General features: G+C 63.2%; 57 protein-coding genes and 1 riboswitch (2 of these 58 cut by a window edge). Of the genes, 24 read left to right on the top strand and 33 right to left on the bottom strand.

The features are described 5' to 3' along the window. From AC0C6X_RS08220 to ccmA, 5 genes are all read right to left on the bottom strand, one after another. Window positions 1–60 carry the beginning of a DsbE family thiol:disulfide interchange protein gene (locus AC0C6X_RS08220; RefSeq protein ID WP_472952519.1) on the bottom strand. 549 nt of this gene lie to the left of the window's left edge, so the window shows 60 of its 609 coding nt (coding positions 1–60); it begins with the start codon at window positions 58–60; the stop codon falls past the left edge of the window. Further along, a complete protein-coding gene (gene ccmD / locus AC0C6X_RS08215) occupies window positions 57–233 on the bottom strand; it encodes a heme exporter protein CcmD (protein WP_247959403.1) in 177 nt (58 codons plus the stop codon). Before ccmD ends, AC0C6X_RS08220 begins: the two co-directional genes overlap by 4 nt. Continuing rightward, window positions 230–1,000 (bottom strand): heme ABC transporter permease, encoded by a 771-nt coding sequence (locus tag AC0C6X_RS08210; RefSeq protein ID WP_247959402.1) that lies wholly within the window; start codon window positions 998–1,000, stop codon window positions 230–232. The genes ccmD and AC0C6X_RS08210 overlap by 4 nt, the downstream gene beginning before the upstream one ends. Window positions 1,001–1,164: 164 nt before the next feature. Next, window positions 1,165–1,824: a heme exporter protein CcmB gene (gene ccmB, locus AC0C6X_RS08205; protein WP_472952515.1), complete on the bottom strand. Its 660-nt coding sequence runs from the start codon at window positions 1,822–1,824 to the stop codon at window positions 1,165–1,167. Window positions 1,825–1,875: 51 nt separating this feature from the next. Further along, the gene (gene ccmA / locus AC0C6X_RS08200; protein ID WP_472952513.1) at window positions 1,876–2,526 is read right to left on the bottom strand and encodes a heme ABC exporter ATP-binding protein CcmA; all 651 of its coding nucleotides are present in this window, start codon (window positions 2,524–2,526) and stop codon (window positions 1,876–1,878) included. Between the two features lie 269 nt (window positions 2,527–2,795). Between ccmA and acnA the strand changes: the two genes are divergently transcribed. The 3 genes from acnA (at window position 2,796) to AC0C6X_RS08185 (ending at window position 7,188) form a co-directional block, all read left to right on the top strand. Beyond that, window positions 2,796–5,486 (top strand): aconitate hydratase AcnA, encoded by a 2,691-nt coding sequence (gene acnA, locus AC0C6X_RS08195; RefSeq protein WP_247959399.1) that lies wholly within the window; start codon window positions 2,796–2,798, stop codon window positions 5,484–5,486. Window positions 5,487–5,699: 213 nt separating this feature from the next. Then, window positions 5,700–6,473 carry a DUF1223 domain-containing protein gene (locus tag AC0C6X_RS08190; protein ID WP_247959398.1) on the top strand — a complete coding sequence of 258 codons (774 nt, stop codon included), beginning with the start codon at window positions 5,700–5,702 and terminating at the stop codon, window positions 6,471–6,473. Between the two features lie 310 nt (window positions 6,474–6,783). After that, a complete protein-coding gene (locus tag AC0C6X_RS08185; RefSeq protein ID WP_247959397.1) occupies window positions 6,784–7,188 on the top strand; it encodes a DUF2794 domain-containing protein in 405 nt (134 codons plus the stop codon). Window positions 7,189–7,411: 223 nt separating this feature from the next. On the opposite strand, the gene AC0C6X_RS08180 is transcribed toward AC0C6X_RS08185, so the two are convergent. The 4 genes from AC0C6X_RS08180 to AC0C6X_RS08165 all read right to left on the bottom strand — a co-directional run bounded on the left by AC0C6X_RS08180 (window position 7,412) and on the right by AC0C6X_RS08165 (window position 12,327). Further along, the gene (locus AC0C6X_RS08180; protein ID WP_173518202.1) at window positions 7,412–7,969 is read right to left on the bottom strand and encodes a GNAT family N-acetyltransferase; all 558 of its coding nucleotides are present in this window, start codon (window positions 7,967–7,969) and stop codon (window positions 7,412–7,414) included. Between the two features lie 121 nt (window positions 7,970–8,090). Continuing rightward, window positions 8,091–8,828 carry a Bax inhibitor-1/YccA family protein gene (locus AC0C6X_RS08175; protein ID WP_173517844.1) on the bottom strand — a complete coding sequence of 246 codons (738 nt, stop codon included), beginning with the start codon at window positions 8,826–8,828 and terminating at the stop codon, window positions 8,091–8,093. A 224-nt stretch (window positions 8,829–9,052) separates the two neighbouring features. Continuing rightward, entirely contained in the window at window positions 9,053–11,605 is a 2,553-nt protein-coding gene (locus AC0C6X_RS08170) for an ABC transporter permease (RefSeq protein ID WP_472952510.1), read from the bottom strand. Continuing rightward, window positions 11,602–12,327 (bottom strand): ABC transporter ATP-binding protein, encoded by a 726-nt coding sequence (locus AC0C6X_RS08165; protein WP_173517846.1) that lies wholly within the window; start codon window positions 12,325–12,327, stop codon window positions 11,602–11,604. The genes AC0C6X_RS08170 and AC0C6X_RS08165 overlap by 4 nt, the downstream gene beginning before the upstream one ends. A gap of 65 nt (window positions 12,328–12,392) precedes the next feature. Here AC0C6X_RS08165 and AC0C6X_RS08160 point away from each other — a divergent pair, with 65 nt between their 5' ends. Both AC0C6X_RS08160 and thpR read left to right on the top strand, forming a co-directional pair. Beyond that, on the top strand, window positions 12,393–13,034 hold the full coding sequence (locus tag AC0C6X_RS08160) for an arylesterase (protein WP_173517847.1): 642 nt from the start codon (window positions 12,393–12,395) through the stop codon (window positions 13,032–13,034). 114 nt (window positions 13,035–13,148) lie between these two features. Next, window positions 13,149–13,739, top strand: a complete 591-nt coding sequence (thpR, locus tag AC0C6X_RS08155; RefSeq protein WP_173517848.1) for an RNA 2',3'-cyclic phosphodiesterase — start codon at window positions 13,149–13,151, stop codon at window positions 13,737–13,739. Here the strand turns inward: thpR and AC0C6X_RS08150 are convergent. Then, window positions 13,676–14,152 (bottom strand): low molecular weight protein-tyrosine-phosphatase, encoded by a 477-nt coding sequence (locus AC0C6X_RS08150; protein ID WP_472952506.1) that lies wholly within the window; start codon window positions 14,150–14,152, stop codon window positions 13,676–13,678. The genes thpR and AC0C6X_RS08150 overlap by 64 nt on opposite strands. Before the next feature lie 87 nt (window positions 14,153–14,239). Between AC0C6X_RS08150 and AC0C6X_RS08145 the strand changes: the two genes are divergently transcribed. The 8 genes from AC0C6X_RS08145 to AC0C6X_RS08110 all read left to right on the top strand — a co-directional run bounded on the left by AC0C6X_RS08145 (window position 14,240) and on the right by AC0C6X_RS08110 (window position 20,379). After that, a complete protein-coding gene (locus tag AC0C6X_RS08145; protein WP_173517850.1) occupies window positions 14,240–14,557 on the top strand; it encodes a 4a-hydroxytetrahydrobiopterin dehydratase in 318 nt (105 codons plus the stop codon). A 48-nt stretch (window positions 14,558–14,605) separates the two neighbouring features. Continuing rightward, a complete protein-coding gene (locus tag AC0C6X_RS08140) occupies window positions 14,606–14,983 on the top strand; it encodes a YkvA family protein (RefSeq protein ID WP_173517851.1) in 378 nt (125 codons plus the stop codon). An 86-nt stretch (window positions 14,984–15,069) separates the two neighbouring features. Next, window positions 15,070–15,273, top strand: coding sequence for a hypothetical protein (locus AC0C6X_RS08135; protein WP_472952503.1), 204 nt, complete (start codon window positions 15,070–15,072; stop codon window positions 15,271–15,273). Between the two features lie 106 nt (window positions 15,274–15,379). Further along, window positions 15,380–15,883 carry an invasion associated locus B family protein gene (locus AC0C6X_RS08130; RefSeq protein ID WP_173517852.1) on the top strand — a complete coding sequence of 168 codons (504 nt, stop codon included), beginning with the start codon at window positions 15,380–15,382 and terminating at the stop codon, window positions 15,881–15,883. Window positions 15,884–16,169: 286 nt separating this feature from the next. After that, on the top strand, window positions 16,170–17,405 hold the full coding sequence (gene rlmN / locus AC0C6X_RS08125; protein ID WP_472952501.1) for a dual-specificity RNA methyltransferase RlmN: 1,236 nt from the start codon (window positions 16,170–16,172) through the stop codon (window positions 17,403–17,405). Window positions 17,406–17,547: 142 nt separating this feature from the next. Continuing rightward, on the top strand, window positions 17,548–18,501 hold the full coding sequence (locus tag AC0C6X_RS08120) for an ABC transporter substrate-binding protein (protein WP_472952498.1): 954 nt from the start codon (window positions 17,548–17,550) through the stop codon (window positions 18,499–18,501). Window positions 18,502–18,709: 208 nt separating this feature from the next. Then, window positions 18,710–19,588 carry an ABC transporter permease gene (locus AC0C6X_RS08115; RefSeq protein WP_472952496.1) on the top strand — a complete coding sequence of 293 codons (879 nt, stop codon included), beginning with the start codon at window positions 18,710–18,712 and terminating at the stop codon, window positions 19,586–19,588. Further along, entirely contained in the window at window positions 19,585–20,379 is a 795-nt protein-coding gene (locus AC0C6X_RS08110; RefSeq protein WP_173517856.1) for an ABC transporter ATP-binding protein, read from the top strand. Before AC0C6X_RS08115 ends, AC0C6X_RS08110 begins: the two co-directional genes overlap by 4 nt. A 257-nt stretch (window positions 20,380–20,636) precedes the next feature. Here AC0C6X_RS08110 and AC0C6X_RS08105 read toward each other — a convergent pair whose 3' ends face one another. After that, a complete protein-coding gene (locus AC0C6X_RS08105; protein WP_472952494.1) occupies window positions 20,637–21,278 on the bottom strand; it encodes a LysE family translocator in 642 nt (213 codons plus the stop codon). A 170-nt stretch (window positions 21,279–21,448) separates the two neighbouring features. Between AC0C6X_RS08105 and AC0C6X_RS08100 the strand changes: the two genes are divergently transcribed. Then, window positions 21,449–22,672, top strand: coding sequence for an argininosuccinate synthase (locus AC0C6X_RS08100; protein ID WP_472952492.1), 1,224 nt, complete (start codon window positions 21,449–21,451; stop codon window positions 22,670–22,672). Window positions 22,673–22,728: 56 nt separating this feature from the next. Here the strand turns inward: AC0C6X_RS08100 and AC0C6X_RS08095 are convergent, their stop codons facing one another. From AC0C6X_RS08095 to AC0C6X_RS08075, 5 genes are all read right to left on the bottom strand, one after another. After that, entirely contained in the window at window positions 22,729–23,946 is a 1,218-nt protein-coding gene (locus tag AC0C6X_RS08095; RefSeq protein WP_472952491.1) for a multidrug effflux MFS transporter, read from the bottom strand. Then, window positions 23,943–24,434 (bottom strand): MarR family winged helix-turn-helix transcriptional regulator, encoded by a 492-nt coding sequence (locus AC0C6X_RS08090; RefSeq protein WP_173517859.1) that lies wholly within the window; start codon window positions 24,432–24,434, stop codon window positions 23,943–23,945. The genes AC0C6X_RS08095 and AC0C6X_RS08090 overlap by 4 nt, the downstream gene beginning before the upstream one ends. A 78-nt stretch (window positions 24,435–24,512) precedes the next feature. After that, a complete protein-coding gene (locus AC0C6X_RS08085; protein ID WP_472952488.1) occupies window positions 24,513–26,342 on the bottom strand; it encodes an ABC-F family ATP-binding cassette domain-containing protein in 1,830 nt (609 codons plus the stop codon). Between the two features lie 3 nt (window positions 26,343–26,345). Further along, the gene (locus AC0C6X_RS08080) at window positions 26,346–26,996 is read right to left on the bottom strand and encodes a thiamine diphosphokinase (protein WP_472952486.1); all 651 of its coding nucleotides are present in this window, start codon (window positions 26,994–26,996) and stop codon (window positions 26,346–26,348) included. Window positions 26,997–27,080: 84 nt separating this feature from the next. Continuing rightward, complete coding sequence (locus AC0C6X_RS08075; RefSeq protein ID WP_247959388.1) at window positions 27,081–27,566, bottom strand: GNAT family N-acetyltransferase; 486 nt, start codon at window positions 27,564–27,566, stop codon at window positions 27,081–27,083. Window positions 27,567–27,712: 146 nt separating this feature from the next. After that, a riboswitch (TPP riboswitch) is annotated at window positions 27,713–27,830 on the top strand. 148 nt (window positions 27,831–27,978) lie between these two features. Here AC0C6X_RS08075 and thiB point away from each other — a divergent pair. The 4 genes from thiB (at window position 27,979) to AC0C6X_RS08055 (ending at window position 33,135) form a co-directional block, all read left to right on the top strand. After that, a complete protein-coding gene (gene thiB, locus AC0C6X_RS08070) occupies window positions 27,979–28,989 on the top strand; it encodes a thiamine ABC transporter substrate binding subunit (RefSeq protein ID WP_376741663.1) in 1,011 nt (336 codons plus the stop codon). 7 nt (window positions 28,990–28,996) lie between these two features. Next, entirely contained in the window at window positions 28,997–30,625 is a 1,629-nt protein-coding gene (thiP, locus tag AC0C6X_RS08065; protein ID WP_472952485.1) for a thiamine/thiamine pyrophosphate ABC transporter permease ThiP, read from the top strand. Continuing rightward, window positions 30,622–31,341 (top strand): thiamine ABC transporter ATP-binding protein, encoded by a 720-nt coding sequence (gene thiQ, locus AC0C6X_RS08060; RefSeq protein ID WP_173517863.1) that lies wholly within the window; start codon window positions 30,622–30,624, stop codon window positions 31,339–31,341. The genes thiP and thiQ overlap by 4 nt, the downstream gene beginning before the upstream one ends. A gap of 282 nt (window positions 31,342–31,623) precedes the next feature. Then, window positions 31,624–33,135, top strand: a complete 1,512-nt coding sequence (locus tag AC0C6X_RS08055) for a M48 family metalloprotease (protein ID WP_472952483.1) — start codon at window positions 31,624–31,626, stop codon at window positions 33,133–33,135. 334 nt (window positions 33,136–33,469) lie between these two features. On the opposite strand, the gene AC0C6X_RS08050 is transcribed toward AC0C6X_RS08055, so the two are convergent. The 8 genes from AC0C6X_RS08050 to AC0C6X_RS08015 all read right to left on the bottom strand — a co-directional run bounded on the left by AC0C6X_RS08050 (window position 33,470) and on the right by AC0C6X_RS08015 (window position 42,883). Continuing rightward, on the bottom strand, window positions 33,470–34,336 hold the full coding sequence (locus AC0C6X_RS08050) for an RNA polymerase factor sigma-32 (protein WP_057254889.1): 867 nt from the start codon (window positions 34,334–34,336) through the stop codon (window positions 33,470–33,472). A gap of 521 nt (window positions 34,337–34,857) precedes the next feature. After that, the gene (locus AC0C6X_RS08045) at window positions 34,858–35,427 is read right to left on the bottom strand and encodes a CarD family transcriptional regulator (protein WP_173517865.1); all 570 of its coding nucleotides are present in this window, start codon (window positions 35,425–35,427) and stop codon (window positions 34,858–34,860) included. A 409-nt stretch (window positions 35,428–35,836) separates the two neighbouring features. Further along, window positions 35,837–36,175 (bottom strand): ferredoxin FdxA, encoded by a 339-nt coding sequence (fdxA, locus tag AC0C6X_RS08040; RefSeq protein ID WP_173517866.1) that lies wholly within the window; start codon window positions 36,173–36,175, stop codon window positions 35,837–35,839. A 306-nt stretch (window positions 36,176–36,481) separates the two neighbouring features. After that, a complete protein-coding gene (locus tag AC0C6X_RS08035) occupies window positions 36,482–36,895 on the bottom strand; it encodes an RNA-binding S4 domain-containing protein (RefSeq protein ID WP_472952481.1) in 414 nt (137 codons plus the stop codon). Between the two features lie 8 nt (window positions 36,896–36,903). Then, window positions 36,904–39,945, bottom strand: coding sequence for a helicase-related protein (locus AC0C6X_RS08030; protein WP_472952479.1), 3,042 nt, complete (start codon window positions 39,943–39,945; stop codon window positions 36,904–36,906). A 640-nt stretch (window positions 39,946–40,585) separates the two neighbouring features. Next, window positions 40,586–41,311 carry a beta-ketoacyl-ACP reductase gene (gene phbB / locus AC0C6X_RS08025; RefSeq protein WP_173517869.1) on the bottom strand — a complete coding sequence of 242 codons (726 nt, stop codon included), beginning with the start codon at window positions 41,309–41,311 and terminating at the stop codon, window positions 40,586–40,588. A 17-nt stretch (window positions 41,312–41,328) separates the two neighbouring features. Continuing rightward, complete coding sequence (locus AC0C6X_RS08020) at window positions 41,329–41,688, bottom strand: hypothetical protein (RefSeq protein ID WP_472952477.1); 360 nt, start codon at window positions 41,686–41,688, stop codon at window positions 41,329–41,331. 13 nt (window positions 41,689–41,701) lie between these two features. After that, window positions 41,702–42,883: an acetyl-CoA C-acetyltransferase gene (locus tag AC0C6X_RS08015; protein WP_247959384.1), complete on the bottom strand. Its 1,182-nt coding sequence runs from the start codon at window positions 42,881–42,883 to the stop codon at window positions 41,702–41,704. Window positions 42,884–43,107: 224 nt separating this feature from the next. Between AC0C6X_RS08015 and phaR the strand changes: the two genes are divergently transcribed. Beyond that, entirely contained in the window at window positions 43,108–43,686 is a 579-nt protein-coding gene (gene phaR / locus AC0C6X_RS08010) for a polyhydroxyalkanoate synthesis repressor PhaR (RefSeq protein WP_173517872.1), read from the top strand. Window positions 43,687–43,788: 102 nt separating this feature from the next. Here phaR and AC0C6X_RS08005 read toward each other — a convergent pair whose 3' ends face one another. From AC0C6X_RS08005 to mtgA, 5 genes are all read right to left on the bottom strand, one after another. After that, window positions 43,789–44,190 (bottom strand): hypothetical protein, encoded by a 402-nt coding sequence (locus AC0C6X_RS08005; RefSeq protein WP_173517873.1) that lies wholly within the window; start codon window positions 44,188–44,190, stop codon window positions 43,789–43,791. 146 nt (window positions 44,191–44,336) lie between these two features. Next, on the bottom strand, window positions 44,337–44,522 hold the full coding sequence (rpmF, locus tag AC0C6X_RS08000) for a 50S ribosomal protein L32 (protein WP_026186748.1): 186 nt from the start codon (window positions 44,520–44,522) through the stop codon (window positions 44,337–44,339). 145 nt (window positions 44,523–44,667) lie between these two features. Continuing rightward, window positions 44,668–45,315 (bottom strand): glutathione S-transferase family protein, encoded by a 648-nt coding sequence (locus AC0C6X_RS07995; RefSeq protein WP_472952473.1) that lies wholly within the window; start codon window positions 45,313–45,315, stop codon window positions 44,668–44,670. Beyond that, a complete protein-coding gene (locus AC0C6X_RS07990) occupies window positions 45,316–46,059 on the bottom strand; it encodes a DUF1868 domain-containing protein (RefSeq protein WP_472952471.1) in 744 nt (247 codons plus the stop codon). Window positions 46,060–46,162: 103 nt separating this feature from the next. Beyond that, on the bottom strand, window positions 46,163–46,903 hold the full coding sequence (gene mtgA / locus AC0C6X_RS07985; protein WP_376741664.1) for a monofunctional biosynthetic peptidoglycan transglycosylase: 741 nt from the start codon (window positions 46,901–46,903) through the stop codon (window positions 46,163–46,165). Between the two features lie 178 nt (window positions 46,904–47,081). Between mtgA and AC0C6X_RS07980 the strand changes: the two genes are divergently transcribed. The 3 genes from AC0C6X_RS07980 (at window position 47,082) to AC0C6X_RS07970 (ending at window position 49,781) form a co-directional block, all read left to right on the top strand. Continuing rightward, the gene (locus AC0C6X_RS07980) at window positions 47,082–47,996 is read left to right on the top strand and encodes a polyprenyl synthetase family protein (protein ID WP_472952468.1); all 915 of its coding nucleotides are present in this window, start codon (window positions 47,082–47,084) and stop codon (window positions 47,994–47,996) included. A 4-nt stretch (window positions 47,997–48,000) separates the two neighbouring features. Next, window positions 48,001–49,056 carry a histidinol-phosphate transaminase gene (hisC, locus tag AC0C6X_RS07975; RefSeq protein ID WP_472952466.1) on the top strand — a complete coding sequence of 352 codons (1,056 nt, stop codon included), beginning with the start codon at window positions 48,001–48,003 and terminating at the stop codon, window positions 49,054–49,056. Between the two features lie 83 nt (window positions 49,057–49,139). Then, window positions 49,140–49,781: a LysE family translocator gene (locus AC0C6X_RS07970; RefSeq protein WP_472952464.1), complete on the top strand. Its 642-nt coding sequence runs from the start codon at window positions 49,140–49,142 to the stop codon at window positions 49,779–49,781. Window positions 49,782–49,823: 42 nt separating this feature from the next. On the opposite strand, the gene ispG is transcribed toward AC0C6X_RS07970, so the two are convergent. The 4 genes from ispG to AC0C6X_RS07950 form a co-directional block, all read right to left on the bottom strand. Beyond that, window positions 49,824–51,077, bottom strand: a complete 1,254-nt coding sequence (ispG, locus tag AC0C6X_RS07965) for a flavodoxin-dependent (E)-4-hydroxy-3-methylbut-2-enyl-diphosphate synthase (RefSeq protein ID WP_173517879.1) — start codon at window positions 51,075–51,077, stop codon at window positions 49,824–49,826. A gap of 194 nt (window positions 51,078–51,271) precedes the next feature. After that, window positions 51,272–52,456, bottom strand: coding sequence for an MFS transporter (locus AC0C6X_RS07960; protein WP_247959380.1), 1,185 nt, complete (start codon window positions 52,454–52,456; stop codon window positions 51,272–51,274). A 29-nt stretch (window positions 52,457–52,485) separates the two neighbouring features. Then, complete coding sequence (locus AC0C6X_RS07955) at window positions 52,486–52,872, bottom strand: VOC family protein (RefSeq protein ID WP_247959379.1); 387 nt, start codon at window positions 52,870–52,872, stop codon at window positions 52,486–52,488. Further along, window positions 52,869–53,651 (bottom strand): DeoR/GlpR family DNA-binding transcription regulator, encoded by a 783-nt coding sequence (locus AC0C6X_RS07950; protein ID WP_173517881.1) that lies wholly within the window; start codon window positions 53,649–53,651, stop codon window positions 52,869–52,871. Before AC0C6X_RS07950 ends, AC0C6X_RS07955 begins: the two co-directional genes overlap by 4 nt. A 93-nt stretch (window positions 53,652–53,744) precedes the next feature. Here AC0C6X_RS07950 and AC0C6X_RS07945 point away from each other — a divergent pair, with 93 nt between their 5' ends. Both AC0C6X_RS07945 and AC0C6X_RS07940 read left to right on the top strand, forming a co-directional pair. Beyond that, entirely contained in the window at window positions 53,745–53,927 is a 183-nt protein-coding gene (locus AC0C6X_RS07945) for a hypothetical protein (RefSeq protein WP_472952460.1), read from the top strand. Then, a protein-coding gene (locus tag AC0C6X_RS07940) for an amino acid ABC transporter substrate-binding protein (RefSeq protein ID WP_472952459.1) crosses the window boundary here: on the top strand, window positions 53,924–54,553 show its 5' portion. 144 nt of this gene lie beyond the right edge of the window; only the first 630 of its 774 coding nucleotides appear in the window; it begins with the start codon at window positions 53,924–53,926; its stop codon lies beyond the right edge, outside the window. Before AC0C6X_RS07945 ends, AC0C6X_RS07940 begins: the two co-directional genes overlap by 4 nt.

Raw genomic sequence — 54,553 nt, 5'->3', positions numbered from 1 at the left:
CACGAAACGCAAGGGGCCGGGTTTGCGCTCTTCGCCGCCGGGCGCAGGGGTGCTGGTCATCGTGTCTCTCCCGATGCCGCTTCGGCCGAGCGCCGGCGAATGCCGGACGCTTCCAGCTCGGCGAGCTCACGCCGACGCGCGCGCCCATCGAGCACGACCCAGGCAATCAGGCCGAGGACGGTCAGCGTCGCTATTCCATAGCTCGTAAAGACGTAAACGGCGTGGCTCATCATTTCGTGCGGGCTCCCCTGCCGGCGCTGCGCGCCGCCAGACGGCGCAGCGCAGTGACGCGCCGGCGCAGGATTTCGTTGCGCATGGCGGCGATGTGCAGCGTGAAGAAGAGAAGCGTGAAGGCGATTGCCATCGCGATCAGCGGCCACAGGAACTCCGGATCGATCGTCGGCCCGTCGAGCCGCATGACGCTCGCCGGCTGATGCAGCGTGTTCCACCATTCGACCGAGAACTTGATGATCGGGATGTTGACGAAGCCGACCAGCACCAGCACCGCGGAAACCTTGGAAGAGCGTGCCGGATCGTCGATCGCGCGGTTGAGCGCCATCAGCCCCAGATACATCAGGAACAGCACGAAGACCGAAGTGAGCCGCGCGTCCCACACCCACCAGGTGCCCCACATCGGCTTGCCCCAGAGCGAACCGGTGACGAGCGCCAGGAAGGTGAAACAGGCCCCGATCGGCGCCGCCGCACGCGAGGAGACGTCGGCGAGCGGATGGCGCCAGACGAGCGTGCCGAGGGCTGCCAAGGCCATCACCGAATAACACATCATCGACAACCAGGCGGCGGGCACGTGCACATACATGATGCGCACTGTCTCGCCCTGCTGGTAGTCACCTTCGGTGGTGAAGGAAAGCCAGAGGCCGGCGACGAAGAACAGCGCCGTCAGGCCGGCAAGCCAAGGCAGCAGACGGTCGGCCAACGCCAGGAACCGTGTCGGGTTGGCGAGGTCACTGAATTTGCGGATGGCCAGGCTGTTTTCGCTCATGATGGCTCTTTAGCGCTTAAGCCCCTCTGCTGCAATTGATCCCCGTCAATCGGCCGATCACGATCAGTTTGGGCCGCCAATCATAAACGCGATCGATCTGAATGACTTAGCGCCGAGTGCGATGGAAAACCGCAAACAGTTTCAGCCGATCCGTTCCGGTTGCGTCAATCGGACGCGTGCCGAAGTGCGGCTGCGGCGGCAACTGGACCGATGACGGCGAAGAACAGGGTGATCGCCGCGAGGATCATCAAGGGCGGCAGGAACGGCGCCGGATCCTCGATCGCCGCATAGACCGCGCTGACGCCGAAGATCAGAACCGGGATCGCCAGCGGCAGCACCAGGATCGAAACGAGCAGCCCGCCGCGCGGCAGCGACACGGCGACGGCCGCGCCGACCGCGCCGATGAAGGTGATCGCCGGCGTGCCGATCAGAAGCGTCAGCATGGTGGCGCCGATCGCAATCTCGCTCATGTTCATGAAGAGGCCGAGCAAAGGCGAAGCGATCACCAGCGGCAGGCCGGTCGCCGCCCAATGGGCCGCGCATTTGACGAAGACGGTGAAGAGCAGCGGCGTCTCCTGCATCAGCATCAGATCGAGGGAACCGTCGTCCCGTTCCGCCTGGAACAGGCGGTCGAGGCCGAGCAGCGAGGCAAGCAGCGCGCCGATCCAGAGGATCGCCGGGCCGATGCGCGCAAGCAGGTTCAGGTCCGGGCCGACGCCGAAGGGAATGACCGCCACCACGGTCATGAAGAAGAGTACGCCGATCATAGCGCCACCGCCGGCACGGATCGACAGCTTCAGATCGCGGAGGAAGAGCGCCATCATGCCGCCAGTCTCGCGGCAGCGAGCGCGGACAGGCCTTCATGCATCATGCGCCTATGCATCATGCCAGAGCCCTCCCGTCAGATGCTCGAAGCCCTTCATGTGCAGCCCTTTCGTTTGGTCGAGCCCGAGCGGCTGATGCGTCGCCGCCACGACGATGCCGCCCTTGCCGAGATGCGCCTTCACCAGGTCTGCAAACAGCCGGTCGGCGCCGGCATCGAGCGCGGCCGTCGGCTCGTCGAGAATCCAGATAGGGCGGTAGGCGACGAGCAGCTTCGCCATCGCCATGCGGCGCTGCTGGCCGGCCGAGAGGTAGCCGAAGGGCAGGTGTGCTATGTCAGGCAGACCGACCGCCTCGACGGCCTCATGGAGAGCGAGGCCCTTGCCGCCGGGCGAATCGCTCATGAAACGCTGCCAAAAGGAAAGATTTTCTGCGACGGTCAGTTCGCGCTTCATCGCGTTGCGATGACCGAGATAGTGGCTGACCTCTGCGGGACTGGCTATTTCCGGGGGGCCATTCTCAAGTTTCAAGTGCCCGCGTTCGGGCCTCAGCAAACCTGCCAGAACCCGGAGCAAAGTGGACTTGCCCGAGCCGTTCGGACCCGTCACGACAAGGGCTTCGCCGGTATCAAGCGCAAAGGAAATATCGTTAAAAATCAGATCATCGCCGCGCTTCGCACTCAAACCTTCAGCCAGCAGGCGCATGAATATCTGTCTTCCCTTCGCGCGTGTTCCGCACAGCAAAAAAAGTTCCAATTGAACCTTCGTTGCTCTGGCACGTTTTGGAGAAATTATCTATAAGGCGGCCAACACGCCAGCGGTCGGCGTGAATTTCATCCTAGCGCCGAACATGGAATGAATTTCCACGTGCGGACAGCGGAAATGGCCGCACCCGCATCCCAATTTGCGCTTCACAGGCGCTCGGGCGTTCGTACGTCAGTTTTTGGCGATCAGACGGAACGGGGTATTATCCAGTGTCCAAATCCCTAGACAGCTTCAATTGTCGCTCCACGCTCACCGTCAACGGTGTGGACTACGTCTATTACAGCCTGCCCAAGGCTGAGGCGAACGGTCTCGCCGGCGTGTCCAGGCTCCCCTACTCGATGAAGGTTCTGCTCGAGAACCTGCTGCGCAACGAAGACGGCCGTTCCGTCACCAAGAAGGACATCGAGAACGTTGCCGCCTGGCTCAACGACAAGGGCACGGCTGAAAACGAAATCGCCTATCGTCCGGCCCGCGTGCTGATGCAGGACTTCACCGGCGTTCCCGCCGTCGTCGACCTCGCTGCCATGCGCGACGCCATGGTCTCGCTCGGCGGCGACCCGGAGAAGATCAACCCGCTCGTTCCCGTCGACCTCGTCATCGACCACTCGGTCATCGTCGACGAATTCGGCACGGCGACCGCCTTTGCCCGCAACGTCGAACTCGAATACCAGCGCAACGGCGAGCGCTACCGCTTCCTGAAGTGGGGCCAGCAGGCGTTCAAGAACTTCCGCGTCGTTCCGCCCGGCACCGGCATCTGTCACCAGGTCAATCTGGAGTATCTGGGCCAGACGGTCTGGACCCGCGAAGAAGACGGCGAAATCACCGCCTACCCGGATACCTGCGTCGGCACCGACAGCCACACCACCATGATCAACGGCCTCGGCGTTCTCGGCTGGGGCGTTGGCGGTATCGAGGCTGAAGCCGCAATGCTCGGCCAGCCGGTCTCCATGCTGCTGCCGGAAGTCATCGGCTTCAAGCTGACCGGCAAGCTGAAAGAGGGCGTCACCGCCACCGACCTCGTGCTCATGGTCGTTCAGATGCTGCGCAAGAAGGGCGTGGTTTCGAAGTTCGTCGAATTCTTCGGCCCGGGCCTCGACAACATGACGCTCGCCGACCGTGCGACCATCGGCAACATGGGTCCGGAATACGGCGCGACCTGCGGCTTCTTCCCGGTCGACAGCGAAACCATCAACTACCTCACCATGTCCGGCCGTGAAGAACAGCGCATCGCGCTGGTCGAAGCCTACTCCAAGGCGCAAGGCATGTGGCGCGAAGGCGACGGCGCCGATCTCGTCTTCACCGACACGCTCGAACTCGACCTCGGCGACGTCGTTCCGTCGATGGCCGGCCCGAAGCGTCCGGAAGGCCGCATCGCGCTCGAAAGCATCGCCTCCGGTTTCGCCACCGCGCTCGAAAACGACTACAAGAAGCCCGGCCAGCTTTCGAACCGTTATGCCGTCGAAGGCACGGATTACGACCTCGGCCATGGCGATGTCGCGATCGCCGCGATCACCTCATGCACCAACACCTCCAACCCGTCGGTGCTGATCGCAGCTGGCCTGCTCGCCCGCAACGCGGTTGCCAAGGGCCTGAAGTCCAAGCCCTGGGTCAAGACCTCGCTGGCACCGGGATCGCAGGTCGTCGGCGAATACCTCGCCAAGTCCGGCCTGCAGAAGGACCTCGATGCGCTCGGCTTCAACCTCGTCGGCTTCGGCTGCACGACCTGCATCGGCAACTCCGGACCGCTGCCGGGTCCGATCTCGAAGACGATCAACGACAAGGGCCTGATCGCCGCCGGCGTTCTCTCGGGCAACCGCAACTTCGAAGGCCGCATCTCTCCTGACGTTCAGGCGAACTACCTCGCTTCGCCGCCGCTCGTCGTCGCCTACGCGCTCGCGGGCTCCGTGCAGAAGGACCTGACCAAGGAGCCGATCGGCGAGGATAAGGACGGCACGCCGGTCTTCCTCAAGGACATCTGGCCGACCTCGAAGGAAATCCAGGAGTTCATCTTCAAGTACGTCACCCGCGAGCTCTACGCGACGAAGTACGCGGACGTCTTCAAGGGCGACGAAAACTGGCAGGCCGTTCAGGTTCCGGCCGGGCAGACCTACGCATGGGACGAGGGTTCGACCTATGTGCAGAACCCGCCGTACTTCGTCGGCATGGGCAAGGCCGGCTCCGGCATCTCCGACATCAAGGGCGCTCGCGTTCTCGGTCTCTTCGGCGACAAGATCACCACCGACCACATCTCCCCGGCCGGTTCGATCAAGGCCGCTTCGCCGGCTGGCTCCTACCTCATCGGTCATGGCGTCGGCGTTGCCGACTTCAACCAGTACGGTACGCGCCGCGGCAACCATGAGGTGATGATGCGCGGCACGTTTGCCAACATCCGCATCCGCAACCACATGCTCGGCCCGAATGGCAAGGAAGGTGGCTACACAATCCACTATCCGTCGAAGGAAGAGATGTCGATCTACGACGCGGCCATGCAGTACAAGGAAGAGGGCGTTCCGCTCGTCATCTTCGCCGGCGTCGAATACGGCAACGGCTCGTCGCGTGACTGGGCCGCGAAGGGCACCAACCTGCTGGGCGTCAAGGCCGTCATCGCGCAGTCCTTCGAGCGTATCCACCGCTCGAACCTCGTCGGCATGGGCGTCATCCCCTTCGTCTTCGAAGAGGGCACGACCTGGGAATCGCTGGGCCTCAAGGGTGATGAAGTCGTCACCATCGACAACCTCGCCAATGTCCAGCCGCGCGAGAAGCGCGTTGCCAAGATCACCTATGGCGACGGCAGCGTGAAGGAAGTTCCGCTGATCTGCCGCATCGATACGCTGGACGAAGTGACCTACGTCAACAATGGCGGCATCCTGCAGACCGTTCTGCGCGACCTGGCCGCCTGATCGGCCGCGGTCGACAGGCCGTAAAACATTGGAGCCGGGACGCCGAAAGGCGCCCCGGCTCTTTCTTCTCTGGCCGCCAAATGCCGGACGCCCGCAACAAGGCCGCACCCACCCGCGACCTCACTCCAACGTGACTTTCCGTTGATGCCTGGCCGGCGTATGTAATTAACTCCCCCACAAGGAGTAGGCCGACGGCCCCAACGAAGTGACGCCATGACATCCGCAGACCGTTCTTTCATTCGCCCTTTTGCACTGGCTTTCGGGCTGTTCACAGCCGCTGGTGCACCGGCCGGAGCACAGGACGGACAGGTGATCAAAGGCGTCGTTGAACTGTTCACCAGCCAGGGCTGTTCTTCTTGCCCGCCGGCGGACGCAGCGCTGAAGACCCTGGTCGATGACGGTGACGTCGTGGCGCTCGCCTATCACGTCGACTACTGGAACTATCTCGGCTGGGCCGACACGCTCGCCTCCAAGGAAAATACCGAGCGGCAATATGCCTATGCCCGCATGCTCGGTCGCAACGGCGTCTATACGCCCCAGGCCATTCTGAATGGCCGCGACCATCTCAACGGTGGCAACCTTCAGGCGATCAAGACGCGGCTGGAAACGATGAAGGCCGAAGGCAAGGGGCTTGCCGTACCCGTCGATGCGAAGATCCAGGACGAAGAGATCCAGATCAACATCGGCGGCGGCATCGGCAAGGCGAACGTCGTCGTCGTCTATTTCGACCGTGCGAAGGTCGTGAAGATGGAGAGGGGGGAGAACAGCGGCAAGGAAATCCCCTACTGGCATGCCGTGCGCGACATTCAGACCATCGGCATGTGGGATGGAAAACCGGCAAGCTTCACCCTTCCTGCAACGGTCCTGACCGAACGCCCCGGCAACAGTGGCTGTGCCGTTCTCTTGCAGTCGATGAAGGACAAGGAGACGCCGGGCGCGATCGTCGGCGCAACCGCCGTGCTCGCCGGTCCCCAGGGCAAACTCTAGCGCGAAGCGCGAGGGGGTGGTTCGGCCCGGCAGCATCGAGGGGCTGGGGCTGAGGGTTCGAAGTTACCGGACCGAACCGGCCATGGCTGCGTTCGGTGAACTCCCGCAGCATGACGACCTGACCGGACATACGGTGGCAACGACTCTGTCCGTCAGCGCCCGCGAGTTTTGCGGTGAATTGGGGCGGCGATTTGACTGAAATGGGGCAGAGGCAAGAAATGCCCTCATCGTCCAACGGCTTCCGGCTTGCTTTTCGGCTCACGTCAGGCACACTGTTATCGTTCTGTCACAACAGAAGGCCGGATTGCCGATGACCGATGAGCCGGATTTGCCGCAAGGCGAGGCGCGCCATCAGCGCGCGACCACTTCCGAAGTGGTTGTCGATCTTCACGAATACAAGAACGCCAAGAACCCTCCCCCCATCACTTTCCATCGCCGCGAGCTGGACCAAATCCTCTGGGTCTACGGTCGCATGGTCGGCGAGGGCGAGTGGCGGGACTACGCCATCGACCACCTGAAGGACCGAGCGGTCTTCTCGGTGTTCAAGCGATCGGGGGAGATGCCGCTCTACCGGATCGAGAAGAACCCGAAGCTGTCGACGAAGCAGGGCGCCTATAGCGTGCTGAACATTCACGGCACGATCCTGAAACGCGGCCACGAGCTCGCCCAAGTGCTCAAGGTGTTCGACAAGGTCCTGAAGCTGGTGGAAACCTGAGGCATGCCGCGCAAATGTGCGCAGCGGCTTTGCGCGACATGCGAAATATCAAGGTCTTAAAACGCAAAAAGCGATCCGAAAGATCGCGATACGCTTCAAGGCCCGATCTGCATCAGCAGCCCGGTGCGATGCGCAGCGGTTTCTGCCGGCGAATGGCTTTGGCCCGAACGCAAGGCTGACTGCAAGCAGCGCACGCCGAGCCTGCCGTCCGACCTGTCGGCAATCAGCTCTGATAGAGCGTGTCCGGATAGACGTCTTCCGGTGGATCGCTCGCCTGCCCCTCGCCGAGCGCGAGCTGCATGATCGCCGTATCGAGCCAGCGGCCATGCTTGAAGCCGGTCGCCTTCATCGTACCCTGGAGTTCGAAGCCGAGGGAGCGGTGCACCGCGATCGAGGCCGGATGGGCGCCGCCGATCACCGCGACCATCTGCCGAAAGCCGAGTTCCGTGCAGCGACGGATCAGTTCGGCGAGCAACGCCCTGCCGGCGCCCTTGCCGCGCGCTTCCGGCGCCAGATAGATCGAATCCTCGACCAGGAAGCGATAGGCCGTGCGCGTCCGGAAGGCGGACGCATAGGCATAGCCGATGATCGATCCGCTGGCGTTACATGCGACCATATAGGGGTAACCGTTGCCGACAATCGTCTCGAAGCGGCTTCGCATCTCCGCCTCCGAAGGGGGCACGATCTCATAGGTGGCGACACCGTTCAGGACGGATTCGCGGTAGATTCCGGTGATGACGGGAAGGTCGGCCAAGGTGGCGTCACGCAAACTCAGGGACATGGCGATAGACTGCATCTCGAGGTTTCATCGTCCTTCACTCCCACGGAGCCGGGACGCGATCAACATAAGTGGGCAACAAAAAAGGCGGCCGAAGCCGCCTTTTCCGTCATTCGTTTCGTGCTCAGTTGTTCCGGTTGCCCAGGAACTGCAGCAGGAACATGAACAGGTTGATGAAGTCGAGGTAGAGCGTCAGCGCGCCCATGATCGCCTTGCGGCCAGCAACGGTGCTGTCATCGGCTTCATAGTACATTTCCTTGATCTTCTGCGTGTCATAGGCGGTAAGGCCAGCGAAGATCAGCACACCGATTACGGAGATCGCGAAGCCGAGGGCCGACGAAGCAAGGAAGATGTTGACGATCGACGCGATGATCAGGCCGAAAAGGCCCATGATCAGAAACGTGCCGAAGCCCGACAGGTCCTTCTTGGTCGTGTAGCCGTAAAGCGACAGGGCGCCGAACGACGCGGCCGTGACGAAGAACGTCTGCACGATGCTCTGGCCGGTAAAGACCAGGAAGATCGACGACAGCGACAGGCCCATCAGGGCAGCGTAGATCCAGAACGCCGTCTGCGCTGCGGAGACGCTCATCGAATTGATGCGGAAGCTCATGAAGAAGACCATCGCCAGCGGCGCCAGCATCACGACCCACCGCAGAGGCGAACCGTAGATAAGTTGGGCGAATGCCGGATTGGAGACGGCAAGCGCATAGGTTCCGTAAGCTGCCACGCCGGTGATCGCCAGCCCCAGCGCCATCAGGTTGTAGACCTTCAGCATGTAAGCACGAAGGCCTTCATCGATCACGGCACCCGCCTGAGCGCCGGCGGGCGACATTCGGGTTTGGTAGTTTCTCAGATCAGCCATTGTTTCCTCATTTAAGCTCCGGTGGAAGTTACGGTGTCGGGCGGCGAACGGTCTCGCTCAGGAAGGCCGGCTTCCACGCCCAGGCGCCGCTGCGGAGCTCCAGCATGCCTGCGCATAAATATGATGCCGAAACCCGTTGCGTACAAGACCCGAAGCCCCTGGATTCGAACGCATCCGACCGTTTCCGGCAAGCGCGACGGGGATTTACGGTTAACTGCACCCACTCAGAGCTCGCGCAGAACCGGCGCCGCCTTCTGCCCGAGAATGCGCCACGTACCGGCAAGACCGATGCCAACGGTCATCACCAGGGCCCCGGCGACGGTCAGGATGGCGACATCCGGCAGGAAGCTTGACGGCAGCGTCATGATGCGGCTGACGACGAACCAGGCGGCAACACCGCCGGCAAACAGGGCGAAAACCGCGGTTGCAAGGCCGAGAATGGCATATTCGTAGCTGAAGGCCCGGATGAGGGTCGCGCGCGTCGCGCCCAGCGTTTTCAGGACGACCGCATCATGGACACGCGCCCGGTTGCCGGCGGCAAGCGCCCCGGCAAGCACCAGGACGGACGCCACGAGCGCCACCGCGGCCGCGGCCCGGATCGCCGTTGCCAACTGTCCGAGCAGCCCGTTCACGATGTCGAGAGCATCCTTCACACGCACGCTGGTGATCGTCGGATAGGCGTTGGTGACGGCTTTCAGCACCGCAGCCTCTTCTTCCGGCGTCGCTTCCGGATCGATGACCGTTGCCAGCCACGCATGCGGCGCACCGGCAAAGGTATTCGGCGAAAACACCATGACGAAGTTGATCGAAAGCGATTCCCACTCGACATTGCGGAAATTGGCGATCCTGGCGGTGATGTTGCGGCCGAGCACGTTGACGGTGACGGTGTCGCCGATCTTCAGGCCGAGTTCGCCGGCCTCTTCCGCCGAGAAGGAGACCAGGGGCTCGCCGCTATAGTCGGCCGGCCACCATGTGCCCTCGGACAGTGTCGAGTTCTCGGGCTTGTTCTTGGCATAGGTGATGCCGCGGTCGCCGCGCAGTACCCATTGGCCGCCGGGCGGAACGTTGCGGCTGTTCACGTGCTCGCCGTTGAAGGCGATGATGCGGCCGCGCAGCATCGGCACCTCGATGACCTTGCCCTTCGGGATCGTCCGCTTCAGCACCGAGCGGAAACCGTCGATCTCGCTGCCCTGGATATCGACGAAGAAGAAGTTCGGCGCCCGCTCCGCCATGTTGCCGGTGAGTTCGCGGCGCAGATTGCCGTCGATCAGCGCCAGCGTCACGAGCAGCGCCAGCCCGAGACCGAGCGACAACACGACGGAAGGCGTGAGCGCACCAGGGCGGTGAATGTTGCCGATAGCCAGCCGCAGGGCCGGCGAATTGACCCGCGGGCTGCGGCGCGCAAGCCAGGCGATCAGCAGCGCGACGACGCGCAGGACAATGAAGGCGAAGGCGATCGCGCCGAGGAACACCAGAGAAATATAGCGGTCGTAGGCCGTCCAGATCGCGAGCCCCGCCAGCGCGGCAAGACAGGCGACGGCGCCCAGCAAATAGGGCCATGCCGGAAAGCCCGAGGGGTCGAAACCCTGCTGGCGGAAGAGCGCGGTGGCCGGAATGGCCCGCGCCCGCCCGAGCGGCAGGATGGCGAAGGTCAACGCCGTCAGCACGCCGAAGAGCGCGGCAAGACCGAGAGCGCCCGGATAGAGATGAAACTCGGTCGAGATCGGCAGCAGGTCGGCGAGGAACTGCGCTGCGACAAAGGGGATCAGCATGCCGAGGATCAGGCCGATCTCGATGCCGATCAGGGCGATCATCAGGATCTGCGCCAGATAGATCATCGCCACCAGCGAGGCAGGAGCACCCAGGCACTTGAAGGTCGCAATGACGCTGCGCTTCTGATCGAGATAGGCGCGCACCGCGTTGGCAACGCCGACGCCGCCGACGATCAGCGCCGTCAGCCCGACGAGGGTCAGGAACTGCGAGAAGCGGGTGATGTTCGCCGTCAGTGACGGCGCGGCGTTGGCGCTGGTGCGGATCGACCAGCCGGCTGCCGGAAAGCGCTTCTCGGCATCGGCACGAATGGCCGGAAGCTGTGCCGGATCGGCGACCTTCACCTTGTAGCTGTGCTCGACCAGACTTCCCGTCTGCACCAGGCCACTGGCCGCAAGCGCTTCGGCCGAGATCATCAGGCGCGGCGCAAAGCCGAAGCCGTCGGACAAGGCGTCCGGCTCGCGCAGGATCGTGCCGGTGATTCGGATTTTGGCGTTGCCGAGAAGGATCTCGTCACCCATCTGTACGCCCAGGCGGTCGAGCAGCAGCGGTGCCACGATGGCGCCAAAGGTCTCGCCATCGCGCGCCAGCAGTTCACGCAGCGGACGGTTCGGCTCGCTTTCCAGTGCGCCGTAGAGCGGATAGGCGGCATCGACCGCCTTCACTTCGACCAGCGCCTGGTTGGAACCGTCGGGCAACCGCGCCATCGAGCGCAAGCCGGCGGAAACCGCAACGGTGCCGAGCGTGTCGAGATAGGCCCGCTCGCCGGTCGTCGCCACGCGGTTGTTGAGCTCGAAGCGGATGTCGCCGGCGAGCAGTTCCTGCCCCTGCGTAGCGATCGTCGCGGTGATCGATTGCGACAGCGAATTGACGCCGGCAATGGCCGCGGTGCCGAGCGCGATGCAGGCGAGGAATATGTAGAAACCTCGAAGCCCGCCGCGCATTTCGCGCAGCGCCAGGCGAAGGGCAAGCAGCGGCCGCAGCCGAACCGGTGACACGCCGTTCATGCCGAAGCCGCCTCCTGGCGCGGCGTCACCACAAGCGGCTCCGCCTCGCCGCCGGCGACGATTTCGCCGGAGCGGACGCGGACCTGCCGCACACAGCGTGCGGCAAGAGCCGCATCATGCGTCACGAGAACGAGTGTCATGCCGCGGTCACGCTGTTCGGCGAAAAGCAGATCGGCGATCTGGCGTCCGGTCTCGGCGTCGAGGTTACCGGTCGGCTCGTCGGCGATCAGCAGTTTCGGCGAAGGCGCCAAGGCGCGAGCGATCGCCACGCGCTGCTGCTCGCCGCCGGAGAGCTGGCCGGGATAGTGGCTGAGCCGCTCGCCGAGGCCGACGGCGACGAGTTCCTTGCGCGCGATCTCGAAGGCGCCCGCGACATTGGCGAGTTCGAGCGGCACCGCGACGTTTTCGAGCGCGGTCATGTTGGGGATGAGGTGGAAGGACTGGAAGACGATGCCGATGTTGCGCCCGCGGAAGTCCGCCACCCGGTCCTCGTCGAGCCGGTGCAACGGCGTGCCGTCGATGACGATTTCGCCGCTATCCAGCCGTTCGAGCCCGGCAAGCACCATCAACAGGGTCGACTTTCCCGAACCCGACGGACCGACGATGCCGACGGACTGGCCGGCGTTGATCGTGAGGTTCATGCCCTTCAGCACGTGCACCGAGGCTGCCGCCTCCCCGAGGGTCAGATCCGCGTTTTTGAGTTCGATGATGGTGCTGGCCAAGGGAAACAACCCTATATGAACGAAATGGGGAACAGAAACGGCATTCGGGATTTAGGAACAGGCCCATGGCATTAAAAGGATTTCAACGGGTTTTCTTGGCACTGATGATGACAATTGCGTTATCATCGACAGCGCGTGCCGAGACGATCAGCCTTGTGGGGTTCGGCGACAGCCTGATGGCCGGCTATCAGCTCCCGCCGCAGGACGCCTTCCCCGCTCGGCTCGAAAAGGCGCTGAAGGAAAAGGGCCTCGACGTGACGATCGCGAACGCCGGCGTTTCCGGCGACACCTCATCCGGCGGTCTTGCCCGCATCGACTGGTCTGTGCCTGATGGCACGAAGGGCGTGATCCTCGAGCTCGGCGCCAACGACGCGCTGCGCGGCATCCCGCCGGAAGCCACCCGCAAGAACATCGAGGCGATGATCACCCGGCTCAAGGACCGAGGCATAGCGGTGCTACTCGCCGGCATGATGGCGCCGCCGAACATGGGCGCGGACTACGCCGCCCGCTTCAACCCGATCTTTCCGGAGCTCGCCGAAAAATATGGGCTGGAACTCTACCCGTTCTTCCTCGACGGCGTGGTGACCGAGGCGAAGCTCAAGCTGGAAGACGGCATTCATCCCAATGGCGACGGCGTCGGCGTGATGGTCGAGAAGGCATTGCCCGTGGTCGAACGCTTTCTGGCAACATTGAATAAGACGGAGTGATGACATCGTCCACAGTTAAGAGAACGTTAATATTCGTAAGTGTCAAATACTAGTTGCGTGCAGACTCGATGCGTGATTCGCTGAGACATCTGCAAGAGATTCGGGGAGCTCGCCATGCCGAGACTATTCACCGCCCTCGAAATTCCGCGCAATGCAGCAATGAGTCTTTCGTTGCTGCGCGGAGGACTTCCCGGAGCTCGCTGGATAGATGTGGAGAACTACCACATCACCTTGCGCTTCATTGGTGACGTCGACTGGCGCACCGCCGACGAGATCATCGACAAGCTCGATCGGATCGAAAGACCGGAATTCCAGCTTCAATTGACCGGCACCGGCGCCTTCGGCTCCAAGAAACCGCATTCGGTCTGGGCCGGGGTCACTAACCAGCCGGAAATGTATGCGCTGCAGGCCGAAATCGAGCGCATCTGCCAGCGGCTCGGTCTGCAGCCGGATCCGCGCAAGTTCACACCGCATGTGACGCTCGCCCGGCTGCGCTCCAGCCGCGTCGAGGATGTCGTCGAATACCTCTCCGGGCGCGGCAACTTCATGACCTCGCTCTTCACCGTCTCGCGCTTCGTGCTTCTGTCATCGCGCGATTCGGTCGGTGGCGGGCCTTACCTCACGGAGGAGGTCTTCCCGCTTCACGAAGTGCGCTCGCCGAGCCTTACGAGCAACGACGAGCATCCGGCCTCCAGCATCTGGTAGAGCGCCTCGAAGGCGTCCGCGCCTTCGCAATAGGGGTCCGGCACGTCTTCGCTGCGGCCTGAGGCATAGTTCAGGAAAAGATGCACTTTCCCTGCCGCGCCTTCAGGCGCCAGCCGTTTCAGCGTGCGGACATTGTTCTCGTCCATGCCGAGGATCAGGTCGAAATCCCGGAAATCCTCGGCCCGGAGCTGGCGCCCGCGCTGGGCCGAGATATCGATCCCATGCCGACGCGCCGCCTGGATCGAGCGGCCGTCGGGCGGTTCGCCGATGTGCCAGGCACCGGTTCCGGCCGAATCCACCTGCAGCGCCGATGCCAATCCCTTTTGCTCCGCCAACGCACACAGCACGCCCTCGGCCAGCGGCGACCGGCAGATATTGCCGAGACAAACGAAAAGAACTCTGACCGGTTTCATGCTATTCAGTTTTGAAAGGCTGGAGACAGCGGACGCTTATACGCGACAGCTCGGTCTGAGAACAGGCGGATGCGAGGGAGAGAGACGATGACTGCGGAAAAGCTCGGCGAAGCGACGATTGCCGAAAACCTGCACAAGATGGAGGGCTGGGTCAGGGCCGAAGACGGTAACTCGATCTGGAAGGCCTTCCGCTTCAAGAATTTCGTCGAGGCCTTCGGTTTCATGACCGAGTGCGCGATCGTTGCCGAAAAACTCAACCATCATCCGGAATGGTTCAACGTCTACAACCGTGTCGACGTGACCCTGACGACCCATGACGCCGGCGGGTTGACGGAGCTGGACTTCAAGCTGGCGGCCCGGATGGACAAGGCGGCAGCGGGTCGCATGCCCGATCATTTGAAATAGGGAACACAAGTCCCATATTGAAAGCGCTGCAACAGCGGAAGCGGGACGATGGACGACATCAAGATCGGTGAAATTCTCTTGCCTGGCGAAGAATCCGAGCAGGAGCGCAGGGAAAAGCGTGTGAAGCGACGCTTCTGGCCGACGTTTCGCCGGGCAGCACGGCAGATCCCCTTCAGCCGCGACCTCGTCGCCGCCTATTACTGCGCCATCGATCCGCAAACGCCGACGCGGACCCGCGGCATCCTGCTTGCCGCACTCGCCTATTTCGTGCTGCCGATCGATATCATCCCCGACATGCTGGCTGTCGTCGGCTTCTCCGACGACGTCGCGGTGCTGACCGCGGCCTTCGCCGCCATCAGCGGCCAGATCAAGGAAACGCACTACACCAAGGCTGACGAGACCCTTGCCGACACTCCGCAAGATTGAACCGAGATTGGCCTCCTGGGTTGTGGCGCCCCATTCCCGCCAAAAAGTCAAACTCTTGCCCGATTCTTTGTGGCATAGACATGCGAATGGGGTCGGTCGCGCGCTTTGGCGCGTTCGGCGTCATTCAATGGCTTGGGCAGGAATCCTTCCGGAACAGCATTCCGAAGTACCGCGAATCCGACATCGATCCTTGGTCCGGCGAAGGTACGAATCACCGGTCGAACGGCGCCGGACAATGGAGCAAATTGTTCCGTTTCGGGGCTAAACCGGCGGTTTTCGACCATCGTTGACGGTTTGGTAACCTGAATTAAGTCAAAACAAACTCAAATGATGACGACGCGTCGCCCGTCTGACCTGTTTCGGGTGATCGAAGAGCAAGAAAAGCGGCAGGACCTCATGTTTGTAAGAAAGATCGCAACCGCAATCGCATTCGTTCTGGCAACCGCCAGCATGGCTGCCGCCCAGTCTCCGACGCGCATCCAGCAGTTCAACGCCTGGGGCGCCTATTCCTACAATGCCGGCGGCGGCAAGGTCTGCTACGTCCTCTCGGTTCCGAAGGAAAAGAGCCCGGCCGGCGTCGACCACGGCGACATCTTCTTCCTCGTATCCCAGCGCCCGGGCCAGAACATCAGCTACGAACCGCAGGCGATGATGGGCTACCCGCTTCAGGAGAACTCCAAGGTCAACGTCGTCATCGACGGCCGCACCTTCGTGATGTTCACCAAGGGCAACTCCGCCTGGGTCGAAAACGCGGCGGAAGAACCGGCGCTCGTTGCCGCGATGAAGAACGGCAAGGCCATGGCGGTCAACGCCAAGTCGCGCAAGGGCACGGCAACCTCCTATTCCTATTCGCTCTCGGGCATTTCCGCTGCGCTGAAGCAGATCGAGGCCTGCAAGTAATCCAGCCATGTCGCGCAAAACTGTGCAGCGGTCTTGCAACACGATTGCGTGACGTCTGAAGGCGAAAAACCAGGCATGGGGCCGGCTGCGAAGCCGGCCTTCTGCGTTCCCGGGGTCTGCCGCGTGACTCCCGGCCAAAACAATGCTAAAGCGCGGCCCAACTTGAGAGCCTCCGCGCCCCGATTGGCCGCTTTCGATGGCTCGACCGATTTCAATTCGCGCATCAGGACGATTTCCGGACCCGCTCTCCGGACGGCCTCACGCCGTATGACAGGACATCACGAGCATGGCAGCCACTGAAATTTTGAACCGGGTGGAGATTGTCAAGACGCCGCAGGTGCGCGCAACGCCCCAGGCGGAAAAGCCGTCGCTGATCGGCCTCCTGCGCGAGGACATGGCAAAGGCGCTGGTCGAACGGGGCGTGCCGGAGCGCCAGGTCAAGATGCGCGTCAGCCAGCTCTGGCATTGGCTCTATGTGCGCGGCGTCTCCGACTTCGACCATATGACGAACGTGTCGAAGGACATGCGCGAGATGCTGAAACAGCATTTCACCATCGCCCGGCCGGAAATCGTCGAGGAGCAGATCTCCGGCGACGGCACCCGCAAGTGGCTGTTGCGCTTCCCGGCGCGCGGCGCCGGCCGCCCGGTGGAGATCGAGACCGTCTACATTCCCGAGGAAGGCCGCGGCACGCTCTGCATTTCGAGCCAGGTCGGCTGCACGCTCACCTGCTCCTTCTGTCACACCGGCACGCAGAAGCTGGTGCGCAACCTGACGGCGGAGGAAATTCTGGCGCAGTTGCTGCTCGCGCGCGACCGCCTCGGCGATTTCCCGGAGCGCGACACGCCGCAGGGCGCGATCGTGCCGGCCGAGGGCCGCAAGATCACCAACATCGTCATGATGGGCATGGGCGAGCCGCTCTACAATTTCGCTGAGGTCAAGACCGCCCTTCTGATCGCGTCCGACGGCGAGGGCTTGTCGCTTTCCAAGCGCCGCATCACGCTTTCGACCTCCGGCATCGTGCCGGAGATCTACCGCACCGGCGAAGAGATCGGCGTCATGCTGGCGATCTCGCTGCATGCGGTGCGCGACGACCTGCGCGACCTGCTGGTGCCGATCAACAAGAAGTATCCGCTGAAGGAACTGATGGAGGCCTGCCGCGCCTATCCGGGCCTTTCGAACGCCCGCCGCATCACCTTCGAATATGTGATGCTGAAGGACGTCAACGACAGCCTGGAAGACGCCAAGGAACTGGTGAAGCTCCTGAAGGGCGTTCCGGCGAAGATCAACCTGATCCCGTTCAACCCCTGGCCGGGCACCAACTACCAGTGTTCCGACTGGGAGCAGATCGAGAAGTTCGCCGACTTCATCAACCAGGCGGGCTACGCCTCGCCGATCCGCACGCCGCGTGGCCGCGACATCCTCGCCGCCTGCGGCCAGTTGAAGTCCGAATCCGAGCGCATGCGCAAGGTCGATCGCCTGGCCTTCGAGGCGATGATGATCGCCAATCACGGTGAAGACTGAGATCGAGGGAGACAATACAAGGCTCCGCGATCTTCAGCCTTGGGAATCGATGAAGAACTTTGATGAATGATCCAGTTCCTATCGATTGATTTCATGTCCTCGGTTTCCTAAGAAGGCGGAAATCATTTCAGGAGGACAACCCATGCGCTCACTTCTCATCGCCCTTGCCGCTACGGTGGCATTCACCCTGCCCGCCCGTGCCGATGAGGTGACCGTCGCCGTGACCGCGATCGTCGAGCATCCGGCGCTCGATGCCGCCCGCGACGGTGTGAAGGATGCGCTGGCCGCCGCCGGCTACAAGGAAGGCGAAAACCTCAAGTTCATCTACGAGTCGGCCCAGGGCAACCCGGCGACCGCCGCGCAGATCGCCCGCCAGTTCGCCGGCGAGGGCCCGAATGTGATCGTGCCGATCTCGACGCCGTCCGCCCAGGCCGTCGTCTCCTCGACCCGCGACATCCCGATCGTCTTCACCGCCGTTTCCGATCCGGTCGGCGCGCAGCTCGTCAAGGACATGGACAAGCCCGGCGGCAACGTCACCGGCCTCTCGGATATGTCGCCGGTCGGCGAGCACGTGGCGCTGATCAAGGAGATCCTGCCGAACGCCAAGTCGATCGGCTACCTCTACAATTCCGGTGAAGCCAACTCCGTTTCGCTGCTCGCCGTGCTCAAGGCCGAAGCCGAAAAGGCCGGCATGACTGTCGTAGAGTCGGCTGCCACGAAGTCGGCCGAAGTTCAGGGTGCGGCCCGCGCTCTCGTCGGCCGCGCCGATGCGATCTACGTGCCCACCGACAACACGATCATCTCCGCCCTCGAAGGCGCCGTCGCCGTTGCCGAGGAAGCCAAGCTGCCACTCTTCACCGCCGACACGGACTCCGTTGCCCGCGGCTCGCTGGCAGCCCTCGGCTTCAACTACTACGACGTCGGCAAGCAGACCGGCGACGTCGTCGTTCGCATCCTCAAGGGCGAAAACCCGGGTGACATCGCCGTGAAGGTCGCTGCTGGTTCCGACCTGGTGATCAACAAGAAGGCCGCCGAGAAGATGGGCGTCACCCTCCCGGAAAGTGTCGTAAAGCGCGCAACGCGCGTCGTTGAATAAGGCTTTCGGCCTTTTCAGGTTCAAGTTTGTTGCGTTTTACCCGCCTCCGTTCCATACGGGGGCGGTTCGCTATGAGAGGCCCGGGATATCGAGGCCGCTCCAAAGTTCTAAGCGGCATAGGCGCCCCACCGTCGGGCGAATATGCCAGGCGGGAGCGTCGCGCACATAAGGACAACCAAGCGCGACACGTGGAAAAGAGGGTCTGGGGTTGAGTCTAATCGCTTTCTGGGGAGCCGTGGAACTGGGGCTGGTCTACGCCTTCGTTGCCGTCGGCGTCTTTCTCGCTTTCCGGGTACTCGATTTCCCCGACCTGACCGTCGATGGATCGTTTCCTCTGGGGGCTGCCGTCACCGCCGTTCTGATCATCGCCGGCGTCAATCCGTGGCTTGCCGCCTGCGTGGCGATGGTCGCCGGTGCCGTGGCCGGCATCGTCACGGCGATGCTCAACGTGCGCTTCAAGATCCTCAACCTGCTCGCCTCGATCCTGACGATGATCGCGCTCTTCTCGGTCAACCTGCGCGTCATGGGCAAGCCGAACGTCGCGCTGATCAATGCCGACACGATGCTGTCGCCCTTCTACGGCCTCGGTCTGCGTGATTTCTATGTCCGTCCGCTGTTTATCGGCGTGCTCGTCCTCATCGCCGTCGTCGTCGTCTGGCGCTTCCTCGAAAGCGATGCCGGTCTCGCGATGCGCGCCACCGGCGCCAATGCCCGCATGGCCCGCGCACAAGGGGTCGACACCAACCGCCAGATCTATCTCGGCATGGCGATCTCCAACGCGCTCGTCGCCTTCGGCGGCGCGCTCTTTGCCCAGACCAACGGCTTTGCCGACGTCACCTCGGGCGTCGGCACCATCGTCGTCGGTCTCGCGGCCGTCATCATCGGCGAGACGCTGCTCGGTGCCCGCGGTATCCTGATCACGCTGATCGGCTGCGTGCTCGGCTCGATCCTCTACCGCATCGCCATCCAGTTGGCGCTGTCGACCGACATGCTCGGGCTGCAGGCCTCCGACCTCAACTTCGTGACGGCCGCGCTCGTGACCTTCGCCCTTATCCTTCCCCGCCTGCGTCGTGGAGGTGCGGCATGATCAGCGTCCAGAACATCCAGGTCGTCTTCGGCAAGGGCACGCCGCTGCAGAAGCAGGCACTGAACGGCGTCAGCCTGACCATCGAGCAAGGCTCGTTCGTCACCGTCATCGGCTCCAACGGCGCCGGTAAGTCGACGCTCCTTGGCGTTCTCGCCGGCGACGTGCTGCCAAGTGCAGGCCAGGTGACAATCGGCAAGACCGACGTCACCCGCAAGGGCACCGCCGCCCGCGCCGGCCTTGTCGCCCGCGTTTTCCAGGATCCGCTGACCGGCAGCTGCGGCGCGCTCTCGATCGAGGAAAACCTGGCGCTCGCCGCCAAGCGCGGCGAAGCGCGCGGCCTCACCGCGGCGCTCGGGCCCAAGCGCCGCGAGCATTTCCGCGAACGCATCGCCGAGCTCAATCTCGGACTTGAAAACCGCATGGGCGACCGCATGGACCTGCTCTCCGGCGGCCAGCGCCAGGCAGTTTCGCTAGTCATGGCGACGCTTGCAGGTTCGGAAGTGCTGCTGCTCGACGAGCACACCGCAGCACTCGACCCGGGCATGGCGGAGTTCGTGATGAACCTCACGCAGAAGATCGTCTCGGAGCGCAAGCTGACGACGATGATGGTCACCCATTCGATGCGCCAGGCGCTCGACTATGGCCACCGCACCATCATGCTGCACGGCGGCGAGATTGTGCTCGACGTCGCCGGCGACAGCCGCAAGGAATTGCAGGTCGAGGACCTGATCGCCATGTTCCGCCGCATCCGCGGCCAGACGCTCGACGACGACGCGCTGCTGATCGGCTGATCCGGTTTAACTGGGCGTCCTCTTCGAGATTGCCCCTCATCTGCCTGCCGGCATCTTCTCTCCGTGGACACGGGGAGAAGACACAAGCGGCGATCGCTCGGTTCCCGCCAGCCAACGGCACAGGCTGCAATCGACACCCCTTCTAAGATGGCTCCGCCGACGTCGCGTATCGCGCCGATCGGCGCAGCATGCGCTCTTCTCCCCGCGAGCGGGGAGAAGAGCCAGCAGGCAGATGAGGGGCAAAACCCAGACGAACCTTACCGCGCCGTCGTCATGAAGATCTTGACGGCGAAGACCGAGAAGACGCCGGCGAAGCTGAAGTCGAGCGCCCGCATTGCCGCCTTGTTGCGCTGAAGCCAGGAGGCGAGCCAGTCGGCGGTGAAGACCACCAGCATGTTGACCGGCATGCCGATCGTGATGAAGAACAGACCAAGGAACAGCAGCTTGCCCGTGACCGAAGGATCGTCGGCGCTGACAAACTGCGGCAGGAAGGTCATGAAGAAGATGATGACCTTGGGATTGAGCAGGTTCACCCAGAAGCCGGCGGAAATGTTGGCAACAGCCGTGCCCTCCGCCGCCTCGACCTTCTGGACGGAGACGCTGGAGCCGAAGCGGATCGCCTGCACCGCAAGCCAGAGAAGATAGGCGGCGCCGCCGGTCTTGAGGATGGTGAAGGCGGTGGGCGAAGCGGTGATCAGCGCCGAGATGCCGAAGGCGACGAGAAGCGTATGCACGACGATGCCGAAGCTGGTGCCGAGCACGACGAAGAGCGCGGCCTTCTTGCCTTGCGCCAGCGCGCGGCTGATCGAGAGCGTCATGTCCGGACCCGGCGTCGCCGCCAAAAGCAGCGTCGCGGCCGCGAAGGTGAAGAGGGTTGGCAGGCTGGGAATGAAGTCCATCGTCGGTCTCCGAGGCGCGAGTTCGCCTTTCGTAATCCCGTGCCCGCTCTTTTGCCAGCGGATTCGCGAGATCCGGCGTTCTAATGCTTGTATCGCCGCAGGTTCTGGCTAAAGTGCCGCAGATTTGCACGCGGCATCGCCGCCCTCCCAAGACCAGACGGACGGAAACCATGGCATCGCATAAAGACGTGAAAAAGGTCGTTCTCGCCTATTCGGGCGGTCTCGACACCTCGATCATCCTGAAGTGGCTGCAGACCGAACTCGGCGCGGAAGTCGTCACCTTCACCGCCGACCTCGGCCAGGGCGAAGAGCTCGAGCCGGCCCGCAAGAAGGCCGAAATGCTCGGCATCAAGGAAATCTACATCGAGGACGTCCGCGAGGAGTTCGTCAAGGATTTCGTCTTCCCGATGTTCCGCGCCAATGCGGTCTACGAAGGTGTCTACCTGCTCGGCACCTCGATCGCCCGCCCGCTGATCTCCAAGCACCTGATTGACATCGCCCGGAAAACCGGCGCCGATGCGATCGCCCACGGCGCCACCGGCAAGGGCAACGACCAGGTTCGCTTCGAGCTTTCGGCCTATGCTCTGAACCCCGACATCAAGATCATCGCCCCCTGGCGTGACTGGTCGTTCAAGAGCCGCACCGACCTGCTCGAATTCGCCGAAAAGCACCAGATCCCGGTTGCCAAGGACAAGAAGGGCGAGGCCCCCTTCTCCGTCGACGCCAACCTCCTGCACTCCTCCTCCGAAGGCAAGGTTCTGGAAGATCCGGCCCAGGAAGCGCCTGAATACGTGCATATGCGCACGATCTCGCCCGAGGCCGCTCCCGACAAGGCGACCGTCATCAAGATCGGCTTCGAGCGCGGCGACGCCGTTTCGATCAACGGCGTGCGCCTGTCGCCGGCGACCCTGCTTGCCAAGCTCAACGAATACGGCCGCGACAACGGCATCGGCCGCCTCGACCTCGTCGAGAACCGCTTCGTCGGCATGAAGTCGCGCGGCGTCTACGAGACCCCCGGCGGCACCATCCTTCTTTCCGCTCACCGCGCGATCGAATCGATTACGCTCGACCGCGGCGCCGCACACCTCAAGGACGAGCTGATGCCGCGTTACGCCGAGCTGATCTATTACGGCTTCTGGTTCTCGCCGGAGCGCGAAATGCTGCAGGCGGCAATCGACAAGAGCCAGGAGCATGTCGAGGGCGAAGTGACGCTGAAGCTCTACAAGGGCAATGTCATGGTGATCGGCCGCGAGAGCGCCAAGTCGCTCTATTCCGACAAGCTGGTCACCTTCGAGGACGACCAGGGCGCCTATGACCAGAAGGACGCCGCCGGTTTCATCAAGCTCAACGCGCTGCGCCTGCGCACGCTGGCCGCACGCAACCGCAACCAGTGACGACTAACCGGATTGGATCGATCGAGGCCCGCAGCGATGCGGGCCTTTTCGTTGCCCTATTCCCCGGGCGACGGTGCGGCGGCAAGCACTTCCCTCTGCGTCGCGCGGAGGAACCAGACGTAGCTTAAGATCGCTGTCAGCACCATCAACGGGATGACCGTCCCGAAGGCGAGGGTGGGCATGCCGATGAGCGCCGCAGCAAGCCCCCCGAGGAAGCCGCAGGTCATTTGGATGAAACCCATCATCGCCGAAGCGGAGCCGGCAATATGCGGGAAGGACGAAAGTGCCGCCGTCGACATGTGCGGCGTCAGGAAGGCGATGCCGAAGGTGAGGAAGGCGACCGGCACCATGATCGTGAGGTAGCTGGGCTCGATCGCCCGGACAGAGATCGCCATCATCAGCCCGCCGAGGCCGAGCATCGAAAGCCCCGCGCGCACCGACCCCTCACCGCCTAGCTTGGGCACGGCGAAGCGCAGCGAGATCGATCCGAAGAAATAGGCGCCGCTCTGCATCATCATGCCGAGGCCAAAGGCCGTCGGCGTCATGCCGACCTTGCCAATCAGGATGAAGGGCAGCATCGTCGCCTGGGCATAGAGCGCGCCGACGGAGCCACCGAGCACGATGACCGCAGAGATGAAGCGGGCATTGAGGACAAGCTCGCCATAGGCCTTCGCGAGCCCCGCAGGACGCGCCCGCGACCGGTCTGGCACGCTGGTTTCCCGCATGAAGGCAAGCACGACGGTCGCGAGCATGAGGCCGAAGCCGACCAGCAGGAAGAAGATCGACTGCCAGCCGAAGGTGGCGAGCGCCAGCCCGCCGATCGTCGGCGCGATGGCCGGACCGATCGCCAGCATGATGCCGATGAGGTTCATGATGCGCGCCGATTCCGCGCCGACGAACTGGTCGCGCACGATGGCCCGCGCCACCGTCATGCCGACGGAGGCGCCGACGCCTTGCACGAGACGGCCGGCGAGCAGCCATTCGACCGAGGGCGCAAAGGCGGCAATGAGGCTGCCGAGCATGTAGACGCCGACGAAACCCACCGTCGCCGGCCGCCGGCCGAAGGCATCGGACATCGGCCCGGCCAGAAGCTGCGCCATGGCAAAGCCGGCGAAATAGACCGAAAGCGTGAGCTTGATCACCGCCTCGGTGCTGCCGAAGGCAGTCACCAGTTCCGGCATCGCCGGCGTGTAGATCGACATCGAGATCGGGCCGATGGTCGCCAGCATGGCGCCGATGATGCTCGTGCGCCGTTCGCTCATGCGGCGCGTCATCGAGCGTCTCCGGACTTCTCTCCCGTCTCCTTGCCGGCGAGGCACGGATCGAGGCGGCGCAGATTGTCGCGCAGAATGCGCAGGTTCGAACAGAGATGTTCACGCGCCGCCTCGTCGAGCCCGGCGGTATAGGCGTTCATCATCTCCCGCAGCCCGGCCATCAGCTCCGTGAGCAGCGGATCGGCCTTGTCGCTGATCACGACGTTCTTGGCGCGGCGGTCGGCCGGATCCGGAACGCGGGCGACGAGGCCCATCGCCTCCAGCCGATCGAGATAGGCCGAAAGCGTCATCGGCTCGATGCCCATGCGGGTGGCGATCTCGGCCTGCTTGATGCCTTCGGTGAGCGCCACCTGGATGAGCGTGCGCGCCTCGCCGGGGGTGATGCCCAGATCCATGGCGTTGACCTTGCGATCGAAAGCCCCGCGCAACAGGCGCGAGACGTCGGTCAGCAGCATTCCAATGGTTTCGGATTCGAGTTTGAAGGGCATCAGGATCGTTCATAAAAGATATAATAAGTTTTCCTTATCATATCCCCTGACAGCGTTCAACGCGCCACCGGTTGTGGCTTAGCCTTCGAGCTCCTCACGCAACATTTCGAGCTCCAGCCATTCCTCCTCCATGCGGGCCAGATCCGCACGAAGCTTCTCCAGTTCCTGCGCGAGCTTCGCAAAAGCGTTTGGGTCTTTTGTGAAAAGGTTGGGGTCGGCCATCTTTTCCTCGCGCTTGGCGGCCTCGGCCTGCGCCTTGGCGATCTCCTTCGGCAGGTTTTCGAGCGCGAATTTCTGCTTGTAGGAAAGCTTGCCCTTGGCGGCCCTTGGCGCTTCGGCGGCGGGTGCGGCCGTGTCGTTGGCCTTGGCCTTCTCCACCCTTTCGGCTCTGCGCTTTTCCTCGATCGCGCCCTTGCGCTGCGCCATCATGTCGGAATAGCCGCCGGCATATTCGATCCAGCGGCCGTCCGGCTCCTCGGGGTTTGCCGGCGCGATCGTCGAGGTGACGGTGCGGTCGAGGAAATCACGGTCGTGGCTGACGAGGATCACCGTTCCGGCAAAGCCGGCGACGATCTCCTGCAAGAGGTCGAGGGTCTCGATGTCGAGGTCGTTGGTCGGCTCGTCGAGGATCAAGAGGTTCGTCGCCCGCGCCAGGATACGCGCCAGCATCAGCCTTGCCCGCTCGCCGCCGGAGAGTTCGCGGATCGGGGTGCGCGCCTGCTCCGGCTGGAACAGGAAGTCCTTCATGTAACCGGTGACGTGGCGCTGCTCGCCATTGACCAGCAGGTTATCGCCGCGGCCGTCCGTCAGGTAGTGTGCCAGCGTCTCATCCAGATTGAGGTCTTCGCGCCTCTGGTCGAGCGTCGCCATTTCGAGATTGGTACCGAGCTTGACCGTGCCGCTGTCCGGTTCGATCTGCCCGGTCAAAATCTTCAGAAGCGTCGTCTTGCCGGCACCATTCGGGCCAACGAGACCGATGCGGTCGCCGCGATGCACGCGGATCGAGAAGGGTGCAACGATGGTGCGCTCGCCATAGGCCTTGCTGATCTTCTCGGCCTCGATCACCAGCTTGCCGGATTCCTTGGCATCGGCAACCGTCGCCTGCACTGTCCCCTGCGGTCCCTTGTGGCCACGATAGGCCGCTCGCATGGTCTGCAGTTCGCCGAGACGGCGCATGTTGCGCTTGCGCCGCGCGGTCACGCCGTAACGCAGCCAGTGCTCCTCGCGTTCGATCGCCTTGCCGAGCTTGTGCTGCTCCAGCTCTTCCGCTTCCAGCACCTCGTCACGCCAGGCTTCGAAATGCGCAAAGCCGCGGTCGAGCCGGCGCGACTGGCCACGATCGAGCCAGACGGTTGCGGTCGAAACCTTCTCCAGGAAGCGCCGGTCGTGCGAGATCAGCACCAGTGCCGAGCGGCTGCGGGTAAGCTCGTCTTCCAGCCATTCGATCGTCGGCAGGTCGAGATGGTTGGTCGGCTCGTCAAGCAGCAGGATATCGGGCTCTGGCGCCATGACGCGGGCGAGCGCCGCCCGGCGCGCCTCGCCGCCGGAGAGCCGCTTCGGGTCTTCTTCGCCGGTCAGTCCCAGATGCTGCAACAGATAGGCGACGCGATAGGGGTCGTCGCTCGGCCCGAGCCCCGCCTCGGCATAGGCCTGCACCGTGTCGTACCCGTCGAAATCCGGCGCCTGGTGCAGATAGCGAATGGTCGCCGAGGGATGGCGGAACACTTCGCCCGACTGCGCTTCCGCAAGACCCGCGGCAATCTTCATCAGCGTTGACTTGCCCGAGCCGTTGCGCCCGACCAGGCAGATCCGGTCGCCCGGCTCCACTTGCAGGTTGGCGCCGGCCAGAAGCGGCGTGCCGCCGAAGGTGAGGAAGATGTCGTCGAGTTTCAGAATGGGGGGCGCCAAGGCTCAGGCTCCGGTAAGATCATAGGGGCGGGCAAGCACGATGGCGCGGCCGCTCTTGAGGCTGAAGCGAAGGGGACCCTCCGCAACATTGGAAACGGTTCGGGACGAGCCGAACGGCAGGGTGAAATCGTCGAGCGGGTAACGCGCATTGACGATCGAAAGACCGGCGAGCTCGGTCAACCCCAGGACCGAAAAGAGGCAACCCTTCGGCAGGTCGAGCTCGAGCGTACCGGCAAGCAGCGGATAGGCCTCTTCCTCGCCGGAGGTCATCAGCACCGAAAGCCCGCGCTCGGCAAGGGCGACCGCCTGCAACAGGTGCAGGAAGGCATGGTCGCTGCGGGTGCCGCCAAGCGCACCGGCAAAGATCAAGCTGTCGGCACCACGCGACAGGGCAGCCTCGACGGCGATCTCGCCATCCGTGGCCGCCTTTGCCGCCGGATAGGCCTCGCGCGGAACGGAGGCGAATTCGGAAAGCAGGGTGTCTTCAGTCGAATCGAAATCACCGACCCAGACATCCGGGACGATGCCGAGCAGACGGGCGTGCCGCATGCCGCCGTCAGCCGCGACGAAGCGGCTTCCGCCGAGCTGGCGTGTCAGCCGGTCGGTGCTTGTGAGCGCACCGCCAAGCAGAATGGTGAAGGTCGATCGAGCCATGGCAAAGCCCATAGCGCAAAGGACCGCGGAAGGAAAACGAAGAAAGCTGCAAGACGGTCGGATCTCAAGATTTTGCGAGAGCCGTCAATGGCCTTCCGGCACCGGATCGGGAGACAGCATGCCGGCATAGACGCCGGGCGTCGAATCCGGAATCTCGATAGCGCCGGCCACACGCTCATAGAACCTCGCCGGGCCGACCCCGCCGATGACCGCATAACCGTAGCCAGCCTCGCGCATCGCCGTCAGGCTTTCGATCAGCAGCGCCTCGCCGATGCCCTGCCCGCGCATGCCTTCGTCGACGCCGGTCGGGCCGAAGAAACCGAGCGCGGTCACGTCGTAGCAGGCGAAACCGACGATCTTCTCGTCATGCACCGCGATATGAATGCGCGTCGGGGTCGAGGAAAAGGCCGCTTCCGCCTCGCCCGCCCAGCCGGCGCCGAAAGTCCTCTCGATCCAGGAGACGATCAGGCGGCGCTCGGGCGCCATGGCGCGGCGAATGCGGATGCCCGGGCCAAGCTTCGACTGGGGCTGCGCCGGCAAGGCATATAGTCGAACGAGCATATCTGGCATGGCATTTCCTCCTCGCAGCTCTCTGCAGCTTTTGTCTTAGCGCGGCTGCCGGCTTACGCAAGCGCGGACGCCATGCCCGGAGCCGCACCAGTCTCGGCTTGCACCAAACACGCTTGCCATGGAACCAACGTGGCGGTAAATCTCTTGGCGCTCTAACGGGGTGCCTTCCGACCGCATGACGGCCGAAGGCTGAGAGGCGTGAAACGCCAACCCGCGGAACCTGATCCGGCTCATACCGGCGGAGGGATTAGACGCGATCGCACCGATACGCCCTTTTCCCGTGCAACAACGAACATTGGGAGAGGTGCTTCGCATGTCCAATTCATCACAGCTCAAAATGATTAGCCGGCTAAAGCAATTCCAGCAAAAGTGCGACGCGGTTTTGCGTCCGGAATTGCGCAAAAGTAAGAAGCTGGAGCGCTTCCGCGCTCTAGCTCTGGCTGCCGCGGCAAGCCTTGTTTTCGCTGGTTATGCAACGGCTGCCGACAAGACGCTGACGGTCTATACCTATGAGAGCTTCATCACCGAATGGGGCCCCGGCGCCAAGGTGGCGGAAGCCTTCGAAAAGACGTGCGAGTGCAAGGTCAACTATGTCGGCGTTGCCGATGGCGTCGAATTGCTTACCCGCCTGAAGCTCGAAGGCGAAGCTTCGAAGGCCGACATCGTGCTCGGTCTCGACACCAACCTCGTGGCGGAAGCCAAGGCAACCGGCTTCTTCGCGCCGCACGGGGTCGACGCCAAGGACCTCAAGGTCCCGGGCGACTTCTCCGACGATACCTTCCTGCCCTATGACTACGGCCACTTCGCCGTCGTCTATGACACCGAAACGCTGAAGACGCCGCCGAAGAGCCTCAAGGAACTGGTGGAAGGCGACGCGTCGCAGAAGATCGTCATCGAGGACCCGCGCACCTCGACGCCCGGCCTCGGTCTGCTGCTCTGGGTCAAGGCCGTCTATGGTGATGAGGCGGGTGCCGCCTGGGCAAAGCTCAAGGATCGCGTCCTGACGGTCACCCCCGGCTGGTCGGAAGCCTATGGCCTCTTCACCAAGGGCGAAGCGCCGATGGTGCTCTCCTATACCACCTCGCCCGCCTACCACATGGTTGCTGAGAACACCGACCGCTACCAGGCGGCCGCTTTCTCCGAAGGCCACTACATCCAGATCGAAGTCGCCGGCATGACCAAGAATGCCAAGGAGCCGGAACTGGCTAAGCAGTTCTTGAGCTTCATGACCGGGCCGGAGTTCCAGTCGATCATCCCGACGACCAACTGGATGATGCCGGTTGGCGCCACCAGCGCGCCGCTGCCGGATGCTTTCAACAAGCTGGTCACTCCGGAAAAGACCTTGCTGCTGCCGTCGGAAGAGGTCGCGAAGAACCGCAAGGCCTGGATCGACGAGTGGCTTGCCGCGATGAGCAAGAACTGAGGCCGGATTGTTCGCGCTTCGCGAAAACCGCATGACGGTTGCCGCCGGGGCATTTTGCCTCGGCGCCTTCCTGCTCTTCGTCGGCCTGGCGATCGCCGCCTTGCTCGCTGAGACCGGCGGCGCGGGCGAGGGCCCCCTGTTCGACGCCTATATCTGGCGCGTCACCCGCTTCACGCTGCTGCAGGCAAGCCTTTCCACGCTGCTATCGGTGCTCTTCGCGATACCGGTGGCGCGGGCGCTGGCGCGGCGGCCGCAGTTTTTCGGCCGCATCTGGCTCTTGCGGCTGATGGCGCTGCCGCTCGGTCTGCCCGTTCTCGTCGGCGCGCTTGGACTCATCGAAATCTGGGGACGCCAAGGGTTCCTCAATGCGGGCCTGCGCTGGCTTGGTCTTGAGCGGCCGGTCAGCATCTACGGCCTGTTCGGCATCCTGCTCGCCCATGTCTTCTTCAACATGCCGCTTGCGGCGCGCCTGTTCCTGGCCGGTCTCGAGCGCATTCCCGCCGAATACTGGCGCAGCGCCGCCAATCTCGGCATGGCGTCCCACGCGCTTTTCCGCTTCATCGAATGGCCTGTTGTTCGCGGCCTGCTGCCGGGTGCGGCCGGCCTCGTCTTCATGCTCTGCGCCACCAGCTTCACGCTCGTGCTGACGCTTGGCGGCGGGCCGGCGGCCAGCACGATCGAGGTCGCGATCTACCAGGCGCTGCGCTTCGATTTCGATCCGCCGCGCGCCATCGCGCTGTCCGGCTTGCAGATCGCCATGACCGGCGTCCTGCTTTTCATTCTCAGACGTCTGGCAACGGAGCCGGAGGAGGGCATGACCGGTGGCCGCACGGTTCGCCGCTTCGATGGCGCGGCACCCGTAGCGCGTCTCAACGATGGCGCCTGGATCGTCCTGGCATTGCTCTTCCTCATCGCCCCCCTGGTTGCGGTGGTCGTCTCCGGGCTGCAGGCCGATCTCCTCAAGCTCGCCCGGGACCCGAACGTGCACCGGGCGCTGATGACGAGTGCTGCGATCGCGCTTGCCTCGGCATTCGCCTCCGTTTCCATGGCGGCCGTCATGATCCGCGCCGCGGCAACAATGACCGCGCCCCGGCATGCCGGAAAGCTGGCGCACGGCTTTGCCGGTATGATCGGCGCCAGCACCTCGCTCATCCTGCTGGTGCCGCCGGTCGTGCTCAGCGCCGGCTGGTTCCTGCTCCTCCGCCCCTTCGGTGATGTCGCGCGCTTTGCGCCTGTCATTGTCGTGGCGATCAATGCCCTGATGGCGCTCCCCTTCGTCCACCGTATCCTGGCGCCGGCTATGGCGACGCACACGGCGCGCTCTGAACGGCTGGTGGCAAGCCTCGGCATCCGCGGCTTTCATCGCCTGCGATGGATCGACTTTCCCGCCCTTCGCAAACCGTTGCTGATGGCGCTCTCCTTCGCCATGGCGCTGTCGCTCGGCGATCTCGGTGCCGTCGCGCTCTTCGGTTCGCAGGACATGGTGACGCTTCCCTGGCTGCTCTATAGCCGTATGGGCAGCTACCGCACGGCCGATGCGGCCGGCCTCGCCCTCTTCCTCGGGCTTCTCTGCCTGATCTTCACCATCCTCGGCACGGCGGACGACGTCCGCCGGCCGGAAAGACGCAAAGCATGACCGAGCCCACCGCTGCCATAGAACTGCGCAATGTCGAGGTTCGTTTCGAAGCGACCACGCTGCGCTTCGATTGCACGATCGCCGCCGGCGGAATCGTTGCCGTTGCCGGCGCCTCCGGGACCGGCAAGTCGACGCTCTTCCACCTCATTGCAGGTTTTGAGGATGCCGACTACGGCGAGATCCGTATCCTCGGTGAGAACGCTGGCAACCGGACACCTTCCGAGCGCCCGGTCTCGATGATCTTCCAAGACAACAATCTCTTCGCCCATCTCGATGTCGCGACCAATGTCGGCCTCGGCATCGATCCCGCACTTCGCCTGACGGACGAAGATCGGAAGAAGATCGAGGACGCGCTTCGCCGCGTTGGGCTTGAAGGCTTCGGACGACGACTGCCGTCCACGCTTTCCGGCGGGGAACGCCAGCGGGTCGCGCTCGCCCGCGCACTCGTGCGGCACCGCCCCCTCCTCCTGCTGGATGAACCTTTCGCTGCCCTCGATCCCGGGATGCGCAGCGGCATGCGCACGCTGCTTCGCGAGCTGCACGCGGAAGAAGGCAACACCATCTTGATGATCACACACCATCCCGAAGACGTGAAGGCTCTGGCCGATAGCGTGCTTTTTCTCGACCAGGGGCGTATCATTGCACACGATACGCTCGACCGCTTCCTGGAGCGGCGCGACGATGCGGCAATCGACCGTTTTCTTGGCAACGCGTGAAGGAGAGTGCAGTTTCGCCTCGCCCTCAGCCGATTGCCACAATTTGACCGCGACGCCATGCGACGCGCGAAATATCCGGCCGCGGGCGCGAATATTCGCGCATCCGTTGCCGTGATACCACGGGGCAACTATTTCTACCGAGACAAACTAGGCAGGTGGCGCTGAAATCAGATACAGCAAGACCAGGGCTGAACAGTCGCGGCGGAGCAATGCTGCCGGACTGAAAAAGTAGGACTTTCAACGCGGTCGTTCCGGAGCGACCGACGGGAAACGGGCTGAGGCATGGAGAGGCAGACAGTCACACACGACCGGTTCCCGCCGAAGCGCGGACGGCCGCGTGCACGCGCCGTGGTTGCACTGCTCGCGACCATGCTTCTCTCCGCATGCCAGTCGGTGATCGAGCAATCCTACGAGCCGACCGTTTCGCCTTCGTCCAATCCGCAGATTGTCGACGAGGTCCAGAAAAACGACCCGCGCGCCAAAATGGGCGCGCGCGAACATCCGCGCATCGTTGCAAGCTATGGCGGCGAATACAAGGACGCGAAGACCGAACGGCTGGTCGCCCGCATCGCCGGAGCGCTGACCGCCGTCTCGGAAAACCCGCAGCAGTCCTACCGCATCACCATTCTGAATTCGCCGGCAATCAACGCCTTTGCGCTGCCGGGCGGCTATCTCTACGTCACCCGCGGCCTGCTCGCCCTTGCCAACGATGCCTCCGAGGTGGCAGCCGTCCTGTCGCACGAGATGGCGCACGTCACCGCCAACCACGGTATCGAACGCCAACAGCGCGAGGAAGCGGAAGTCATCGCCAGTCGCGTGGTCTCCGAAGTGCTGTCGTCCGATCTTGCCGGCAAGCAGGCGCTCGCCCGCGGCAAGCTTCGGCTTGCGGCCTTTTCGCGCAACCAGGAACTCCAGGCGGACGTGATCGGCGTGCGCATGCTCGGCGAAGCCGGCTACGACCCCTATGCCGCGGCACGTTTCCTCGATTCGATGGCGGCCTATAGCCGCTTCACCGCGGTCGACCCGGAATCCGACCAGAGCCTCGACTTCCTGTCGAGCCACCCGAACGCGCCGCAGCGTGTGGACCTTGCGCGCCGGCATGCCCGCGCCTTCGGCCCGGAAGGCACCAGCGGCGATCGCGGCCGCGACTACTACCTCGCCGGCATCGATGGCCTGCTCTACGGCGACAGCCCGCAGGAAGGCTATGTCCGCGGCCAGACCTTCCTGCACGGCCAGCTCGGCATCCGCTTCGACGTGCCGACCGGCTTCCAGATCGACAACAAGGCGGAAGCGGTTCTTGCCACCGGCCCGGGCGACATCGCCGTGCGCTTCGACGGCGTGGCGGACACGGGCGGCCGCAGCCTGACCAACTATATCGCCAGCGGCTGGGTCACCGGCCTGCAGCCCGACACGATCAGGCCGATCAATGTCAACGGCCTCGATGCCGCGACCGCGCGCGCCTCCGCCGATCGCTGGGACTTCGACGTCACCGTCATCCGCATCGACAACCGCATCTACCGCTTCCTGACCGCCGTTCCGAAGGGGTCGAGCGCACTCGAGCCGACCGCGAACCAATTGCGCAGCTCGTTCCGCCGCATGACGCCGGTCGAGGCCCAGTCGCTGAAGCCGCTGCGCATCCGGGTCGTGACGGTAAGGCCCGGCGAGACGATCGCGACGCTCTCCGCCCGCATGATGGGCACGGATCGCAAACTCGACCTGTTCCGGGTGATCAACGCAATGCAGGTCACCTCGACGGTGAAGCCGGGCGACAAGGTGAAAATCGTTTCCGAGTAAGCGACGGCGCCTCACCGCAGGCGGGTTCGCACGCGCTTGTGCTGCGGAAGGCTCAGGCGTTCGCTGTTACAGCGCCGCGCGCCTTATCAGACGCGCAAAGGTCGCTGCAGGACTTTGACTGGCTGCATGTCTTCGTCCTTCAATCAAGGTCGAATTAAGGAGACAGGCAGTAAGTCGGACTTCGATATGCGAGCGAATGCGTAGTGCCTCGGACTGGGTCCAAGCCACTACGCGGTGCCTGTGCTGGCTGCCAAAGCATGTCGCGCAAATAACGACATGCGAAATCTCAGAGACTTAAAGCGCGGGGAGCGAAGCTGAAAGGTCGCGACGCGCTTCAGTGAATGCCCGCGGTCAGGGCCGGCGCTTTGGTCGCAAGCGCCACCCTCAGCTTTTCGAGCGCCCGGGTTTCGATCTGCCGCACCCGTTCCTTGGAAATGCCGAGATCGAGGCCAAGCTCTTCGAGCGTCGCACCATCCTCCGACAGCCGTCGTGCACGGATGATGCGCATTTCCCTCTCCGTCAAGGCACCGAGCGCATCGCGAAGCCACACACGGGCGCGTTCTCCGTCGATCATGTCGCTGACCTGTTCGTCGGGGAGCGGCGCATCGCTGGCCAGGAAATCCAGTCGCTCGCCGCCATCGGAATCGGCGCCGCCGACGGGGGCCTGCAAGGAGGTGTCGCTGCCGGATAGCCGCGCATCCATGGTCTGCACATCGGCGATGCTGACGCCAAGCGCCGCGGCGATTTCCTCATGCATAGCCTGCGATGTAAGCTGCCTGTCGCCCTGGGCAAGACGCGCGCGCAAGCGCCGCAGGTTGAAGAACAGCGCCTTCTGCGCCGAACTCGTGCCGCCGCGGACGATCGACCAATTGCGTAGGACGTAATCCTGCATCGATGCCCGGATCCACCAGGTCGCATAGGTCGAGAACCTGACCTCACGGCTGGGTTCGAAGCGGGCGGCCGCTTCCAGGAGGCCGATATGGCCCTCCTGGACCAGGTCGCCCATCGGCAGGCCGAAATTGCGGAATTTCGCTGCCATCGAGATCACCAACCGCATGTGGGACATGGCGATCTTGTTGCGGGCTTCCTGATCATGGTCGTTCCGCCAGGCCTGGGCCAGCGCGTGCTCCTCGTCGCGCTCGAGATAGGGGGCCTCCATTGCGATCTTGATCATCCGCCGGTCTGCAGTGAGAGTCTTCATCGATCACTCCGTGACTGGCGCCCGGGCGCCATTGCGTGTGAAGTCCAAAAGGCCGGACGGATGAGGCGTCCGGCAGCAGGGGCGTCCAGATCACGATTATTTGGACCGGATCGATCCACATCATCGTAATCGATTCCAATAAGCCAGAGCGGGATGCGGGCGAAAACCGCTCGCACTTTTCCTCATCCCGCTCCAGAGCGCCGTGCGTTCAGGTCAACGCATTAAGGTCGCTCCAGCACTTTGTTTCTAGAGCATCTTTTCCGCTTCCAGTGATGCCACTCGAAGCGGGATGCTCCGGAGCCGCGACGTCGAAACTTGAAGAAACGACGCGGCGCCCTAACTTCGAAGTCACGAACCTGAACGGTGATGGATCACAGAACCAAGATCGCCCGGCGCGAAAGCGGCGCATTCCTGCCGGCTAATCTAAATGCGCGTCAGCGCGAAAGGTTCCATTCGGTCAAAGAAAAAGCCCGGCGCGACGACCGGGCTTTTTGCGAGGTACTGATGCGGGCGAAATGCGCTTACGCAGCTTCGTCCTGGGTATCGTCTTCTTCGATAGCCTTGCCGCGCTTCGGGCCCTTGCTGAGGTTGGCCTCGACGAGGCGCACGGCTTCGGTCTCCGACATCTTGTTCACGGCAGCGATTTCGCGCGCCATGCGGTCAAGGGCAGCCTCATAGAGCTGGCGTTCGGAATAGGACTGTTCCGGCTGGTTTTCGGCGCGATAAAGATCGCGGACGACTTCCGCGATGGAAATCAGGTCGCCGGAGTTGATCTTGGCATCGTATTCCTGGGCGCGGCGCGACCACATGGTGCGCTTCACGCGAGCCTTGCCCTGCACAACCTTCAACGCACGATCGACGAAATCGGTTTCGGACAGCTTGCGCATGCCGATGCTGACAGCCTTGGCCACCGGCACCTTCAGACGCATCTTGTCCTTCTCGAAATCGATGACAAAAAGCTCAAGCTTCATGCCGGCGACTTCCTGCTCTTCGATCGCCACGATCTGGCCAACGCCGTGGGCCGGATAGACGATCGATTCACCGGTCTTGAAGCCCTGGCGTGTCGAAGATTTTTTCTGCTGGGTCGTCATTCGTTTCAAAAACTCCCTGTTTCGCGCCGGCCATTCTGGCCGGGGCCGGGTCAGTGAGGCCCGGGAAGACGGGGATACCGCCGGGTGGGTACATCCTGGTCCGTCCAAGGAATGCAAACAGCCTCATGAAATGCGGTCACAACAGAGCAAAGCCATGTTGCGTAATAGGGAGAAACCGCGTTTTGGAGATCGTTTGCTTTCGTGATGGTTTTCGGGCGCGCAAAAACACCCTCTGTGGATCAGTAGAAGGAACCTATCACAAAAAAGTGCCGAAATCAATAATTTGCTGCATGGCAGTCATCAAGCCACCATTCTCGCAACTGCGAGCGCAGTGCGTGTTTTCCCCAGCTTTGGCGCGCTGGGTCGCTCTCACTGCGTCAGCCTCGACGAACGATGGAGATCGTTCGTCTCAGTCGCCCTGGCCCGGCTCGGCAGAGAAGAACTTCTCGTACTTGCCTTCGACGCCGTCCATCTCCTTGGCTTCCGGCAACGGGTCGCGCTTGACGGTGATGTTCGGCCACTTCGTCGCAAAATCAGCGTTCAGTTTCAACCACATATCAAGGCCCGGCTCCGTATCCGGCTTGATCGCTTCGGCAGGACATTCCGGTTCGCAGACGCCACAGTCGATGCACTCGTCCGGATGAATGACGAGGAAATTCTCACCCTCATAGAAGCAATCCACGGGGCAGACTTCGACACAGTCGGTATACTTGCAGCGAATGCAGTTGTCGGTCACGACGTACGTCATGAGGTACTCCAGCCAATGCTCACGTTTGATGGCAGACGGCAATCAATGGTGATGCTCGTCGTCCGCGCATGCTAGGAATGTCCGGCGCGCATAGCTGCCGAAGCAAACCCGATGCACCCAACGTGGGTCTGTCAGGTAAAGGCTTTATGGGCCCTTTGCAAGAATATTCAATGCGCGAAACGCCGCGGCAAAGGCAGAGTTTTCTAAAGCATGGCGCGCAAAGTATGCGACGGTTTTGCGGTACGCCCTGCGAAAAAATCAAAAGCTTGAAGCGCACGGAGCGGATCGGAAAATTCGCGACGCGCTTCAATCCTCGCGCGGGTCGAAATCGGGTTTTAGCCGATCGGTTTCCCGCCGCTCTTTCTTGGTCGGGCGTCCCGCCCCACGATCGCGCGTGGCGAGATCATAAGCCGAGAGCCTTTCCTTCGGCTGTTCGGGCGTGAGATCGTCATAGAGAAGCCGCGCCTCCTCGTAAGGGCCACGCCGCTCCCCGGGGGCGAGCACGCGCACGATCAGTTCGCGGCGGTCGAGGGCGAGCTGGAGCACGTCCCCCGCCTTGACCTGAAACGACGACTGCGTCACGCGCTGCTCGTTGACGGCCACCCGGCCGTCCTCGATCGCCTTTTGCGCAAGCGAACGCGATTTGATCAGCCGCGTGAAAAACAGCCACTTGTCGAGACGCTGGCGCGATGCCGGGTTGGACGTGGGCTGTTTTTCCATGACCTGCCTTACTTCTTCATCTGCTCCTTGAGCGCCGCAAGCTTGGCGAAGGGCGAATCCGGATCCACCGGCTTCTCGCGACGCGGCGGACGCGCCTCGAACTTGCCCTGCCCCGGCTTGCCGCCGCGGTCGTGACGATCGTGACGGTCACCACGGTCCTGTCGCGGCCCGCCTTCCGACTTGCCGCCCTCGTGGCGTTTGCCGCGCATCGGCTCGCCGCCCTTGCGTCCGCCCTCATGACCTTCGCCCTGGCCTTGACCACGCCCGTGGCGCTGGCCGCCGCGACGCTGGTCGCCCTGATGGCGGCCGCCGCCTTGGCGCTGGTTATCCTGGCGGGTGCCTGGACGCCAGAGCAGAACGGGCTTGGCCTCGACCGGTTCCCCGGCCTCGCTAACCTGGGCTTCCGCTGGCTGTGCATCGCTCGTCGCGACGACGGCGTCACCTTCGGCCTTCTCGGTCTCCGCTGCAGGTGCCGCGACGGCGGTCTCGGCATCCGCCGAGCCGTCACCAGCGTCGGCGTCATCGATGGCAGCAGCCGGATCGGAAGCGGCGGCAGCAACCGCCGGCGCACCGTCCTGGCTGGCGAGGAAGGCTGCGGCCTCCTCGGCCTTGATGCTGTCGGCCCGGTAACCGAGGCCCTTCAGGATCTCTTCCATATCATCAGGCGTTGCGCCGAGGATCGAAAGCATCGACGTGGTCGCGGTGAAGCGACGGCCGTCATAGGCGCCTTCCGGGCGCGGCTGCGTGCCGGGCTTCCACTGCAACAACGGCCGGATGAGATCGGCCAGGCGCTCGAGGATGTCGATGCGCACGGCGCGTTTTCCGAGGAAACGGAAGCCGGCGAGCTTGTAGAAGGTCCGCTCGAAGGACGGATCGGTGACGACCGACGTGCGGCCGGCAGCGAGCATCGGAATGAGGTCGCCATAGCCGGGCTTGTCGAGACCGTCATTCTTCAGCGCCCAGAGAAGCGTGATGAGCTCGGCCGGAGCCGGCTTCAGGAGCGCCGGAAGGAAGATGTGGTAGGCGCCGAAGCGAACGCCGTATTTGCGGATCGAAGCGCGGCCGTCCTGGTCGAGCGACTTCACTTCCTCGGCGACATCGCGGCGGAAGAGCACGCCGAGGTTCTCGACGAGCTGGAAGGCGAGGCCCTTGGCCAGGCCTTCGAGGTCTTCGGCGCGCGAAATGTCGTCGAGCGGCTTCAAGACCGTGCCGATGTGATGGTTCACGAAACGCTCGATGCGCGCCAGCACGTGCTCGCGGGCGTTCGCCTGCAACTGATCGTCGGCCAGCAGGATGACGCGCGGACGCATGACGTGGTCGCTCGCCGCCAGCCGAGCCACGGGATCGCCGAGCCAACGAACGAGACCATCAGAGGACAGCGCCAGGTCATTGTTGCCGGAAGCGTGCAGACGTGCGGCCCGCGCCTCGAACTCCAGCGCCAGCGCTTTCTGGGCAGCGCCCTGCACGGCCTTGGCATCCTGGCCGTCGCCGCCGGTCGCCAGCGCGAACCGGAAACCGGTTAGTTGTCCTACGTGGTGTCCTTCGACGAAGACATCACCATTCACACTGATTTCAGCTTCCAGCATAGCATTCTCTCTCAGGCGCTTCATGAGCACAGATGTCCTGCGATCAACAAAGCGTTTCGTCAACCGTTCATGTAGTGCGTCGGATAATCGATCTTCAATTTCCCGCGTCTTTTCTTGCCAGTGTGTCGGATCGGCCAGCCATCCCGGCCGGTTCGACACATAGGTCCAGGTCCTGATCTGCGCGATTCGCGCCGAAAGTGTGTCGATCTCACCATCCGTGTGATCGGCACGCCGGACCTGTTCGGCCATGAAATCCTCGTTCACCGTGCCGCGGCGAACGAGATCCGCGTAGATCGTCGAGATCAGATCGGCGTGCTGGACGGGCGTGATGCGCCGATAGTCCGGCAGCGCGCAGGCTTCCCATAGTTTTTCCACACGCTCGGCATTGGTCGTGATGTCGACGACCTCCGGGTAGCGGGCCAAATGCTCGAACGCCTGCTGATCTACCGCAGGTAGCGCCCGGGTCAGTCCGGGAACCGTCGGCGCGGCGTCGAGACTCTTCTTCAAGGCGGTGAGCGAGGAGTAGTCGAATGCCTTCGAGCGCCACTGCAGCACCTTCACCGGATCGAACTCATGCGACTCGATGCGGTGAACGAGCTCGTTGTCGAAAGGATCGACGCGGCCCGTCACCCCGAACGTGCCGTCGCGCAGGTGACGGCCGGCACGCCCGGCGATCTGCGCGAGTTCGGCCGGGTTCAAGTTGCGGAACTGGTAGCCGTCGAACTTGCGGTCCTGTGCGAAGGCGACATGGTCGACGTCGAGGTTGAGACCCATGCCGATTGCGTCGGTCGCGACCAGATACTCGACGTCGCCTTCTTGATAGAGCGCCACCTGGGCATTGCGCGTGCGCGGCGAAAGCGCGCCGAGAACGACGGCGGCGCCGCCGCGCTGGCGGCGGATCAGCTCTGCGATCGCATAGACCTCGTCGGCCGAGAAGGCGACGATCGCCGAGCGGTGCGGCAGGCGCGTGATCTTCTTCGAGCCGGCATAGAGAAGCTGCGACATGCGCGGCCGCTCGACGACGGTGATGCCGGGCAGAAGCTGTTCGAGGATCGGCCGCATCGTTCCCGCGCCGAGCAGCAGCGTCTCGCCGCGGCCCCTAAGATGCAGGATCCTGTCGGTAAAGATGTGCCCGCGCTCGAGGTCGCCGGCGAGCTGCACCTCGTCGATCGCGACGAAGGACGCGGTCGTCTCGCGCGGCATCGCTTCGACGGTGCAGACCGAATAGCGGGCGCGATGCGGCGTGATCTTCTCTTCGCCGGTGATCAGCGCGACATTGTGATGGCCGACCCTCTCGACCAGACGCGTATAGACTTCGCGCGCCAGGAGGCGCAGCGGCAGGCCGATGACGCCGCTGTCATGCGCGATCATGCGTTCGATCGCGTAGTGCGTCTTGCCGGTATTGGTTGGCCCGAGCACCGCGGTTACGCCGCGGCCGCTCAGGATCATGGGGTGAACGGACACGTCATCGATCCCGGGCATTCTCAAAATTACGGCAGCGTCTTTTCACGCTGGCGGCAAACACATGCCCACGCGCCGAGCCAAACGCAAGGGGCGCCGACAACTAAAACCATCGTCCGGCGTCTCCCAGCCCTTTGCACCACCTGTTGTGGTCGGCGGCATCGAGGACAGGAACAGCCACGGAACGAATCGGCGACGAATCGAAGACTCATTGCGATTCACTGTATGTTCACGACTACATATAGATTTCAACACCGAACGTTGCACCACATGCTGAATCTGGCACGGATTCCGCGCATTAGAGCCGCCAACTCGCCGCGCGCCTGGCTGTCCCATTGCCAGACAGATCAAAGGATTCCGAATCCAAGACTCTGGAAAGCCTGGAAAATTTTTCACGAAATTCGTCGAAGATTCGCCGAACGGAGAGAATGAGAATCGCACCGCGCACCCTCGACCAACACGCGAGCCTCCGATGGCGACTCGTGCCTCGCGCATCATTCCGCTTTTGTTCTCCACAAGATATAGTATCTGCGCCGCCCCCCGCCAACAGGATCGCGGGCAGGAACAGGCACCCCTGCCCCAGCCTCACATGAAAACGGCGCCCCGAAGGGCGCCGCTCGAAAGCGCTGATGAGATCACAAGCTCAGACGAAAAACTGTCCGCCATTCGCCGAAATCGTCGAGCCGGTGATGAAGCCGGCATCGTCGGAAGCCAGGAACACGACGCAGCGGGCGATTTCCTCCGGCTCGCCGAGGCGGCCGACCGGGATCTGCGGAATGATCCGCTCGTTGAGGACCTTCTCCGGCACCGCCCGCACCATTTCCGTGCCGATGTAGCCCGGGCAGATGGCGTTGACGGTGATCCCCTTGGCGGCCCCTTCCTGGGCGAGAGCCTTGGTGAAGCCGAGATCGCCGGCCTTGGCGGCCGAATAGTTGGCCTGCCCCATCTGGCCCTTCTGGCCGTTGATCGACGAGATGTTGATGACGCGGCCGAAGCCGCGGTCGCGCATGGCGGACCACAGCGGATGCGTCATGTTGAAGAGACCGGTAAGGTTGGTGCCGATCACCTCGCCCCATTGCTCGGGCGTCATCTTGTGGAACATCGCATCGCGGGTGATACCCGCATTGTTGACGAGCACGTCGATGGGGCCAAGATCGGCCTCGACCTTGGCGATGCCTTCGGCGCAGGCCTGATAGCTGGAAACGTCCCACTTGTAGACCGGGATACCGGTTTCCTGCTTGAAGGCCCCAGCCTTCTCGTCATTGCCGGCATAGTTGGCAGCCACCTTGTAGCCGGCATTCTTGAGTGCGATGGAAATTGCCGCGCCGATGCCGCGCGACCCACCCGTGACCAATGCTACCCTGCTCATGCACGCCTCCCACTTGATCAGTTCAGTTTCTCAAAGGCCCTGTTCATCAGCTTTGCGCCGATCTGTCGTCCGTAGAGCCCGGCGGCAGCCTGGAATTGAGGCGTCGCGGGCATAGACATCCCTGCCTCGCACCTGGTGAGCGCGAGGTTCATCATCAGCTTGCTGCGCTGAACGGGCGACGCTTTCAAAGCGCCATCGCCTTCGTTCCGGGCCGCAACCATCATGTCCTTGAAAACGGCCTCGTCGTCCGAGGTCGCATGTTCCAGCACGCACTGAACCAGCCGCGCCCCGTCGAGAGGCCCGGGACTGGCATGTGCGGAAACGATCGGCGAACCGGCCAGCAAGAGGGAAAATGGAACCCGCCTGGCGCTGTTCATGCCGCCAAGCCGACTAGAGCCGTTCGACGCACATGGCGACGCCCATGCCGCCGCCGATGCAGAGCGTTGCAAGCCCCTTGGAAACGCTGCGGCGCTTCATTTCGAAGAGCAGGGTGTTGAGCACGCGCGCGCCGGAAGCGCCGATCGGATGGCCGATGGCGATCGCGCCGCCATTGACGTTGACGATCGACGGATCCCAGCCGAGGTCCTTGTTGACCGCGCAGGCCTGAGCGGCGAAAGCCTCGTTGGCCTCGACCAGGTCGACGTCGCCGATCGCCCAGCCGGCTTTCGCCAGCGCCTTGCGTGAAGCCGGGATCGGGCCGGTGCCCATGACCTGCGGATCGACGCCGGCCGTTGCCCAGGAAACGATACGGGCGAGCGGCTGGATGCCGCGCTTGGAAGCCTGCGCTTCGGTCATCAGCAGGGTGGCGGCGGCGCCGTCATTGAGGCCGGAGGCGTTACCGGCGGTGACCGTGCCTTCCTTGTCGAAGGCCGGACGCAGCTTCGTCATCTGGTCGAGCGTTGCGCCATGGCGGATATATTCGTCCTGGTCGACGGTGACGTCGCCCTTGCGGCCCTTGACGATGAAGGGAATGATCTCGTCGGCGAAACGTCCGGCCTTCTGTGCCGCTTCGGCCTTGTTCTGCGAGGCGAGTGCGAACGCATCCTGCTCCTCGCGGCTGAGCTGCCACTGGCGGGCGACGTTTTCGGCGGTGATGCCCATGTGATAGCCGTAGAAGGCGTCGGTTAGGCCGTCCTTGATCATCGTGTCGATCATCTTGAAGTCGCCCATCTTCACGCCGCCGCGCAGATGCGAGCAGTGCGGCGCCATCGACATGGACTCCATGCCGCCGGCGACGATGATATCCGCATCACCGGTTGCAATCTGCTGCATGCCGAGCGCCACGGCGCGAAGGCCCGAACCGCAGAGCTGGTTCATGCCCCAGGCGGTCTTTTCCTGAGGGATCCCCGCCTTCATCGCCGCCTGACGCGCCGGGTTCTGGCCCTCGCCGGCCTGCAGCACCTGGCCGAGGATCACCTCGTCGACCTCGCCTGCCTCGACGCCTGCGCGCTCGAGTACGCCCTTGATGACGGCGGCGCCGAGCTCGTGCGCCGGCGTATTGCCGAATGCACCGTTGAAGGATCCGACCGCAGTTCGGGCGGCGCTGGCGATCACGATGGAGGGATTGCTCATAGGACGTTTCCTCAGATCTTTCTTGCCTAATGAAAGCAGACTGGCAAAGCGCGCGACGCAAGTCAAACGGCTTGATGCGGTGCCACAAAACCATCACGTAAGACGCAACCGCAAGATTTCGCACTTGCGTCGCCGCAACGCACAAAGACATTGTCAGCGGCGCTCTTTTGCGGATACTCTGAAAAACGCAATAAAGACGGGACGATGGGTGAGAGGAGACCCTGATGGCGAAGCACGAAGGCCAGATCGTTATAAAAAAATATGCGAACCGGCGGCTCTACAACACCGGGACCAGCACCTATGTCACGCTCGACGACTTGGCTGTGATGGTGAAGAAGGGCGAGGATTTCGTCGTCCAGGACGCAAAGTCCGGAGAGGACATCACCCATTCCGTGCTGACGCAGATCATCTTCGAGCAGGAGTCCAAGACCGGCAACACGCTTCTGCCGATCTCCTTCCTGCGCCAGCTGATTTCGTTCTATGGCGACCAGATGCAGATGGTGGTGCCGAGCTATCTCGAGCACTCGATGCAGGCTTTCACCGAGCAGCAGTCGCAGATGCGTGAGCAGATCAACAAGGCCTTCGGCGACACGCCGCTTGGCAAGAACCTGCAGGTGCCGCTGCAACTTGTCGAAGAGCAGGTCCGTCGCAACACCGAGATGTTCCATCAGGCGATGCAGATGTTCTCGCCCTTCATCACCGCCCCGCCGGTGAAGGAAAGCAAGAAGGCCGAAGCCAAGGATATCGACGAGCTCAAGGAGCAGCTTCGCGCGCTCCAGACCAAGCTCGACAATCTCGGCTGAGCGCGCTTTCCTCGTGAAGGCGGGTGAGTTCGATCCCGCCTCGTTTCCCGTCCAGCAAAAAATGCTTTTGAATTGAGCCCGCGCCCCGGATCGTGACGCGCTTCAAAGGCCGATCGACACGTCCCTGCCAGCCGAACGCATCGAGACGGCAAAACCGGCGATGACATCGATGAAACTGATCGTCATCAGGATGAAGAAGAGCTGGGTCGCCGCCGGCGCCAGTAGCAGGAATTCGATCAGGAAGGCGATGAACAGGATCATCGACAGCAGGTGATCCATCAGCGCCCGCGTGCTCGTGCGGGTCGCCTTCAGCAATTCGACGAACAGCAGCAACAGCGCGACGACGATCAGAAGGTCGCCGAAGCGCATCGTCCAGGTCGCGCCCGACAGCATGGATAGCGACAGCATCTCGGCATTGAGCCCGGCCATACCGCCAAACATTCCGATCATCGCGAGATTGTAGATGGCGAAAGGCAGGATCAGCAGCGGAACGGCAGCGAGCATCAGGCACGAACTCCTTTGCCGCGTCTTGCGGCGTCTTCAGGTCAGGCTCCTGCTGATAGCACAGGGTCCAAGCGAGAAAATGTCAGACGCAAAACAAAAGGGCCGGCAGAGCCAGCCCTTTGAACCTAATCCGCGAACGGAAACGCTTATGCGTTTTCCTTCGGGGTCAGAACCTGACGGCCACGGTACATGCCGGTCTTCAGGTCGATGTGGTGCGGACGGCGCAGTTCGCCCGAGTTCTTGTCTTCGACGTAGGTCGGAGCCTTGAGGGCGTCAGCGGAACGGCGCATGCCACGCTTGGACGGGCTCGTTTTTCTTTTCGGTACAGCCATTTCATTCTCCACTTATCGGGCAAACACTGTTCAGCAGCCGAAATGGCCGTGTCAAACAGATGTCAATCACGGAAATTTGGCGCGCTTATACATGGCCAACTCCCGTTTGACCAGTCCCCAGCCGCAATTTTTCGACTCGACCGAGTCAGACCTCGTCTTCGGGAACGACCCACGGCTCAGCGCGGGCGGCCTCTTCCCACTTCCGGTAGGCGGGATGCGCCTTCACGCGTTGCATGTAGCCGAGCATTTCCGGATCCGCAACGAGATCGTAGACGTCGAAGCGGTTGACCACAGGAGCGTACATCGCATCCGCCGCACCGAAGGCACCGAAGAGGAACGGACCGCCGGATTGGGCGAGCGCCTCTTTCCAGATCCGCTCGATGCGGGCGACGTCGGCGCGAACGTCTGCATCCACCTCGAGGGCCCGCTTTCCCCGGCGGATGTTCATCGGGCAGGCGCCGCGCAGCGCCCGGAAGCCGGAGAGCATTTCCATGCAATAGCTGCGCGCCCGGGCGCGGGCCTGGCGATCGGCCGGCCAGAGCCCGGCATCGGGAAAGAGCTCGGCGACATATTCGATGATCGCCAGCGACTCCCAGACGAGCAGGTCGCCATGCCGCAACAGCGGCACGCGTCCCGTCGGCGAGACGGCGCGGATATCAGGATTGCCGGCCGCAAAATCGAAGGGAATGACCACCTCCTCGAAATCGATGCCCGCGGCGGTCATCGCCATCCAGGGCCGCATCGACCAGGATGAATAGTTCTTGTTGCCGACGTAAAGCGTAAGTCCGGTCATTTAGGATCCTTGATTGCTGGCCTTGATTGCGGGTCTGTCCGAGAAAACGATCAGCTCCTCGAAATGGTTCATATCCTCGAAGGAGCAGAAGGCCGGGGGATCGAGCTCGATCACCGGCGCCCATTCCCTGAGGTAGGCGAGTTGTTCGCCCAACATTGCCTGCCAGCGCGGCAGTGCCGCGTCATCGAGCCAGTCGATGACATAGGCGTAGGTGATGTGGAACGCGTAGTCGTCATGGTCCGGATGGCGGTAGCCGAAGGCTTCGGCGAAAGCATCGCGCCAGGCCTTGAGGCATGCGCGATCGGCTGCGCTGTCGCCTTCGAGCGCGAGTCCGGTCGGCGTGACGTCCGTCACGCGGGCCCGGAACGGCTCCAGCGGAACGAAGTGCTTGAGCCGCCCGCAATAGTGCTCGGTCATCACGTCGATCGGCGTATCGAGCGCTATGTCTGTCGGCCAGAAGGGCAGCCTGCGGCGGTATTCGATGATACCCTGAAAGATCGTCATATGCAGGCTGGACGGATGGGTGAAGGCGAACTGGCCCGCCTCGGGCATCGCCATCAGTCGATCGCGCACCGCAAGCACGGCGGCCTCGGACGGCGAACCGGCGGTGACGTGGGAAACGACCGTGTTGCCCGGTTCACGCAGGAAACGGCCATCCGTTGCGTAGCGGGTTCCGAGATGCTTCGGCGGTGCATTGTTTGCGTTGCGGCCAAAGGTGAGAAGCGAGGGGGAAATCGAGGTCATGGGGGCGATCGGGCCTTTCAAATGGAGAGAGGTCCAGATGGCAGAACTCTACTACGCGAACATGACATCGCCCGACGACGGCTTCCAATGAAAAGGTCTGATCCTAATCATAAAGGCAGGTGATGTAGCCACCGGAGCGGCTGGCGCGACGCTCGATCAAATTTGCCAGGCGCTTGAGCCCGCGACCGGGCTTGCCGGCATTGCGCTCCTTCGGATTGGGCAGCGATACCGCGAGCAGCGCGGCCTGCCGCCGCGACAGCTTGGCCGCAGAAACCCCGAAGTGGTGGCGGGCGGCCGCTTCGATACCGTAGATTCCGTCGCCCCATTCGGCGACGTTCAGATAGATCTCCATCATCCGCCGCTTGCTCCAGACGAAATCGGCGGCGATCGCCAACGGCAGTTCCATGCCCTTGCGCAGGAAGGAGCGGCCGTTCCAAAGGTAGAGGTTCTTGACCGTCTGCATCGGAATGGTGCTGGCCCCGCGGGTCGATTCCCCATCCAGGGCATCCTCCACCACGCCGCGCATCTGCCCCCAGTCGACACCGTCATGGACACAGAACTGGCCGTCCTCCGACATCATCACCGATTGCACCAGCACCGGCGCGATATTGTCGAATTCGACCCATTGACGGTCGTAGCCGCGAAGCAGGACGAGGTCGCGCAGCATCAGCGTCGAGACCGGATGTATGAACTCGATCAGGTAGAGAACGATCAGCGCATAGGGCAGTGCGACAAAACCAACGACGGCGAAAGCGATCTGGCGGCGCCTCGTACGCAGCGACCGGCGAAGCGAAGACCAGCGACTGGAAGGCACTTCGCCGTCCTCGCGCGCTTCCGGAACCATGTTCACGGCCTGACTGTTCACCTCGCTGTCCATCCGCTTCTCTTAGTGCATGGGCCGGCAAAGTTGAACGGGCTTTCAGGCAAAAGGCAAGGTGCGCACGCGGCTGTCCCAGGGAAAGCGCGCCGCTGCGACACGAATCCCCGTTGAAAGCCCTCTTCGCCCATGCCAAAGAGCGCGCATGAGCCAGGACACATCGCCTTTCACCCGCCGCCTCGCCAGCAATGCCCGCGCCGTCGAAGCTTTGCTCGAGCGCCTGCTCGGCACGACGACGGAGGTCGACGAGATCGCCCGGCCGGCAAACCTGCTCGCCGCCATGCGCCACGGGGTGCTGAACGGCGGCAAGCGGCTGCGCCCCTTCCTGGTGATCGAATGCGCCGATCTTCTCGGCGGCGGCATCGATGCATCCTTGCGCGTCGGCGCGGCGCTCGAATGCGTGCATTGCTATTCCCTCGTCCACGACGACCTGCCGGCGATGGACGACGACGATGTCAGGCGTGGTCAGCCGACGGTGCACAAGGCCTTCGACGAGGCAACGGCGATCCTCGCCGGCGACAGTCTGCTGACCTTCGCCTTCGACATCATCGCGGCGCCGGAAACACCACTGACGGATGCCCAGAAGGTGGAACTGATCCTGGCGCTCGGACGGGCCGCGGGCCACGGCGGCATGGCTGGCGGTCAGGCGCTCGATCTTGCCGCGGAAAAGTCGCCACCCGACGAGGCCGGCATTGTCACGCTACAGGCGATGAAGACGGGCGCCCTCATCCGCTTCGGCTGCGAGGCCGGTGCGATTGTCGCCGGCGCGTCGAAGGACGACCGGGCGCGGCTTCGCAGCTTCGGCGAAAAGATCGGCCTTGCCTTCCAGCTTGCCGACGACCTGCTCGATCTCACCGCCGATGCGGCGACCATGGGCAAGGCAACCGGCAAGGACGCCGCCCGCGGCAAGGGCACGCTCGTCGCGCTGCACGGCCAGGCCTGGGCAGAAGAGCGGCTGGAGCAACTGGTCGCAGAAGCGGAAGCTCTGCTTACGCCCTATGGCGAGCGCTCCACCATTCTCGTCGAAACTGCCCGCTTCGTCGCCAACCGCAGGAACTAGAGACATGAGCAAGTACTGGTCGCCGATCGTCTCCAAGCTGAAACCCTATATTCCGGGCGAGCAGCCGCGCGTCGCCAATCTGGTGAAGCTCAACACCAATGAATGCCCCTACGGGCCGTCGGAGAAGGTGCTCGACGCGGTCGCGGCGGCAGCAAGCGCCGACCTCCGGCTCTATCCGGATCCGCTGGCGCGGAAGCTCCGAGTGGCGATCGCCGCGCGCTTCGGCGTTTCGGCCGAGGAAGTTTTCGTCGGCAACGGCTCGGACGAGGTGCTGGCACATATCTTCGCCGGCCTGCTCAAGCACGACGCACCGCTGCTTTATCCGGACATCTCCTATAGCTTCTATTCGACCTATGCGCGGCTCTTCGAGATCGACGCGGTCGAGGTTCCGCTGAACGACCGCTTCGAGATCGATCTCGCCGATTATGATCGCCCCTGTGGCGCGATTATCCTGCCGAACCCGAACGCGCCGACCGGCATCGCACTCCCGCTCTCGGATATAGAGCGGCTCGTCGCGAGCCACCCGGATCAGCCCGTCGTCATCGACGAGGCCTATGTCGACTTCGGCGGCCAGTCGGCAGCGGAGCTGGTTTCGAAATACGAGAACCTGCTGGTCGTCCAGACCTTTTCCAAGTCGCGCGCGCTTGCGGGCCTGCGCGTCGGCTTCGCCATCGGCCAGCGGCCGCTGATCGAGGCGCTGGAAAGGGTGAAGGACAGCTTCAACTCCTATCCGCTCGGCCGCCCGGCACAGGCCGGTGCCATCGCCGCGATCGAGGACGAAGCCTGGTTCGAGGAGACGCGGGGAAAGATCATCGCCTCCCGCGAACGCCTCACCGCAGATCTCGCCCAGCGTGGTTTCGAGGTGTTGCCGTCATCGGCAAACTTCGTTTTCGCGCGCCACCCCGGCCACAACGGCGAAACGCTGATGAAGGCGCTGCGTGAACGCGCCGTGCTTGTGCGCCACTTCGCCAAGCCGCGCATCGGCGATTTCCTGCGCATCACCATCGGCACCGATCAGGAATGCGCACGCCTGATCGAAGCACTCGACGAGATCCTCTGAGATCTTGTCTCGGTGACATTTCCCCGTTTCAAACAGGCGATGAACTGAACTAGCTTCCGGCGACCGAGCCGGAGCTTTTTCGCATGTTCGACCCCACACCCTATCTGCCGCAGCTGCTCATCGCCTGGACCGCCTATCTGATCGGGACCGCCTCACCGGGACCGGCGATCCTGGCGATCATCACCACGTCGGTCAGCCAGGGGCGCAAGGCCGGCCTGGCGCTTGCCTTCGGCGTGCTCACCGGAAGCTACACCTGGGCGATGCTGACAGCGTCGGGCCTCTCGGCGCTGATCCGCGCCTATGACCAGGCGATCATCGTCCTGAAGATTGCCGGCGCCTGTTATCTCTTCTGGCTCGCCTATAACGCTCTGCGCGCCGCCATGTGCAGCGACAGGGGCGCGATCATGCCGGCGGCGAAGGTACAGACATCGTTGAAGCGGCTCTATCTCAAGGGGCTCGGCATCCACCTGACCAATCCGAAGGCGATCTTCTCCTGGATCATGCTGGTCTCGCTCGGCATGCCCGCGGGGGCGCCCGTCGGCATCACCGCCACCTTCATAGGCGGCTGCATGGTCCTCGGCCTGATGACCTTCTGCGGCTTCGCGATCGTGTTCTCGCTTTCGCCGGTGCACCGCGCCTATCTGAGATCCAAGCGGCTGATCGAAAGCCTGATGGCCGGCTTCTTCGCCTTTGCGGGGCTGAAATTGCTGACGTCGCGGCTTTAACTCCGAGGCCGTCCGGCGTCGGATTACCCCGAGCGAGCCCGTTTATTCGGCGGCCGCCTGGCCGCGGCCATAACGCTTCTCGATATAGTCGGAAACGAGCGTCTCGAAGTCGGCGGCAATGTTCGGACCGCGCAGCGTCATTGCCTTCTGGCCATCGATGAACACGGGCGCGGCCGGCATTTCGCCGGTGCCGGGGAGCGAGATGCCGATATCGGCATGTTTGCTTTCACCGGGACCGTTGACGATGCAGCCCATGACCGCGACCTTCAGGCCCTCGACGCCGGGATATTTCTCGCGCCAGACCGGCATGTTGCGGCGGATGTCGTCCTGGATCTTCTGGGCGAGTTCCTGGAACACGGTCGACGTCGTGCGTCCGCAGCCGGGACACGCGGCAACGACGGGAATGAATTGGCGGAAGCCCATGACCTGCAGTAGTTCCTGCGCCACCTGCACCTCGCGGGTGCGGTCGCCGCCGGGTTCCGGCGTCAGCGAAATGCGGATCGTGTCGCCGATGCCCTGCTGCATCAGGATGCCAAGCGAGGCAGAGGAGGCGACGATGCCCTTGGTGCCCATGCCGGCCTCGGTGAGGCCGAGATGCAGCGCGTGGTCGGAGCGGGCCGACAGCATGGCGTAGACGGCGATCAGATCCTGAACGCCGGAAACCTTGGCAGAGAGAATGATGCGGTTGCGCGGCAGGCCGATTTCCTCGGCAAGATCGGCCGACAGCAGCGCCGATTGCACGATCGTTTCGCGCGTCACCTGCTGGGCTGTCAGCGGAAAGCCGTTCGCCTGGTTCTCGTCCATCATCCGCGTCAGGAGTTCCTGGTCGAGCGAGCCCCAGTTGACGCCGATGCGCACTGGTTTGTCGTAGCGGATCGCCATCTCGACGATCTCGGCGAACTGCTTGTCCTTCTTGTCCTTGAAGCCGACATTGCCCGGATTGATGCGGTACTTCGCCAGCGCCTCGGCGCAGGCCGGATGATCGGCAAGCAGCTTGTGGCCGATGTAGTGGAAGTCACCGACGAGCGGCACGTCGAGACCGAGGCGCTCGAGCCGCTCGCGGATCTTCGGCACCGCGGCAGCACTTTCGTCGCGGTCGACGGTGATGCGCACCAGTTCCGAGCCGGCCTTGTGGAGAGCGGCCACCTGGGCCACGGTCGCATCGATATCGGCCGTGTCGGTGTTGGTCATCGACTGAACCACGACCGGTGCGCCGCCCCCGACGATGACACCGCCGACATCGACGGCAACGGAGGCACGGCGGGGCTGCGGTTCGAAATCGAAGGCGGAAGACATGAAGGCCTCTTCGTGGGTCATCTCAGGCGGAGCGGGTCGCGTACGGATACCGCAACGCTTTCCCTAATCAAGCTCCGGCTTTTCGCCCATCAGGTGGATGAGGAAAGCCTGCTTGTCAACGGCGACATCATGCCCTGACGGCGATTTGATGGCGGCCTTGCGCAGAACACGCTCGTCCGTGGCTCAATGGATCATTAGTGCCCTTTGGCGTGATCGGCGTGCGCGGCATTGTGCGATAGCAGCAGCACGACGATGAAGAGCAGCGGCACCGAGGTGAAGACGATGGCAAAGCCCGTGTGCTCGGCGACGAAACCAATCACCGACGGCGCGAACAGCATGCCCGAATAGCCCATGAAGGTCGCGACCGAGAGACCGATGCCCGGCTGCAGGCCCGGCATGTTGCCGGCGGCCGAAAAGGCGATCGGGACCATGTTTGAAATGCCGATACCGGCGATGGCGAAGCCGAGAATGGCGATGTAGGCGTTCGGCGCCATGCCCGCGAGGATCATGCCGATGAGCGCGGTCACCGTGCAGATGCGCAAGGTTCGCTTGGCGCCGAAACGATCGCGGACAAGGTCGCCGGCAAAACGCATGGTTGCCATGGTGGCGGAGAAGGCGGCGAAGCCGAAGCCGGAGAGCTCCACCGAGGCGCCGAGTTCGTTGCGCAGATAGAGCGCGCCCCAATCGAGAACCGTGCCCTCCGGCACCATCGAGAACAGCGCCATGATACCGATCAGCCAGGGAAGCGGCGTCATCGGCAGGCGCAGTTTTTCCTTCGCAGCGGCCGGATGCGGCTTGTCGGCAAGGATCATCGGCCAGGCAATCGCGATCAGCGTCAGGCAGATCAGTGTGACGACGAAGACATGTGGCAGCACGCCGAAATGCGCCATCAGGAAACCGCCGATGCCGGCGCCGATCAGGCCGCCAAGGCTCCAATAGGCATGGCAGGAGGACATGATCGCCCGGCGCATCGACTTTTCGACCTCGACGGCATTGGCGTTCATGGCGACGTCCATGGCTCCGACGAAACCGCCAAGCACGAACATGCCGATGGCCGCCATCCAGACGTTCGGAACGAGCGTAAGGAGCAAAAGCAAGGGTGACAGGATAATCGCCGTGACCTTCACCACCTTCTGCGAGCCGACGCGAGCGATGTAGCCACCGGCAATCGGCATCAGCACCAACGAGCCGATGCCGAACATCAGGATCAGGAGGCCGAGCACGCTTTCACTGATGCCGAGCCGGTCCTTGAACTCGGGGATCTTCGGCGCCCAGCTGCCGGTGACGAAGCCGTTCATCAGGAAGAGCAGCGAAACGGCCAGCCGGTTGCGGGTCATGTAGCCCTGACGGACGGTCGCGGTGGGAGAACGTTGGTCCATGGTCTTGCCTCAGTGCCGGACCGTCCGGCTCAAACTGTGATTTCGATCAGATTGCCATCGGGGTCACACAGAACCGCCTCGTAGAAGCCGTCGCCGGTCCAGCGCGGCTTTGCCACCAACAGGCCCTGGGCTTCAGCGCGCGCGGCCATGGCATCGACCGCCTGCTCGCTGCCGAGTGAAAGCGCCACATGGGCAAGGCCCGTGCGCTCTTCCTTGGGATCGCCCGGCGCAACCCAGGGGCCCTCCATGATCTCGATCGTCGGTCCGGCGCCGAGCGTCAGGAAGCGCGAACGAAAGCCCGGCCGCCGCCGACTTTCATAGACATCTCCGACCTCGGCCCCGAAGAACGTCGACCAGAAGCCGGCGATCGCATCGAGGTCCCGGGTCCACAGCGCCACATGGGCGATCGTCATCATCGGGTTCCTCCGGCCATCCTGACGTCCGCGCCCATCGCCTCGAATGCAGCACGGTGTTCCGCTGGAGCGTCTCCCTCCAGCACCAACGCCACCCTGTCGTCGATGTCGACGATCCCGTGCGCGGCTGCCGTCCCGAGTTTGTCGCTGGTTATGGCGACCACGAGGCGCCGGCTGCGCGACGCGATCAGCCGCTTGAATTCCGCGTCTTCGAAATGGATCGCCGTCAGGCCCGCCGCGGCATCGGCGCCGCAGGTGCCGAGGAAGCAGAGATCGGGTCTGAGCAATTCCGCATCGCGCTGTGCCCGCGCGCTGACCGCCGCACCGACCGCCCGGTTGAGCGGCCCACCCAGCAAGATGAGGTCGACGCCTGCTTTTTCCATCAGCGCCGCGGCAATCAGCGGCGTATTGGTGACGACGGTGACCGGCAGGTCCGGCTCGATCAGTTGCGCGATGGCGAGGTTGGTCGACCCCGCATCGAGAAACACGGTCATGCCCGGCTCGATCATACCGACGGCCGCGCGGGCGAGCGCTGCCTTGCGCTCCGGCGCCATGGCAATGCGCTCGCTCAGGGTGGAGTTCGCTGCGGGAACGACCGGAAGCGCGCCGCCATAGACCCGCTCGCAAAGGCCCGCCGCCGCCATTTCCCTGAGGTCGCGGCGGATCGTGTCCTCGGAGACGTTGAACTCGGCAGCAAGATCGGCCGCCAGAACCCGGCCGTGGGCTTTCAGCCGTTCCTGGATCAGCGTCTTTCGCTCACGAAGTAGGAGTTCGCCTGACATTTCATCAATCGTGCATAAACGTGCGTGAATCGCTACAAATGTGCATACCGACTTTTGAAACCGATTTCAAGTGCGCAAGACAGTCAAATCAGAATGGGTTGGGATTTCCGGAAAACCGTGCCTTCTGCGCCCAGCCAGCGCCGTTTTGAGGAAAAATCTTCATCAAAACGCTCGGGAATTGGTGTTTTATATGCTCAGATCGCTGATCTTTTATGCGATTGTCCGCTCAATCCGGACGACGGGCCGGACCAGAAAGAAGATGGAAAATCACGATGAAACTCCTCCCCACGCTGTTTGCCGCTGCTCTGATGCAGGTTGCCGCCCTTGCTTCCGCCGAAGCCGGTGAGAACCTCAATGCGATCAAGTCTGCCGGTGTGCTGAAGATCGGCACTGAGGGCACCTACGCTCCCTTCACCTATCACGACGCCTCCGGCGCGCTCGTCGGCTTCGACGTCGAGGTCGGCCAGGCGGTGGCCGAAAAGCTCGGCGTCAAGGCTGAATTCCTCGAAGGCAAGTGGGATGGCCTGATCGCCGGCCTCGATGCCAACCGCTACGACACGGTCATCAACCAGGTCGGCATCACCGAGGAGCGCAAGAAGAAGTACGACTTCTCCGAGCCCTACATCGCCTCGAAGGCCGTGCTGATCGTCAAGAGCGACAACGAAGAGATCAAGGACTTCGCCGATCTCAAGGGCAAGAAGGCGGCCCAGTCGCTGACCAGCAACTTCGGCAAGCTTGCGACCGCGTCCGGCGCCGAACTCGTCGGCACCGATGGCTTCGACCAGTCGATCCAGCTCGTGCTGACCGGCCGCGCCGATGCGACAATCAACGACAGCCTCTCCTTCCTCGACTTCAAGAAGAAGAAGCCCGATGCACCGGTAAAGATTGCTGCCGAGCAGGCC

Source organism: Ensifer sp. VA4 (assembly GCF_055710065.1).
Note: the sequence above shows the minus strand (reverse complement) of the source record. Positions and strands in the feature narration are given on the sequence as shown.

What these genes read in the sequence shown, in the direction of transcription:
- ccmD (WP_247959403.1), bottom strand. Translation starts at nt 233, where the DNA reads ATGATGAGCCACGCCGTTTACGTCTTTACGAGCTATGGAATAGCGACG.
- AC0C6X_RS08210 (WP_247959402.1), bottom strand. Translation starts at nt 1,000, where the DNA reads ATGAGCGAAAACAGCCTGGCCATCCGCAAATTCAGTGACCTCGCCAAC.
- ccmB (WP_472952515.1), bottom strand. Translation starts at nt 1,824, where the DNA reads ATGATGGCGCTCTTCCTCCGCGATCTGAAGCTGTCGATCCGTGCCGGC.
- ccmA (WP_472952513.1), bottom strand. Translation starts at nt 2,526, where the DNA reads ATGCGCCTGCTGGCTGAAGGTTTGAGTGCGAAGCGCGGCGATGATCTG.
- AC0C6X_RS08190 (WP_247959398.1), top strand. Translation starts at nt 5,700, where the DNA reads ATGACATCCGCAGACCGTTCTTTCATTCGCCCTTTTGCACTGGCTTTC.
- AC0C6X_RS08185 (WP_247959397.1), top strand. Translation starts at nt 6,784, where the DNA reads ATGACCGATGAGCCGGATTTGCCGCAAGGCGAGGCGCGCCATCAGCGC.
- AC0C6X_RS08180 (WP_173518202.1), bottom strand. Translation starts at nt 7,969, where the DNA reads ATGTCCCTGAGTTTGCGTGACGCCACCTTGGCCGACCTTCCCGTCATC.
- AC0C6X_RS08175 (WP_173517844.1), bottom strand. Translation starts at nt 8,828, where the DNA reads ATGGCTGATCTGAGAAACTACCAAACCCGAATGTCGCCCGCCGGCGCT.
- AC0C6X_RS08170 (WP_472952510.1), bottom strand. Translation starts at nt 11,605, where the DNA reads ATGAACGGCGTGTCACCGGTTCGGCTGCGGCCGCTGCTTGCCCTTCGC.
- AC0C6X_RS08160 (WP_173517847.1), top strand. Translation starts at nt 12,393, where the DNA reads ATGGCATTAAAAGGATTTCAACGGGTTTTCTTGGCACTGATGATGACA.
- thpR (WP_173517848.1), top strand. Translation starts at nt 13,149, where the DNA reads ATGCCGAGACTATTCACCGCCCTCGAAATTCCGCGCAATGCAGCAATG.
- AC0C6X_RS08150 (WP_472952506.1), bottom strand. Translation starts at nt 14,152, where the DNA reads ATGAAACCGGTCAGAGTTCTTTTCGTTTGTCTCGGCAATATCTGCCGG.
- AC0C6X_RS08145 (WP_173517850.1), top strand. Translation starts at nt 14,240, where the DNA reads ATGACTGCGGAAAAGCTCGGCGAAGCGACGATTGCCGAAAACCTGCAC.
- AC0C6X_RS08140 (WP_173517851.1), top strand. Translation starts at nt 14,606, where the DNA reads ATGGACGACATCAAGATCGGTGAAATTCTCTTGCCTGGCGAAGAATCC.
- AC0C6X_RS08135 (WP_472952503.1), top strand. Translation starts at nt 15,070, where the DNA reads ATGGGGTCGGTCGCGCGCTTTGGCGCGTTCGGCGTCATTCAATGGCTT.
- AC0C6X_RS08130 (WP_173517852.1), top strand. Translation starts at nt 15,380, where the DNA reads ATGTTTGTAAGAAAGATCGCAACCGCAATCGCATTCGTTCTGGCAACC.
- rlmN (WP_472952501.1), top strand. Translation starts at nt 16,170, where the DNA reads ATGGCAGCCACTGAAATTTTGAACCGGGTGGAGATTGTCAAGACGCCG.
- AC0C6X_RS08120 (WP_472952498.1), top strand. Translation starts at nt 17,548, where the DNA reads ATGCGCTCACTTCTCATCGCCCTTGCCGCTACGGTGGCATTCACCCTG.
- AC0C6X_RS08110 (WP_173517856.1), top strand. Translation starts at nt 19,585, where the DNA reads ATGATCAGCGTCCAGAACATCCAGGTCGTCTTCGGCAAGGGCACGCCG.
- AC0C6X_RS08105 (WP_472952494.1), bottom strand. Translation starts at nt 21,278, where the DNA reads ATGGACTTCATTCCCAGCCTGCCAACCCTCTTCACCTTCGCGGCCGCG.
- AC0C6X_RS08100 (WP_472952492.1), top strand. Translation starts at nt 21,449, where the DNA reads ATGGCATCGCATAAAGACGTGAAAAAGGTCGTTCTCGCCTATTCGGGC.
- AC0C6X_RS08095 (WP_472952491.1), bottom strand. Translation starts at nt 23,946, where the DNA reads ATGACGCGCCGCATGAGCGAACGGCGCACGAGCATCATCGGCGCCATG.
- AC0C6X_RS08090 (WP_173517859.1), bottom strand. Translation starts at nt 24,434, where the DNA reads ATGCCCTTCAAACTCGAATCCGAAACCATTGGAATGCTGCTGACCGAC.
- AC0C6X_RS08080 (WP_472952486.1), bottom strand. Translation starts at nt 26,996, where the DNA reads ATGGCTCGATCGACCTTCACCATTCTGCTTGGCGGTGCGCTCACAAGC.
- AC0C6X_RS08075 (WP_247959388.1), bottom strand. Translation starts at nt 27,566, where the DNA reads ATGCCAGATATGCTCGTTCGACTATATGCCTTGCCGGCGCAGCCCCAG.
- thiQ (WP_173517863.1), top strand. Translation starts at nt 30,622, where the DNA reads ATGACCGAGCCCACCGCTGCCATAGAACTGCGCAATGTCGAGGTTCGT.
- AC0C6X_RS08055 (WP_472952483.1), top strand. Translation starts at nt 31,624, where the DNA reads ATGGAGAGGCAGACAGTCACACACGACCGGTTCCCGCCGAAGCGCGGA.
- AC0C6X_RS08050 (WP_057254889.1), bottom strand. Translation starts at nt 34,336, where the DNA reads ATGAAGACTCTCACTGCAGACCGGCGGATGATCAAGATCGCAATGGAG.
- AC0C6X_RS08045 (WP_173517865.1), bottom strand. Translation starts at nt 35,427, where the DNA reads ATGACGACCCAGCAGAAAAAATCTTCGACACGCCAGGGCTTCAAGACC.
- fdxA (WP_173517866.1), bottom strand. Translation starts at nt 36,175, where the DNA reads ATGACGTACGTCGTGACCGACAACTGCATTCGCTGCAAGTATACCGAC.
- AC0C6X_RS08035 (WP_472952481.1), bottom strand. Translation starts at nt 36,895, where the DNA reads ATGGAAAAACAGCCCACGTCCAACCCGGCATCGCGCCAGCGTCTCGAC.
- phbB (WP_173517869.1), bottom strand. Translation starts at nt 41,311, where the DNA reads ATGAGCAGGGTAGCATTGGTCACGGGTGGGTCGCGCGGCATCGGCGCG.
- AC0C6X_RS08020 (WP_472952477.1), bottom strand. Translation starts at nt 41,688, where the DNA reads ATGAACAGCGCCAGGCGGGTTCCATTTTCCCTCTTGCTGGCCGGTTCG.
- AC0C6X_RS08015 (WP_247959384.1), bottom strand. Translation starts at nt 42,883, where the DNA reads ATGAGCAATCCCTCCATCGTGATCGCCAGCGCCGCCCGAACTGCGGTC.
- phaR (WP_173517872.1), top strand. Translation starts at nt 43,108, where the DNA reads ATGGCGAAGCACGAAGGCCAGATCGTTATAAAAAAATATGCGAACCGG.
- AC0C6X_RS08005 (WP_173517873.1), bottom strand. Translation starts at nt 44,190, where the DNA reads ATGCTCGCTGCCGTTCCGCTGCTGATCCTGCCTTTCGCCATCTACAAT.
- rpmF (WP_026186748.1), bottom strand. Translation starts at nt 44,522, where the DNA reads ATGGCTGTACCGAAAAGAAAAACGAGCCCGTCCAAGCGTGGCATGCGC.
- AC0C6X_RS07995 (WP_472952473.1), bottom strand. Translation starts at nt 45,315, where the DNA reads ATGACCGGACTTACGCTTTACGTCGGCAACAAGAACTATTCATCCTGG.
- AC0C6X_RS07990 (WP_472952471.1), bottom strand. Translation starts at nt 46,059, where the DNA reads ATGACCTCGATTTCCCCCTCGCTTCTCACCTTTGGCCGCAACGCAAAC.
- mtgA (WP_376741664.1), bottom strand. Translation starts at nt 46,903, where the DNA reads ATGGTTCCGGAAGCGCGCGAGGACGGCGAAGTGCCTTCCAGTCGCTGG.
- AC0C6X_RS07980 (WP_472952468.1), top strand. Translation starts at nt 47,082, where the DNA reads ATGAGCCAGGACACATCGCCTTTCACCCGCCGCCTCGCCAGCAATGCC.
- hisC (WP_472952466.1), top strand. Translation starts at nt 48,001, where the DNA reads ATGAGCAAGTACTGGTCGCCGATCGTCTCCAAGCTGAAACCCTATATT.
- AC0C6X_RS07970 (WP_472952464.1), top strand. Translation starts at nt 49,140, where the DNA reads ATGTTCGACCCCACACCCTATCTGCCGCAGCTGCTCATCGCCTGGACC.
- ispG (WP_173517879.1), bottom strand. Translation starts at nt 51,077, where the DNA reads ATGTCTTCCGCCTTCGATTTCGAACCGCAGCCCCGCCGTGCCTCCGTT.
- AC0C6X_RS07960 (WP_247959380.1), bottom strand. Translation starts at nt 52,456, where the DNA reads ATGGACCAACGTTCTCCCACCGCGACCGTCCGTCAGGGCTACATGACC.
- AC0C6X_RS07955 (WP_247959379.1), bottom strand. Translation starts at nt 52,872, where the DNA reads ATGATGACGATCGCCCATGTGGCGCTGTGGACCCGGGACCTCGATGCG.
- AC0C6X_RS07950 (WP_173517881.1), bottom strand. Translation starts at nt 53,651, where the DNA reads ATGTCAGGCGAACTCCTACTTCGTGAGCGAAAGACGCTGATCCAGGAA.
- AC0C6X_RS07945 (WP_472952460.1), top strand. Translation starts at nt 53,745, where the DNA reads ATGGGTTGGGATTTCCGGAAAACCGTGCCTTCTGCGCCCAGCCAGCGC.